Raw genomic sequence first — 57,671 nt, forward strand, 5'->3', positions numbered from 1 at the left:
CGGCCCGGCTGCGGCCAACAACGGCACCAGCAAGCCGCCGGCGACCAGATACGACAGAGCTCGGTAGGGGAGTTCGAATCCGCCGCAATCTATATTGAAAATAGCCAGCAGCCGGCATGAAGCGAGATGAGCGGCCAGCGCCGCGGGCGGCGCGGCGAACAGGATGGCGACAAGCGCCAGCAGCAAGGTTTCGCTCAGATACAACACGGCGATGGCGAGACTACCGCCGCCGACCGCCTTCATCACGCCGATCTGGTCGGTTTGTTGGGTGAGGTGCGCCGACACAGTGTTGACGATCAGGCTGGCGGACAACGCCAACGCCGCCAAGGCCATGATTTCCAGGACGCCGTTGATGCCAGCGAGAAACGGCCGGCCCCAGTGCCGATCGGGGTCCTGGAATAAAGTGGCGTTGGCGGCGATTCCACGTTCGGCGAGCAGGGCGCGGATTTGCAATGCGGCAACCCGGGCCTTGTCCTCGCTGTAAGGTTGGCGGATTTGCACCAACAGTTGGCGAAAACGGTGCGGATCGATGCCGAATCGTTCGGCTTCTGTGGCACTGCCGAAAAACACGGTCTGGCCGCCGAATTTGGGTGGTTTGACGAAGGGATGGCGGATTATGCCGTCCAGCGGGAAGCTGAGCTCCCCGCGCTCGGTTTGCAATTGTACGTTGCCACCAAGGCCGAGGCCGGTGTTTTGTGCCGACAGGTTTTCGATGGCGAGTTTGCCCGATACAGGCCAGTCGCCGGCAACCAAAGCGGATCTGTCGTATAGCTGACGGGCGTAATCGGTTCTGACGATCAGGCTGCCGCTTTGCCAAGCGGCGTCCGGCGTCGGGCGGAACCGCACCGCCACCGGATTCAGCCCTTCGACGCCGGCGATGTCCGGCAGCGCTGCAATTTGCTCCAGTAGCGCCGAGTCGGCAGCGTTACGCAATAGGATATTGATATGCGAAGGTTGCGACAAGCGGTGGGCGGCATCCATTTTCGCCAGCAATAAATCGATCATGCCGAATATGGTGCCGACGCCAAACAAGCCGATGGCGATGCTGGCGACCGCCAGCAGGCTGCGGCCTTTATGGCGCCATAAATCGGCGCGGAATTTGTAGGTCAGCGCGCTCAAGCCGGTGCCCAGTGGCTGTCGGCGTAAAGCCGGCCGTCGCGGATTTCCAGTTTGCGGCTGGCGGCATCGGCCAGCGCCTCGTTGTGGGTGACCATCAGCAGGGTTTTGCCGCGGTCGCGCAGATGACTGAACAAATCGAACACCGCGTCGGCGCTGGCGCTGTCCAGATTGCCGGTCGGTTCGTCGGCGACGATCAACGGCGGATCGTTGGCCAGGGCGCGGGCGATGGCGGCCCGTTGCTGTTGGCCGCCGGATACCTGGCTCGGCAGGCGGTCGGCTGCGCCGCTCAAGCCGACGCTGTCCAGTAATTGCAGCGCCCGCTCGCGGCGTTGCGTTTTGCCCAATCGGCCGAGGAAGTCCATCGGCAGAATCACGTTTTGCAGCAGGCTTAGCGCCGGTAGCAGTTGGAAGAACTGAAACACGATGCCGACATACTCGCCGCGCCAGCGTGTCAGCCGTCCGTTACTGAGGTTTTGCAGGGCGTGGCCGGCGACGACGATTTCGCCGCGGCTGGGGTGGTCGATGCCGGCGATCAGATTCAATAGCGTGGATTTACCGTTGCCGGACGGCCCGACAATCGCGACGAATTCGCCGGCGGCAATGCGTAAATCGATGCCGTGTAACACCGTTTGCCGGCCGCCGGCTTGCGGATAATCCTTGTAGACCTGGTTCAGTTCGATAATGGGCTGCATGGCGCTCGGCAAATTGGGGTATGTTACACGAGGTAACGAGACGCGAGGCAAAGGATTATGCCGCCAGCCGGAGGAGGGCAAGCAGTGACGTGGGTGAGGGTTTTTTGGTTTTTGGTTTGTCTGGTTTGGGTCGGCGCCGAGATTGGTCTGGCTCGACGCCGGAGTTCGGCGGATAGCGAAATCGCCTTCGCCGAACGCCATTCGCAACGCCGGCTATGGCTGATGATTACGCTCGGGCTGATATTGGCGCTGCTGTTCAAACAATTGGCGTTGTTGCCAATTCCGCTGGCCTATCTGCCGCGGCAAATATTGGCCTTGGCGATCTTTGCCGGCGGCTTGTATCTGCGTTATGCGGCGGTGATCGGTTTGGGCCGGTTTTTTACGACCCATGTGGCGATTTTGAATGGGCACCGCTTGATCGAGGACGGGCCCTATCGTTTGTTGCGGCATCCGGCCTATACCGGCCTGTTAATGGCGTTGGCCGCAGCCGGATTGGCAATGGGCGATGGTTTGGCGCTGTGCAGTTTATTGCTGTGTTCGGGCTGGGCCGTGGCAAACCGGATAAAAATTGAGGAACGCATGCTGGAACAAGAATTCGGCGATTCTTATCTTGTTTACCGGAAGCGTCGTTGGCGCTTGCTGCCATGGTTTTACTGAAACAGGTTGCAGGTTTTACGATGTTTATCGGTTTTTGTTTATAAGGCCATGGCACCGGGCAAAGGTATGCTCAAGGGTTGGCTGACGAGTTTGCTGGCGCTGCCGGCGTTCGGCCAAGCTTGCCTTGCCGACGGCCAATGGCACGGCCAATTGGTCGTGGCTAGCGATTACCTATGCCGGGGCTATTCCAAAAACCGGGGCACTCCGTTAGTTCAGGGCCGACTCGATTACCAGGATGCGAGCGGTTGGTTCGCCGGCGCGGGCGTTTCTCAAGCCAGTTTCGACGACCGCCACTATAAAAATTACGCCGATGCCGAAATCAAACCTTATCTGGGTTGGAGTCTGCCGCTCGCTGCCGGCTGGCGCGGCGAGGTCATGGCGGCCGGGTATATTTTCGACGGCAAAATATTCGGTAAAGCGGCCGATTACGCCGAGTTCTCCCAGCATATCGGGATTGGCTGATATCGTCCGTGCGGCTATTACGGTAACTCGGGGTGGCGCGAGCGCATCGCCCTGGAATTGCAGCTGTCGGATCTCATAATTAACGAAATGGTGTACCGCTTGATCGACGGGTCTCGACCCCAAGCGGACGTCAGCACTTAAAATCGAGTGACCGCTGATTGCCCATGAACAGTCTTTGAACAAAAATATCTCCAGGTCTTTAGCTTCTGTAAAACGTCAAAGGACAGCCAGAGTTCTGCCTTAGACCGGGGATTTTGTTAGATGACGTTTTCCCGAAGAAAGATTTGAACAGACGAGTCGCAGTCTAAATCAGCAGTGTCAGGAGGTATATTTTGTGAAAAACCTAGATTAATTGAGAATAAGTTCATTCTTAAGCATACCTCCTCTTGATGCCCAATGACACCCGAACATATCAGACTAACAGAAGCTCGCGACTCAAAATATCCCTGGAAAAAATGGGGGCCTTATTTAAGCGAACGGCAATGGGGTACGGTACGGGAGGACTATAGCGGCAACGGCGATGCCTGGAATTATTTTACCCACGATCAAGCCCGCTCGCGGGCCTACCGTTGGGGTGAAGACGGTTTGGGTGGCATTTCGGATGACCATCAGATTCTTTGTTTTGCTTTGGCGCTTTGGAATGGCAACGATCCGATTATCAAGGAGCGTGCGTTTGGTTTGACCAACAGCGAAGGCAATCACGGCGAAGATGTCAAGGAGTATTACTTCTATATGGACAGTACGCCTACGCATTCCTACATGAAATATCTGTACAAATATCCGCAGGCCGCCTATCCCTACGAAGATTTGATCAATACCAATCGCAAACGCAGCCGTGATGAATTGGAATACGAACTACTCGATACCGGGATTTTCAATGATGACCGCTATTTCGATGTCTTCGTCGAATATGCTAAAGCCGATGTCGAAGACATCCTGATTAAAATCAGTGTCAGTAACCGTGGGCCTGAAGCCGCGACCCTGCACGTATTGCCGACGCTCTGGTTTCGCAATACTTGGTCCTGGGCAGATGGTGGTACTAAACCCATACTGCATAAAGTCGAGAATGCTGCCGGCAGCGTTATTCATGCCCAGCATACTGATCCGCTGTTTCAGGAGTTCCTGAGCGACTATTATTTGTACTGTGATGGCAACGTGCCTTTGTTGTTTACCGAGAATGAAACCAATAACGTCCGCCTGTTCGGTGGACAGAATGCTAGCCCCTATGTCAAGGACGGCATCAACAACTATCTAATTCATGGACAACAGGATGCGGTCAATCCGGCTCAGGTAGGTACCAAAGCAGCCCCTCACCATCAACTGACAGTGGGTGCTGGAGAAACCCAAGTCATCCGCCTGCGCCTGGCCAGCACCCCGCCTGCCCAGCTCGGCAAGCCGTTATCGGGTTTTGATGAGGTGTTCCAAACGCGCTTGCAGGAAGCCGATACCTTTTATGACTTCATTACTCCCTCAGCAATCAAAGCAATCGATCCTGATCGAGCCAATCTGATGCGCCAAGCCCTGGCCGGCATGCTGTGGTCGAAGCAATATTTTTATTATGAGGTGGACAAGTGGCTCGAGGAGCATCACGTTACTCCTTGGTCGGGAGCAGAACAGCGCCATCGGATTCGCAACAGCGAATGGTTCCACGTTTGTTGCGATGACATTATCTCTATGCCGGATAAGTGGGAGTATCCCTGGTTTGCCGCTTGGGATCTGGCATTTCATATGCTGCCATTGTCAATCGTAGATTCGGATTTTGCCAAATCCCAACTGGACTTGATGCTGCGCAACGACTACCTGCACCCCAATGGGCAAATCCCGGCTTACGAATGGAACTTTGGCGATGTCAATCCGCCCGTGCATGCCTTCGCCACCATGCAAATCTATCTGATGGACAAGGCCCGCAATGACGGCAAAGGCGATATTGACTTTCTCAAATATGCCTTCTCGAAACTGCTGGTGAACTTCACTTGGTGGCTGAATCGCAAAGACAGAAACGGCAACAATGTGTTTGAGGGCGGTTTTTTGGGGCTGGATAACATTGGTGTGTTTGACCGCAGCGCGCCGCTACCTACTGGCGGCTTCCTGGAACAGGCGGACGGAACGGCCTGGATGATCTTTTTCAGCCAACAGATGTTGCGGATTGCGGTCGAACTGGCTGTTCACGATTCCCTGTTCGAAGAATTTGTTAGCAAATTTTTCGAGCATACGATGTGGATAGCCGGGGCGATGGATAAGCTGGGCAAACAGCAGGATGAAATGTGGGACGAAGAAGACGGGTTCTTCTATGATGTCTTGAGATTCCCGGATGGCTCTGCAACGCGTCTGAAAGTCCGCTCGATGGTCGGATTGCTACCGCTAGCGGCCGTGGCATTATTTGAAGAAACTGATTTTAAGAACTTGCCCAACTTCGTCCAGCGAGCGCAAGCCTTCTGCCGTCGCCACCCCGAACTCTTAGCGAATATGCATTTGCCCAGTCAGCCTGGTGCAGCAGGTCGCCGCATGTTGTCGGTGTTCAACGAGCAAAAATTGCGTCGGGTGCTGGCACGGATGCTGGACGAAAATGAGTTCTTCAGTCCTTACGGAATCCGTTCCTTGTCTCGCTATCACCAGGAGCATCCGTATGTGTTTCACTATGCGGGTAAGGAATACCGCGTTGGTTACCTGCCGGGCGATTCCAACACCGGCATGTTCGGTGGTAACTCTAATTGGCGTGGACCGGTATGGATGCCCGTTAATTTCTTGCTCAGTGCTTCACTCCTGCGTCTCTACGGTTACTATGGAGACACGTTTAAGGTGGAATGCCCGACCGGATCGGGGCAGTATATGACCCTTTTTGAGGTGGCGCAGGAACTCAATAAACGCTTGACCAATATCTTCCTCCACGATGACAACGGCCGTCGTCCGGTTTATGGCGGAAGCGAGAAGTTTCAAACCGATCCCCATTGGAAGGACTTAGTGCTGTTTTATGAATATTTTCACGGTGACAACGGAGCCGGCATTGGCGCCAGTCACCAGACCGGCTGGACGGGCTGTATAGCCAGAATCATTCAAGGTATGGGTGACATAACCAAAGACGTTTTGAACGGTGCCGATGTCGAGATGGCGGCGATAAAGAAGACGGTCGGAAAGTAACGAATGGGGTTAGGAGGGCTTACCCACAAAACCAAGAAAGGGTCGCATTGTTCATCGAGTTAGCTATGAAAAGGCAGTATAAGCCCGCGTAAACTGCCGATATTTGATTTACGCGGTAACTGGAGACAATAATCATGAACCAACATCCGAAAGCCCCAGCGATTAGCCATCAGTCCATGCTCGCAACGCTTCGCCTCGACGTGATTGCAGGTCTCACAGCCACAGCAGTGATTCTACCCAAGGCAATGGCCTACGCAACGGTAGCTGGCTTGCCGGTTGAAGTAGGCCTGTATACAGCCTTCATCCCAATGATTATTTATGCACTACTGGGCACATCGAGTGTGCTCAGTGTTAGCTCGACTACTACACTAGGGATCTTGGCCGGCACCCAACTTGCTCTGGTAGCGCCGGATGGCGATCCGGCAAGTTTGATGACTGCGACTGCAACATTAACCGGTCTGGTCGGCATTATGATGATTTTAGCTTCGTTGTTACGCTTGGGCTTCGTCGCCAGCTTCATTTCCTCTCCTGTCCTGACCGGTTTCAAGACGGGAATAGGTCTCGTGATCGTGCTAGATCAACTGCCAAAACTATTAGGCGTCCATATTGCCAAGCATGGCTTCTTCCGTGATTTGTTCAGTGTCATACATCACATACCGGAAAGCTCGCTGATCACGTTGGCGGTAGCCGTCGGGACACTGGCCGTGCTGAGCGTCATGGAACGGCTATGGCCTCATTCTCCGGCTCCTCTGGTCGCAGTCGGCGTAGGCATTGCAGTATCATGGTTTTTTGACTTGAATACACAGGGTGTATCAATTGTCGGAATCATTCCACAAGGCTTGCCGTCACTAACTTTACCGGATCTGACACTGATCGAGGAGTTGGTACCCGGTGCTCTCGGTATCGCATTGATGAGCTTCACCGAATCTATCGCGGCGGCGCGCGCATTTGCAAATAGCGCCGAGCCTACAATCAATGCCGATCGAGAACTGGTCGCCTTGGGAGCAGCTAATCTCGGTGGTGCGTTATATGGAGCGATGCCGGCTGGAGGAGGCACAACACAAACCGCAGTTATACGCGCTGCCGGCGGCCAATCGCAGAAAGCGTCTTTGGTAACGGCAAGCACAGCCTTGGCAACCATGCTTTTGATTGCGCCCTTACTGAGCTTTTTACCACACGCTACACTGGCGGCAGTTGTCATCGTCTATTCGGTTGGACTCATCAAGCCAGAGGAATTTATCGCCATCCGTAAGGTACGCACGATGGAGTTTGGCTGGGCAGTTGTCGCTTGTATCGGCGTTTTGATCTTTGGCACATTGAAAGGCATCATCGTCGCAATCATTGTATCCGTGATCGGATTAGTCAGTCAGGCCGCCAATCCAACAGTATATGTGATTGGACGTAAGCGCGGAAATGACGTGCTACGGCCTCTGTCACCCGAACACCCAGACGATGAAACCTTCGAAGGGCTGTTGATCCTGCGCCCAGAGGGACGCATTTTTTTCGTGAATACGCAGCAAATTGCAGATCAGGTTCGGGCTTTAGTGATTCAATATCAGCCACGAGTCCTGGTACTGGATATGAGTCGAGTTCAGGATATTGAGTACTCAGCGCTGCAAATGCTGATGGAGCGGGAAAAGCGCGCGACCGATGGCGGCGCCACGCTCTGGCTGGTGGGTCTAAATCCCAGTGTACTTGAGGTTGTCCGCCGTTCGGGTTTTGCCGACCGCCTTGGTCCCGAACGTATGTTGTTCAACGCTCGCGTAGCGATAGAGCGTTACCAAGCACAGCAGAAGTATAGAGACGTCTCTCAACAGATAACAATCCAACAATGCAGTTGTTAAATGGTTTTCTGGAGTGGCGGTTTTTTAAAGTTAAACCGCCACTAACGAAGAATTCACGACTGGCAAGTTATGGCCGGTCAGCGCCCGATCCAGACCATAGCATGACAATAAATCTCCTTAAACAACAGTTAGGAGATCGTCATGAACCAAGAAAATATAAGCAATCAACACTCGCCCTGGAACAAAGGCAGATTGATTGGACAGAAATCGCCACTAAAATTGAAGGAAATCTGGGCTATCCGTATCCGGCTGCAGATGGCCAAGAACACGCGAGAACTTGCGTTATTCAATCTTGCCATTGATAGCAAGTTACGGGGCTGTGATCTGGTCAAGCTTAAAGTCAGCGATGTTGCTCAAGGGGGTCGAGTGTCTTCCCGCGCGATCATAATGCAGCAGAAAACGCATAGACCGGTTCAATTTGAAATAACGGAACAAACCAGAGAGTCACTGGCAAATTGGATTAGTCAGGCTCAATTGAAATCCGATGAGCATCTTTTCCCAAGTCGAATTCATGCTTCGCCACATCTTTCGACGCGGCAATATGCCCGGATTGTTGAGCATTGGGTGACATCGATTGGCCTTGATCCAGCTGCCTGTGGTACGCACTCGATGCGACGGACTAAGGCTACGTTGATTTACCGTCGGACAAAGAATCTGCGTGCCGTTCAGTTATTGCTGGGCCATACTAAACTTGAAAGTACGGTAAGGTATCTCGGCATTGAAGGCGACGACGCGCTGGAGATTTCTGAACAGACAGAAATTTAGCCCCTCCAAAAAATAGCAGCCGTATGTTTTCGGCTGCTATCAATTTTGAACGGGCAAATGACGACCCACAGGCGACGGACGTATTTTTCACTTCCAGTGTCTGCTCCAATCCGTTTAACCGACATTTGTAGATCGCAGCACTGCATTCCACTGACGCTTGTTTATAGCAAAACCGCTGTATCAGTCGTCACAATCAGGCAGCACAAAGCGCAGCGGCCGAGTGCCTATCTTTGTCCCCGTAATCTCGTCGATGGCCACCGGTTTAATATCTGCCCCCGTTTCGACATCCTGTATCCGCACCAACGGACCTTCGCCGCGATACTGATGCCCCCAGGCACCGATCATGACCAGCACCGGCAGAAAGTCGCGGCCGGCGGCAGTCAGCACATACTCCTCGCGCGGCGGACGTTCCGAATACAGCCGTTTTTCCAATAATCCTTCCTCTGTTAACGTCGCCAGCCGCCGGGTCAGAATCGTCGGCGCGATGCCCAGACTTTTCCTAAATTGATCGAAGCGGGTCAGGCCGATATGGGCGTCCCGCAGTATCAAGAGGCTCCAGGTGTCTCCGAGGAACGCCAGGCAGCGAGCAATCGGGCAAGGGTCGGCGCAACTATTTTTATCGTTCATACTTTTTTAGTAGTGACTAAGTTTCTTTTTGATAGTAACATTGCTTTCAAAATGATAGTAACACTTAGTCGACAGACTATCCACCCTCAAAAGGAGATTCGATATGAGCAATAAAGACAACGCTGTAGCCCTGGTCACCGGCGCATCTTCGGGCATCGGGCTGGTAACGGCCAAGGCCCTGCAACAAGCGGGTTACCGTGTCTTCGGAACCAGCCGCAAGGCGGCAGCAAACATAGCCGGCATCACGATGTTGACCTGCGACGTCACCGACGAAACCTCGGTAAAGAACATGGTCGCTGAGGTCTTGAAGCAGGCGGGTCGTATAGACCTACTGGTCAATAATGCCGGCATCGGCTTGCTCGGTGGTGCGGAAGAGTCGTCCACTGCGCAGGCCCAGGCTTTGTTCGACGTGAACGTGTTCGGCATCACCCGCGTGACCAACGCCGTGTTGCCGACCATGCGCAACCAAAGAAAAGGCAGAATCGTCAACATCAGCTCGGTAATGGGCTTGATCCCGGCGCCTTACAACGCGCTGTATGCCGCGACCAAGCATGCCGTCGAAGGGTATTCCGAATCGCTCGACCACGAACTGCGCACCTTAGGCATCCGGGTGGTTCTGGTTGAACCGGCGTTTACCCGCACTGCGTTCGAAGCAAGCATTACCAAGCCCGATCAGCCGCTTGCCGTCTATGACTCGGTGCGTGCCAACATGGCCGCGCTGATGCAAAAGGGAGTGAACGAAGGCGATGCCCCTGAAGTGGTCGCCTATACAGTGTTGAAAGCCGCGACCGCCGCAACACCCAGAAGGCGCTATACCGCCGGAAAGCAAGCAGGCCAAGTACGTTTCCTGCGCCGTTTCCTCCCGGAAGCCATAGTAGATAAGAGTTTACGGAAGTTTAATAACTTGCCGGCCTGAGTTGCTCAACGAAAGAGAACGACATGATTCATTTTCGAAGAATTCCAAGAGAGGAAAGCAACATGCCGAAACCAAAACTCCCATCACTACGAGCCACCAGCATACGCTGGCCGTTGATCGCTTTGTTGCCGATGACGATAATCGCCGGTTGCAACGACCAGGACAAACCAACGCCAGCGATTTCCCGCCCGGTAAAAGTGTTTCGAGTCGAACAGAACGCCGCAGCCGACGCTAGAAGCTTTGCCGGAGAGGTCAGGGCAAGAATCGAGACGCCTCTATCCTTCCGGGTAGCCGGTAAACTGCTGGAGCGCAAAATTGACGTTGGCGATCAGGTGCATAAAGGCCAACTGCCGGCAATACTGGACAACACCGATTACCGCCTCGCCGTGCAGGCCATCAAAGCCCAACTGGCTTCCGCCCGGGCCGACAGCAATTTCTTGCGCGACGATCTGGCGAGATACCGCGAGCTGCTGGCCCAACAAGTCATCAGCCCACCGGAGTTCGAGCGGCACGAAACCGCTTATACCACGGCGCGGGAGCGGACGGCGGCACTGGAAGCGCAATTGGACCAAGCGCTTAACCAGCTGACCTATACCGAGCTGCATGCCGACCGCGACGGCGTGGTCACGGCGCTGGCTGTCGAGGCCGGGCAAGTGCTGGCGGCCGGTCAGGCCGTGGTGACGCTGGCCCAGCTCGACGAAAAGGAAATCCATTTCGACGTTCCCGAGCATCACCTGCAAGAAACCCGGTGCCAACAAGACGTCAGCGTATCTTTGTGGTCCGACGATAACCGGCGGTTCAAGGCCAGAATCCGCGAGATCGCCTCGGCCGCCGATCCGGCCAGCCGCACCTACCGCGTCAAGGCCACCTTGCTGGAAGGCCTGGATGCCGCGCAATTGGGCATGACGGCGACGGTTCAACTCGCCGCAAACACCGCCTCCCGCATCACCGTTCCGCTTTCGGCAATCTATACCCCGCAAAATCAGCCTGACTATCCTTTAGTCTGGCTGGTCGACGAACAGGCGGCCACGGTCAAATCCATGCCGGTTAAGCTGGGCGAAACGCTGGCCGGCGAACACATTGCCGTCGAGGGGGTAGCCCCTGGTCAATTGCTGGTCAGCACCGGCGTCCGGCGTCTGGCCGAGGGCCAGTCTGTCCGCTTGCCGACAGAAAATGCATCGGCTAAAGAGGGACAATTATGAAAGCCTTCAACCTAAGCGAATGGGTGCTTAAACACCGCTCCTTCATCGGCTTTATGCTCGCACTGACAGTGCTCGGCGGGATGTTCGCCTATTACAATTTGGGCCAGCAGGAAGACCCGCCGTTCACCTTCCGGATTATGGTGGTCAAGACCCTCTATCCCGGCGCCACCGCGCTGGAAGTCGAGCAACAGTTGACCGACAGGCTGGAGAAGAAAATCCAGGAACTGCCGAATCTGGATTACCTGCGCAGTTATTCCAAACCCGGCGAATCGGTGATTTTCGTCACGCCGCGCGAGGATACGCCGCCTAAGGAAATCCCGGAGCTTTGGTACCAAGTGCGCAAGAAGGTCGACGACATCCGTATGACACTGCCGTCCGGCAGTATCGGGCCGTTTTTCAACGACGAATTCGGCGACACCTATAGCCTGATCTACGCGTTTTCCGGCGAGGGCTTTAATTATGCCGACCTGAAATTGGCGGCCGATTCGGTCCGCCAACAGCTGTTGCGGGTCAAGGATGTCGAGAAGGTCGATTTGATCGGCGTACAGGACGAAAAGATTTTCGTCGAGTTTTCCGACAAGAAGCTGGCCGAATTGGGCTTGGATACGGCAGCGGTCGCCCAGGCCTTGCAGGCGCAGAACGGCATGGCGCCGGCCGGCACGGTGTTTTCACCTCAGCGCAATCTGCCGATACGCCTGACCGGCTCGTTCGATTCGGAACATAGCGTTGCCAATATGGCGGTGCGTATCGCTAATCGAACCTTCAAGGTCGGCGACTTTGCCAATGTGGCGCGAGGCTATGTCGATCCGGCGGAATTCAAAATGCGCTTCAACGGCAAACCGGCGCTTGGTCTCGGCGTGACGATGAACAAGAAAGGCAACGTTATCGATCTGGAGCAAGCCTTGGACGAGACGCTGAACCGTTTAACCAGCGAGCTACCGTTAGGCATGGACGTGCAGCCGGTGGCTAATCAAGGCCATGTGGTGAAAAAGCAGATGGCGGAATTCGGCCGAACTTTCTTTGAGGCGCTGGCGACCGTGTTGGTGGTGAGTTTCTTGAGCCTGGGCTGGCGTACCGGTTCCGTGGTGGCGCTGACTGTGCCGCTGGTGCTGGCCGCCACCTTATTGGTCATGCTGCTGTGCGGCATCGATCTACAGCGGATTTCATTGGGTGCTTTGATTCTGGCGCTGGGCCTGCTGGTGGACGACGCGATGATTGCTGTCGAGATGATGGCCCGCAAGCTGGAAGAAGGCTGGGACCGGATGCGTGCCGCGACCTATGCGTATACTGCCACCGCCTTTCCGATGCTGACCGGCACCTTGATCACCATCGCCGGTTTCCTGCCGGTGGGTCTGGCGCAATCCTCGGCCGGTGAATATACGGTGGCGATTTTCCAGGTGGTCGGCATTTCCCTGATACTGTCTTGGATAGGCGCGGTGGTATTCACCCCGTATTTGGGATTTTTGATCCTCAAGGTGCATGCCAACGGTGAGCAAACGGCCCACGACCTGTTCGATACGCCGTTCTACAACCGCTTGCGCCGCTGGGTGGATGCCTGTGTAGCGCACCGTAAGAAAGTCATTGTCGCCACCCTGGCTTTGTTCGGCCTGGGTGTGGTGGCTTTAACCCATGTCCCCGAACAGTTCTTTCCGCTGTCCAACCGGCCTGAAGTCATCGTCGACCTGTGGTTGCCGGAAGGCAGTGCCTTTGAGCAAACCGAAGCCGCCGCCAAACGCATGGAAGCGCTATTAGCCAAGGACGAGGACGTGGAGCATGTCGCCAGCTATATCGGCAGCGGCACGCCGAGGTTTTTTATGTTGATCGTGCAGCAACTGGCGAATACCAATCTGGCCGAATTGGTGGTGATGACCAAGGATAATGTCGCGCGCGAACGGGTGATGCAGCGGGTCCGGCAGATTCTGGCGACGGATTTTCCGAATGTTCGCGGCCGGGTGAAGCGCCTGAATGTCGGGCCGCCGATGGATTATCCGTTGACGTTCAGGGTGCTCGGCGAAAACCCCAACATCGTGCGCGGCATCGCCGAGCGGGTGGCCGACGTCGTGCGCAACCATCCCGGCACCGTGGATGTCAACGACGACTGGCATGACCGCATGCCCTCGTTCCGCCTGATGCTGGACCAGGACAAGGCCCGCGCGGTCGGCGTTTCGACGGCCAGCTTGTCGCAAGCCTTGCAGGCGCATTACGCCGGCATTCCGGTCGGGCAATTGCGCGAACAGGATAAGTTGATAGACATCGTCTGGCGGGCCAGCCCCGAATTGCGTAGCGCCGCCGACGAATTGCCTGACGTCGCGGTACGCACGGCCAATGGCAAGTCGGTATCGCTGTCGCAGTTCGTCAAATTCGAGACCGTGTTCGAAGACGGCGTGCGTTGGCGCCGCAACCGCTTCCCGACTATCTCGGTGCGCGCCGACGTGGCCGACGGTAAGATGGCTCCGGACGTGGCGGCGGAAATCGTCCCGAAACTTAAATCCATACAGGACAGCTTGCCGGCCGGTTATTTCGTCGAAACCGGCGGTTCCAAGGAAGACGCGGTGACCGCGCAGAAGTCGATTCTGATCTGGATTCCGCTGGTGCTGATCGCCACGCTGATCTTGTTGATGATGCAGCTGCAGAATCTGTCCAGGACTTTCATGGTGTTCAGCACCGCGCCGCTGGGCGTGATCGGCGCGGCCTTCGCCTTGCTGTTGTTCCGGGCGCCGTTCGGTTTCGTGGCCTTGCTGGGCATTCTGGCGCTGGCCGGCATGATCATGCGCAACTCGGTGATTCTGGTCGACCAGATCGATCAGGACGAACAGTCGGGACTCGACACCTGGTCGGCCATCGTCGAATCGACAGTGCGGCGCTTTAGGCCGATCATGCTGACTGCGGCGGCCGCCATCCTGGCGATGATTCCGCTGTCGCGCAACGACTTCTTCGGCCCGCAGGCCATCGCGATCATGGGTGGGCTGACGGTGGCGACCGCGTTGACGGTGTTCTTCCTGCCGGCGCTGTATGCGGCTTGGTTTGGGGTGGGGCGTGGAGACGCCAAAGTACCGTAGGTCGGGGTAGGCGCTAGCCGTAACCCGACACACCAGGCTTCGAAGTGTCGGGTTACGCTATCGCTAACCCGACCTACAGGGCTGAATGCAATGAAGCCAAACGTTTTGATTTTGTTGGGCTTCGCGTTGCCCAACCTACATTGCGACTGTCTCCGAAGAGAGGCGACAACTCCCACTTACGATAATCCTCGCGGGTACCGCGCGAAGCGACCACGGAGTTTTACAATGAATAAAAGAGTTTTAATACCGCTAACCATCCTGTCCTTGGCTAGTCAAATCGCCTGCACGCCCACCCGCGTCGGCGACCAAGTGGCGCTGAATAGCCCGGCAAGCTGGCATCACGCGCCCACTGCTCAAACTGCCGAAACGGCTGATCTAAAGACTTGGTGGCAAGGTTTCGGCGATCCCTTGCTGAATGAATTGATAGACAAGGCCTTGGCCGCCAACCACGACCTCAAGATCGCCACCGCCCGCGTCCGCGAAGCCAACGCGATGGTCACCGTCGCCGAAGCGGCGTTGTATCCCAGCCTCGATTTCTCACTGTCCGGTGGTCGGGAAAAACGCATCGACCGCATCGTCGGCGTGCCGAGCGGGCAAGGCATCAAATTGATTACGCCGACCGCCGATGCGGTCAGCGGCGGCTTGGCTGCACGCTGGGAAACCGACTTGTTCGGCGGCCGGCATTTGGAAGCGGAGGCCGCCGCCGCGCAAGCCGAAGGCAGCAAGGAAGGTTTGCATGCGGCGCAAGTCGGTCTGTTAGCGCAAGTGGCGACCAACTATCTGGAGCTGCGCGGCGTGCAGCAACGCACCGGCATTCTGCAAAGCAATATAGCCTTGCAGCGCGAGCGGCTGAGGACTTTGCAGGTTTTTCATAAAGCCGGGCTGGCTAACGAGGCGGATATTGCCCGCCAGCAAACGCTGTTGCACGGCACCGAAGCGGCGCTGCCGGTACTTGCCAACGCCGGGCAAAAGCTTATCCACCGTTTGGGCGTATTATTGGGCGAGCCGCCGGAAAACCTGGAACAGCGGCTGGCCTTTGCCGGCCCGTTGCCGAAACAAGCGCCGGCCATGCCCAACCTATTACCGGCCGATTTACTGGCGCAACGTCCCGACTTGCGTCTGGCGCAAACCGAAGTCAGCGCGGCGGCGGCCAGCCTGGGTTCGGCGCGGGCCGATCTCTATCCGAAACTGGTGCTGTCGGCCAGCGGCGGCCTCGGCGCGCTGGCGGTCGGCGGTTTTCCAAGTCTGGCCGACAGCGTCTATGCCTTGGGAACCGGCCTTTCCGCACCAATCTTCAACGCCGGCCGCATCCGCGCCCATATCGCCGCCGCCGATGCGCGGCTGGATCAGGTCGCGACCAATTACGAGAAGACTTTTTTGCTGGCCCTGGAAGACGTGGAAAACGCCTTCGTCGCGCACCGTTCCGCGACGGATAGCTTGGGCCAATTGACAGCAGCAGAAACCTCGGCGGAAAAAGCTTACCGGCTGGTTGACGCCCTGTATCAACGCGGTGTAGGCGATTATCTGGCGGTGCTGGATGCCCAGCGCAGCAAGCTGGCCGTCAGCGACGAACGCACCAAAGCCGAAACGGCGGCCGGCGTAGCGATGGTGTCGATTTACCGGGCTTTCGGCGGCGGCTGGATGTTTGATAGTGCTATCAATAAAGCCTCGATATGGTAATCATCGGTTCTAAAAGTTATGGGGCCGCTAAATCCCACAAAGCTGACGCTTTTCGAGGTAAATTTGTGGGAGGTAGCAGTCAGCTTTTGGCCGAGACTTATCGGTCCAGATTTCAGAAATTACGAGATCTTACAGCAGCAAGACAAGCAAGTGTTTTCTGTGCAACCGATGCAGAGTTTTCAGGTGTTGGCGACTACGGCGGGTGCCGCGCCGGCTTATAACGACCCTTACCTGAATTTGCAAACCGCTTTCAATGCACTGCGAATAGCCGATTTGTAACGAGTCACCACCGGCCGGGGCGTGCGTATCGCCCTGATCGATACCGGCGTGGATACCGGGCATCCCGATTTGCAAGGCCAAATCCGTTATTCGGAAAACACGGCGCCGAAACCCGCCGACCAGAATTGGGCCGATCTGCACGGCATGGCAGTGGCCGGCGTGTTGGCGGCTCGACCCGACAACGCTATCGGTATTGCCGGTATCGCGCCGGAGGCCGACGTGTAGGCGTTTCGGGCCTGTCGGCCGGAGAAACCGAATACGCTGGCCGCACGTTGCAACAGTTTTACGTTGGCTTTAGCCTTGAACCAGGCGATGCGGCTGGGCTGTCGGATCGTCAATCTGAGTTTGAGCGGGCCGGAGGATTTTCTGTTGCGGCAGTTGATAGAAGCCGCCTTGGCCGAAGGTATCGTGGTCGTGGCGGCGGTGCCGGGTAAAGGGCAGGGCGGCGGTTTTCCGGCCAATATTCCCGGCGTCATTGCCGTCAATCAAGCCGGACCGGAACCGGCCCGCTGAGGCGCGAAAATCGGAGAGGCCGATCCGCCGGATTTATATTTCGCCGGCTGCTAACCGGATTTAGGGATGGCGCTTAAAGCCGACGTTGCGGCAGCGGGCCGCAACGCCGATAGAGAAATTAACCGAACAAATCGTCCAGATATTTTTCGGCATCCAATGCGGCCATGCAGCCGGCGCCAGCCGAGGTTATGGCTTGTTTGTAATGTGAGTCCATCACGTCGCCGGCGGCGAATACGCCAGGCACGCTGGTCGCGGTGGCGTTGCCGTGGATGCCGCTTTTAACGACGATGTAGCCGTGGTCCATCTCCAATTGGCCGGCGAAGATGTCGGTATTCGGCGTGTGGCCGATGGCGATAAATACGCCGTGCACGTCCAGTTCCTTGGTCGAGCCGTCCACAGAACTTTTGATGCGCAGGCCGGTGACGCCCATCTCATCGCCCAATACCTCGTCCAACTCATGGTTCCATTCGATACGGACGTTGCCGGATTTGGATTTTTCGATCAACTTGTCGGACAGGATTTTCTCGGAACGGAATTTATCGCGGCGATGGACGACAATCACCTCGGAGGCAATGTTAGCCAGATACAAGGCTTCTTCGACCGCGGTATTGCCGCCACCAATTACTGCGACCGGCTTGTTGCGGTAGAAAAAACCGTCGCATGTCGCGCAAGCCGATACGCCTTTGCCTTTAAAGGCTTCTTCGGATTCCAGGCCCAGATACTTGGCCGAGGCGCCGGTGGCGATGATCAAGGCGTCGCAGGTGTAAACGCCGGCGTCGCCGGTCAGCGTGAACGGCTTTTGCGACAAATCGGCGGTGTGGATGTGGTCGAAGATCACTTCGGTATTGAAGCGTTCGGCGTGGCGCAGCATGCGATCCATCAATTCCGGACCTTGCACGCCGTCGACGTCGCCCGGCCAGTTGTCGACTTCGGTAGTGGTGGTCAATTGTCCGCCTTGCTGCATGCCGGTGATCATTACCGGATTCAGGTTGGCGCGCGCGGCGTAAACGGCTGCGGTGTAGCCGGCCGGGCCGGAACCTAAGATTAAAAGTTTGCAATGCTTGGCTGCAGCCATTTTCTCGATCTCCATGCGGGTTAGGGTAAAACGATTATATGGGCAATCCCCCCGGGATTAAACCGCCAACGTCCGGGAGGCGAGCATAAATCGTTGGCTTGTGGCGGCTGCTATGCGCAGTGAACCCGTTAAGTGTGGCATTGTTCGTTTTGGAGAAATCGTCAATGTCGCTAACGGTTAACAAAAGCGGTAATTTGTGGCTAATCTTTGGGTGGCACTGGTGTGCGGACTGAGTTTGTGAGTTTATGTGGGATGTGGTTCGGGAGACAGCTAATGGGCGAATATATGACCAAAACCGCGACACGAGCCAGGATTGGCTCAATTGGCCTGGCTGGCGCGATCGTCTTTTGCGCACTGCTTTGGCAAGTTTTCGACCAGCAGCAAAAAATACTGGCGGCCCACCAATGGGTGGTTCATACCACGCAAGTGCAGGACGTGGGGCACCAGTTGGCTACGGAAGTCTTGGAGGCGGCAACGGCGGTTCGGGGGTATTTGCTGGTTGGCAAGCCGGAGTTTTTGCCTCACTACCGCGAGGCCAATCAAAAATTACCCGCATTACATGCGAAGCTGGTCGAGCTCACTCGAGACAATACCGAGCAACAGACGCTTTTGGCCGAACTGCAACCGCTGGTTGAACGGCGGATGCGGCTTAACGAAAAAATGGTCGATCGTTATGCCGATTCCGACACCGCGGAGAAGATGCGTTTGATTGGCGAAAGTCACTTGCTGAACCAGAACATAAGAGATTCATTAAACCGATTGCGTGACTCCGAGGCTCGCTTACTGACGGAACGGGAGGCGCTGATGCAACACGGCGCCCGCTGGATTCTGGTCTGGAATGTCGCGATCGTTTTGTTATTGAGCTTGGTCAGCGCCGCATTGGTGTGGTCGTTGCTCCGGGAGTGGCGGCAACGGCGGGATGTCATGGAGCAATTGGAACTGGCCAACAGCGAACTGGAGAGCCGCAATGCCAACTTGGCCGTAGCGAACGAGGCGATTTCGGAAGCCAACCGGCTGAAGACCGAGTTTTTGTCGGCAATGAGCCATGAGTTGCGTACGCCGCTGAATTCGATCATCGGTTTCACCGGCTTGCTGAGAATGGGGATTGCCGGCCAATTGAACGACGAGCAGAAAAAACAATTGAACATGGTCAACGATTCGGCCCAGCATTTGCTGCATTTGATTAGCGATTTGTTGGACTTGTCGCGAATCGAGAGCGGCCGGGCGGAGTTGGCCGAAGACAGTTTCGACTTACGCGACGTGGTAGCCGAGGCTTGCGCGGTGGTAGCGCCGCTTGCCGCGAAAAAGCAGTTGATTTTGAATAACGCTTGCTGCGATTTGCCGCTGGCGGTGGCCAGCGATCGGCGCAAAACCTATCAGATCTTGTTGAACCTGGTAAACAATGCCGTGAAGTTTTCCGAGCGGGGTAGCATCGATCTGACCTGCGAGGCCTTGCCGCACGCCTGGCGCATTTGTGTCAGCGACCAGGGTATCGGCATCAAGCCCGAGCATCAAGCCATGCTGTTTCAAGCCTTTCGTCAGGTGGACGGTTCCGCGCGGCGAGTTTACGAAGGTACGGGCCTGGGTTTGTACCTGTCGAAAAAATTGGTGGAAATGCTGGGCGGCGATATTTCCGTGACCAGCGAGTGGGGGAAGGGGTCGCGGTTTTGCTTTACCTTGCCGCGCAACGCCGAAAATCCTGGAGAGCAGCCATGAAGGCAAAGATTTTGATTGTCGAAGATAATCCGCAAAACCTGTATCTGATCGAATTTCTGCTGCGTAGCGCTAACATCGCCACCGTCAGTGCGGCCAACGGCGAGCAGGCTTTGGCAATGGCGCGTAGCGAGAGACCGGACCTGATTTTGATGGATATCCAGATGCCGGAAATGGATGGTTACGAAGCCACCCGTAAGTTGAAGAGCGATCCCGAAACCCGGAATATACCGGTTATAGGCGTTAGTTCCTATGCGATGCCGTCGTCGCGCAAGGAGGCCTTGGCTGCCGGGATGGCCGCTTATATTGAAAAACCCCTGATTCCGGAAACCTTCCTGTCGCAACTGCAGCCGTTTTTGCCATGAAAATCCTCTGTGTCGAAGACAACGACGATTCGCGTTATTTGCTTGAGGCCCTATTAGGTGCCCAACACCACCAAGTCCTCAGCGTCGCTGACGGCGAGGCCGCTTGGCAACTGTTGCAGGAGCAAGCGGTCGATTTGATTATTTCCGACATCATGATGCCGAAGCTGGACGGCTTTGACTTGTGCTATCGGGTCAAGAGAGAAGCCGGATTGGCGGCGACGCCGTTTGTATTCTATTCGGCATCGTACACGCAGCCAGGCGATATTCGTTTCGCGTTGCGGCTGGGAGCGGACCGATTTTTGATTAAACCGGTGCCGCCCGAGCAACTGTTGGCGGAGCTGGACGCTATTTGTGCCAAAACGAAGGAGCGGGGCGCGGCTAGCCAGCAGTTGGGCGAGCATGAGTTTCTGATCGGTCATGCCGAGCGCATGGGGCAAAAGCTCAGCAGCATTCATCAGCGATTGGATCGGGCCAACGCCCGGTTGGAGCAAACTCGTCAGGAACTCAGCGAGGCCCGGCGACTATTGGGTTTGTTGGTGGACCACAGCAGCGACGCCGTATTGGTGGTCGATACTACCGGCCGGTTTTTGTCCAGCAATGCCAGTCTGCAAAAACTGCTAAATCGGCATGTGTTGCCAACCGCGTTGGTGGATATTTTGCCCGCCGCCCATTGCCAGGAATTGCTGGGTCTCGTCGCCAGCGAGACCCAGTCGCCTTGCGATTTCCATGAGGTACTGGCGATAGGGGAGGCTAGGGTATTCGTCACCGCGTTGCCGGTCAGTTATCAGGGCGAGGCGGCTTTGCTGCTATTGCTGCGAAATTTGCGCGGCTACGCCGAATTTGCCACCCGGCATTTATTGGATCAGCACGTGCTGAAAAATCTGACCGAAGGCGTGATGATCACCAACGCCGACAACAAAATCATTTCGGTCAATCCGGCGTTTACCCGGATCACCGGCTACAGCGAATACGAGGTGCTGGGCAAAAATCCGCGTTTTTTGAAATCGGGCAGCCAAGATCTGGCGTTTTATCGGCGCATGTGGTCGACGCTCTTGACCGAGGACCAGTGGCAGGGGGAAATCTGGAACCGCCGGAAAAATGCCGAATTGTATCCGGAGTGGCTATTCATCAGCGCCGTGCGGGATGATGCCGGCGCGATTCAGTTTTACGTGGGGATTTTCAACGATATCAGCGAACACGAGGAAGCGCGGCGCCATATCGAGCATCTGGCGCACCACGATCCCCTGACCGATACGCCGAATCGCACTTTGCTGCGCTATCGATTGAGTGATGCGCTGGTGCACGCGTGCCGCGACCAGCGCAATGTGGCTTTGTTATTTCTGGATGTGGACCGGTTCAAGAGCATCAACGATTCGCTCGGCCACCACGTTGGCGATGAAGTCATCAAGATCGTCTCCCAGCGTCTGAAAACCAGCGTGCGCCAGGCCGATACCGTCGGGCGGCAGGGCGGCGACGAGTTCGTGTTGGTGTTGGCCGAGCTAAACAGCCGCGAGGTCGTCAACCGCATTGCCGACAAGATCATGCGCGCGATTGCCCAGCCTTGCCTGATCGACGGTCGGGAGGTACATGTCACGTGCAGCATCGGCATTGCGGTCTATCCCCAGGATGGCGAGGACGAAACCGCCTTGATCAAGAATGCCGACGCCGCGTTATACAAGGCCAAAGCCGAGGGGCGCAACAATTACCAGTTTTACTCGGCGGATTTGAATCGCGCTTCCGAACAGCGTCTGGAGCTGGAAACGGCTTTGCGCCATGCTGTCGAACGCGACCAGCTGCGCTTGGTTTATCAGCCGCAATACCGCCTGGCGGACGGCAGGTTGGTCGGTTGCGAGGTGTTGGCCCGGTGGCGGCATCCCGAGCTCGGCGAGGTGCCTCCGGGCGAATTCATTCCGTTGGCCGAGGAAACCGGACAAATCAACGCGATCGGCGAATGGATTCTGCGGCGGGCTTGTGAGCAGGCTGGTGCCTGGCGCCAGGCCGGTTTGCCGGAGTTGACGTTCGCGGTGAACCTGTCCGCCATCCAGTTCCGCCGTCCGACCTTGACCAGCGAGGTTGGCGAAATTCTGGATCAAACCGGCTTGCCGGCCAGCCAGTTGGAACTGGAGTTGACCGAGGGCATTTTGATGCGCGAGGCCCACAATACGCTGGAGACCTTGCGCCTGTTCAAGGGTATGGGCATCGAATTGTCGATTGACGACTTCGGCACCGGTTATTCGAATCTCGCCTATTTGAACCGGTTTTCAGTCGATAAATTGAAGATCGACCAATCGTTTGTACGCGGCCTACCTAATAATCCGAATGATCTGGCCATCGTTCAGGCCATCATCCAGATGGCACACAGCCTGGGTTTGACGGTGATCGCAGAAGGAGTCGAGACCGCGGATCAACGCGACGTGTTGATTGAAAACGGCTGCGATCAAGCTCAAGGCTACTGGTTTGCCAAGCCGTTGGAAGTCGATGAATTCGAACGGTTGTGGCAAAGCCGGCCCGATTGTTATGGCCGTTAGGTCACGAAGGGGGCGGGTTTCCCGGTCGCACCTCGCCTAAGCTTGATCATTGCCCGGACGAGCTTGGTCTGTGCGGCTCCGTTTATCCGGCCGCCGGCCGTTTCAGCTAATGTGAAATCGATTTTTATCATCTATAATCAGGTTTTCGTTACGCTTTTATCGTGAGCCGATACCCATGGTTGCTGTTGTGGAAGAGAGAGACGCGCGAGGATATCGCGAAATCGCATTGCTGGGCTGTTCCTGCTTCGCACTGTTCTTTTTGATTGCCTTACTGACCTTCAACTCCAACGATCCGGGTTGGAGCCATAGCACGTCCTACCAATCGATCAGCAACGCCTGCGGCGTGTTCGGTGCCTGGCTGGCCGATTTCGTGTTGAGCTTTCTCGGTTTGATGGCCTATCTGATTCCGGTCATGGTGTTCTGGTACGGCTACATGGTCTATCAGGGTCCGAACCAACAACAGGCCAGCCAGTGGTTGGTCGCGGCGCGCTCGATCGGTTTTCTGGCTACCGTCGTGTCCGGTTCGGCAATTTTGTTTTTACACCTGCATTTTCTGCGCACCAAAGTCGATCTGCCGGAAAGTCCGGGCGGCATTTTGGGCCGGGAAATCGGCGACGCGCTGGTGCATTTGTTGGGCAATTCCGGCTCGACCTTGCTGTTGCTGGCGATTTTCATGACCGGTGTAACCATGTTTACCGGCTTGTCCTGGCTGATGGTGATGAGTTTGATCGGCAAATGCGCAATGAGCGCTTGCTCGGTTGTCGGCCGCCAAGCTGTGACCGGTGCCGAACGTTATCGCAGCAGCGAAAAACCGGTGCGGGCCGAAGCCAAAAAAGTGCGGATCAAACCGGAAACCAAAGCCGAATCCAGAACAGACGAAGCGCCGCGCGCCAAACCGCAAATTCAGGTCGTGGAATCCGTGTCCGCCAAGCCCGCCGAAACGGTCAGGCCGCTGCGGCGTAAGGACAGCAAGGCCTTGGAAAATTTGGACGACAGCGCGTTCCTGAACGCATTGCCGCCGTTGTCGTTGCTGGACAAGCGCGAGATCAAGGTCAAACGCTATTCGAAAACCGAGTTGGAGGAAATTTCGCGTCAGGTCGAGGACGTTTTGAACGATTACGGCATTGCCGCCGAAGTGGAAGCGGTGTTGCCGGGTCCGGTTATCACCCGTTTCGAATTGCGGCTTGCCGCCGGCGTCAAGGTCAGCCGGATCAGCAGTCTGGCCAAGGACTTGGCGCGCGGCCTGTCGGTGACCAGCGTGCGTATCGTCGAAATCATCGAAGGCAAATCCGTTATCGGTCTGGAAATTCCGAACCAGGAGCGGGAAATGGTGTCGCTACGCGATTTGCTGGTATCGGACGAATTCGAGCGGGCCAAATCCAAGCTCAGCATCGCGATGGGCAAGGACATCGCCGGCACCCCGGTGGTGGCCGACCTGGCGAAAATGCCGCATGCGTTGGTGGCCGGTACCACCGGTTCCGGTAAGTCGGTAGCGATCAATACCATGATTCTGAGTTTGCTGTACAAAGCCAAGCCGGAAGACGTGCGGATGATCATGATCGACCCGAAGATGTTGGAGTTGTCGGTGTACGAAGGCATCCCGCATTTGCTGACGCCGGTCGTTACCGATATGAAGGATGCCCAGAACGCCTTGCGTTGGGCGGTGGCGGAAATGGAGCGGCGCTACAAATTGATGTCGAAAGTCGGCGTGCGCAATCTGGCCGGTTACAACCATGCCATCAAGGAAGCCGAAGCGGCCGGCCAACCGATCCGCGATCCGCTGTTCAATCCGCAAACCCCGATTCCATTGGATGATTATCCCTATCTGACCACGTTGCCCAGTATCGTCATCATTATCGACGAGTTGGCCGACATGATGATGGTGGTGGGCAAGAAGGTCGAGGAACTGATCGCGCGTTTGGCGCAAAAAGCCCGCGCTGCCGGCATCCATTTGGTGTTGGCGACCCAGCGGCCGTCGGTGGACGTCTTGACCGGGTTGATCAAGGCCAACGTGCCGACCCGGATTTCGTTTCAGGTCTCTTCGCGCATCGATTCGCGGACCATTATCGACCAGGGTGGTGCCGAAGCTCTATTGGGCAACGGCGACATGCTGTTCCTACCATCCGGCACCAGCATTCCGTTGCGCGCTCACGGCGCCTTCGTCGACGACCACGAAGTACATCGGGTGGTCGAGTTCATGAAAAAAACCGGACCGACCGACTACCTGGACGAAATTACCCAGGAACGCACCGACAGCGGCGAAGTGGCGGGCTTGGACGGGGAAGACAGCGAGTCCGACCCGTTGTACGACGAAGCGGTGGCCTTCGTCACCGAGTCGCGCAAGGCTTCGATTTCCAGCGTCCAGCGCCGCTTTAAAATCGGTTACAACCGCGCGGCGCGGATTATCGAAGACATGGAAAACGCCGGCGTGGTCAGTTCGCCGGAAACCAACGGCTCCCGCGAAGTGCTGGCGCCGCCGCCGCGCTGAAGCGGATGAATCCCGCCATCGGCGCTTTGCTGGCCATCCTTGCCGTATCGGCGTTGGGCGGCTGGCTGCTGAGCCGTAACAAACCGGTCGAAAAACCGGTTAAAGCCATGTTGTTCGTCGGTTATTTTTGGGGCTTGGCTTTTTCTTTATTGATATTGGCGGTGCTGGCCTACTTGGGCTGGCAGCGTTTTGCGATCTAATGACTATGAATTCCGATTGGATAGGCTATCTGGCCGCGGCGCTGACCACCGCTTCGTTTTTGCCGCAGGCGGTGATGACCGTCAAAACCCGCGATACCTCGTCGCTGTCATTGGGCATGTACAGCCTGTTTACATTGGGTGTGCTGTTGTGGCTGATTTACGGCGTGTTTCTGGCGAACTGGGCGATTATTATTGCCAACGCCGTGACATTCTTGCTGGCCGCGGCGATTCTGGCGGTTAAGCTGCATAACTCGCTGCGCAAATAGCGCCGGGTGTTTCCGGTGTTGCCAATATTCGGCGGACAGAAATCCGTCGTATCAGCCATAACTTGCTACAATGCGCGCCCTTCCGATCCGCATGGTAAAGGCTGCAGCCAATGAAAGTAAGAGAAAAACGACACGGTCTGGTATTGGTACATACCGGTGAAGGCAAGGGCAAGTCGTCCAGCGCGTTCGGCATGGTGTTTCGTGCCGCGGGTTGGGGCATGAAGGTTTGCGTGATCCAGTTTATCAAGGGCCAGTGGCAGACCGGCGAACAGAAGGCGGCGACTCGCTTCGACGAGATCGAGTGGCATGCACTGGGCGACGGCTTTACCTGGGACACCAAAAATCCGGAGCAGGATATCAAGACCAGTCGCGAGATCTGGGAGTTTGCCAAACAGAAGATCCAGTCGGAACAATTCGATCTGGTCGTGTTGGACGAAATCAACTACTGCTGCGGCTACGGCTGGATCAGCGGCCAGGAAATCGCCGATTTCGTTCGTCAGCATAAACCCGGTTGGCTGCATTTGGTGCTGACCGGGCGCAATGCGGCGCCTGAAGTGATCGAAGTCGCCGACACCGTTACCGAAATGACCCGTATCAAACACGCCTACCAGGCCGGAATCAAAGCCGAGCAGGGCGTTGAATTTTAAGCTGAAAAAAAACCGGGCTTCTGGCAAAATTGCCGCCTTTTTCAATCCAGGCAAAGACCACTATGCAACAAGCAATCGAATTGATCAAAAAGTACTATCAAGCATTCAACGACGGCGACATGGACACATTCCTGAGCTTGTTGACCGATGACGTGGTGCACGACATCAATCAAGGCGGCCGCGAGCAAGGTAAGGCCGCATTCGGCGAATTCATGAAAAAAATGAATCATCACTATAAAGAACAATTGGTAGACATGGTGGTGATGGCCAACGAGGACGGTAGCCGTGGCGCCGCCGAATTCGTCGTCTTGGGCGAATATCTGAATACCGACGAAGGCTTGCCGGAAGCCAACGGTCAGACTTATCGTCTGCCTGCCGGCGCATTCTTCGAAATCCGCGACGGTAAAGTCGCCCGCATCACCAATTACTACAATCTCGGCGACTGGATTGCCCAGGTCGATCCACAAGCCTAAACGCTTTGCAACCGGCGCATTGCTGCTACCGGCCATTTAGCTTAGAATCCGGGGCCTGAGGTTTCGGATTTGCTTTGAAAATAACTACAAACAGAGGAGAGCAACAATGGGCGAAATACAAAAAGCTATGATCGCTGTGGTGGGTGTGTTCGTGGTCGGTTTCATTCTGGTGGGCGCCAGCAAGGAGCAAAGCAACGAAGAGAAGGAAGCCGCGTCGCAGATCCGATCCTTGGTAGCCATGCAGGAAATGGCCAACCAAAAATGCCCGAAATTGATTCAAAACAAAACCGGCACCCAGGTGTATTTCCCGTCCAAGACCGATACCGACAAAGCCACTTACGTGACGATGGAGTGGGTGGGCGAGCCGGGTTCCAACTTTAAAACCGCATCCTGCACGCTGCATTTGTCGCTGGGCGGCGTATCGAAGTTGGTCATCGACGATAAAGTCTTGATCGACAAGAAAATTTAAGTGCGGACGGCGTTTATGCGTTTTTGCGTAAACGCCGTTTCCGTATCGGCCGGTTCCGCGTGGTTTTTTGCCGAAGCGGGGCCGTCTTACAACTTGCAAGCTGCGAATTTGCTAGTCTTTCGCCCCTATTCCAGTTCCGCGCGTTCGGCCGGATCGATCCGATTTAACCGAATTGTCGCGCATTTCGTCCAAAATACGGGCGACGTTAGCCTGATCCTTGCTGCAGCCGCAGCCGAGTTCCATACTTAGTCCCGTTCGCAATTTAAGAGGTGAATCGATATGGCGGATAACACCGTCCACAAAGGTATTTTAAAAACCTGGAAAGACGATAGAGGTTTTGGCTTTATTCAGCCGGATGGCGGCGATAAAGACATTTTTATCCATATTTCATCGCTGAAAGGTATGGCGCGGCGGCCACAGCGCGGCGATGTGATTGTCTACCGCGTAGCTCGGGAAGCCGACGGCAAGTTGAAAGCGGTAGATGCCAGCATCGAAGGCGTGGCCTATCAGGCTACGCCATCCAAGCCCGTTAAAATCTGGCGTTGGCTGGTAGCGCTGTTGCTGGGTTTGATCAGCGCCGCGGCCGCGGCTTATTTCTACCGGTAATACGGCCTGCCGGCCCACGACCGCATTTTTTAGGATTCCAGGCATAACAGATGGATTGGCTACATTATCTGCTCGACGTTTTGTTACACATCGATAAACATCTGGCCGAATTGATCGGCGAATACGGCGTGGTCACCTATGCGATTTTGTTCGCCGTGATCTTCGTCGAAACGGGTTTTGTGGTAATGCCGTTTCTGCCCGGCGATTCCTTGTTGTTTGCCGCCGGTGCCTTTGTCGCGGTGGATGCGCTTAATCTACCGACATTGCTGGCGGTGATGAGCGTTGCCGCTGTGTTGGGCGACACGGTCAATTATTGGGTCGGGCGTAGCGTCGGTAAGCGCGCTTACTCGTTGAGTTGGGTTAACCGGCAGCATCTGGAACGGGCGCAAACCTTTTACGAAACTTACGGCGCCAAAACCATTGTGCTAGCGCGTTTCGTGCCGATTGTTCGCACATTTGCGCCGTTCGTCGCCGGCATCGGCCAGATGCCGTACGGTTATTTCTTCCTGTACAACGTTGCCGGTGGCTTGGCCTGGGTCTTGATTTGCGTGTTTGCCGGTTTTTTCTTTGGCAACATTCCGGTCATCAAACAAAATTTCGAGCTGGCGATTCTGGCCATTGTGCTGATGTCGATCACACCTATTGCAATCGAGCTCTGGAAAGCGCGCAGACAGCCCGAAAATTGAATTCAGCGGAGAAACGGTGTGGAGATGAGCGATTCGCAGAAGTGGTTGGTATTGGCTTTCGTCGCCGGTTTCGGTGGCTTGCTCTATTTGTTGGCACCGGTATTGATGCCGTTTGCGGTCGCCGCAATTCTGGCTTATCTGGGCGACCCCCTGGTCGACCGTCTGGAAACCCTGCAATGGCGCGGTTGGTGCCTCAATCGCACGCTGGCCGTGATCGTGGTGTTTTCCGGCATCATCTTTACCATCGCTGCCTTGCTGGTCGTGATCATTCCTGCGCTCGAGTACCAGATCGGCGAGTTCATCGATAAATTGCCGTCTTACTTGAATTGGATCAACAAGGCTGTCATTCCGGATCTGCAGAAATACTTCGGCCGCAGTATACGTCCGCTACGGGAAGAGCAATTACTGAACATGATCCGGAACCACTGGCAAAACGGCGGCGTCGGCGAAAACCTGCTCGAATCGGTGTCGCATTCCGGCGCGGTGTTGATCGGTTGGGTCATGAATCTGGTGTTGATTCCGGTCATCACCTTTTATCTGCTGCGCGATTGGGACGAATTGGTCAGAAGAATCCACGATTTGTTTCCGCGCCGCGCGGCCGGCACCGTGGCGAAACTGGCCGCGGAAGCCGACGACGTGTTGGGTGCCTTCATGCGCGGTCAGTTTTACGTGATGCTGGCGTTGGGAGGCATCTACAGTTTCGGTTTGTGGCTGGTCGATCTGGAATTGGCTCTGGTCATCGGCATGATGGCCGGCTTGGTCAGTTTCGTGCCCTATATGGGAGCGATCACCGGCATCGTGTTTGCGTGTATGTCGGCCTTGCTGCAATTTCAGGATGCGATGCACTTGGTGCCGGTAGTTGCCGTGTTTGCCGTCGGCCAAAGCATCGAAGGCATGTTGCTGACACCCTGGCTGGTCGGTAACAAGATCGGCCTGCACCCGGTCGCGGTGATGTTTGCGGTCATGGCCGGCGGCCGTTTGTTCGGGTTTTTGGGGGTGTTGCTGGCTTTGCCGGTGGCATCGGTGGTGATGGTGCTGCTGCGCCATATCCACGAGCGTTACACTTTCAGCGGTTTCTACAGCAACGGTTAGCTGCGGTGCGCTTCGGGTCGGCGTTCGCAATGTTCTGCCTGGCAGCGGCGTTGCCGGCCGCGGCCGGCGACCAACGTCGGGAACAGGATTACGCCGAACAAATTCAACGCCAATTAACTGACGGCCGCGCGGTGTGGCTGCAGACTGAGCGGCAGCCTTTTCTGGGGCTTTATAGCGACGCCGAAAAAACCGATAACCGCGATGCGGCTATCGTATTGCACGACATGGGCGGCCATCCCGACCAAGGCCCGGTGGTTCGCGGGCTACGTTCGACATTGCCGAAACACGGTTGGGCGGTGTTATCGTTGCAAATGCCGGTTCTGGAAATCGGCGCCAGCCTCGACGATTACTTTATCGTGTTCGATGAAGCCGCGACGCGAATCGATGCGGGAGTGGCTTATTTGCAGCAGGGTGGTGCCAAACGGATCGCCGTCGTCGGTTACGGCGTCGGCGCCGCGATGGCGCTTTATCGGCTCAGCGCCAAACCGGACGGCGTAATGGCGTTCGCCGCCGTTAGCCTGCCGGTCGCCGATGACCGCCTGCCGCAGGCGCAGAGTCTGGAGCAGATCAAACGGATCGGCTTACCGTTTCTGGATGTTTACGCCGAATTCGATCTGCCGTCCGTATTAGACACTGCCCGGCAGCGGCGCATGGCCGGCAAGGATAATCCGGTGTACCGGCAAATCCGCCTCGACGGCGAGGGGCATGCTTATCTACAAAACGACAATCTGCTGGTAAAGCGGATTTATGCTTGGCTGACCATAACAGCCAACGAAAAATAACCATAACAACAGGGGGAATGCCAATGTTATTTAACGATGAACTGGCCGCGGAAATCCGATTTTTATCGCTGTTCAATTTGGCCAGCGCGCAAGAAGGCGTCAAGGTGCACGGTAATGCCGATCCGGAAATGATCGAAGCCGCCCGCCGCCTGTATGGCAAGGCCTTGATTTCCCAAGCCGACGGCGGTTATTTGACCGATTTGGGAATCGAAGCCGCTGAACATGTGCAACGGGCGTTGACGATTCTGACCACCGCGCCTTAAAGGCCCAGATCGAACAGCCATTTCAGCGATACGAAACCGACTAATCCGACCAATATGACCAAACCGAGAAACCGTAGCGGCCTGGTAAGGTTGTGCCGCCAGAATCCGAGTACTTCGCCGCTGCTTTTCAGGGCTTGGTAATGCGCCCGTTGGGTGAGGGCGCGCTGGGTCTGGTAGCGGTCGAATAATTCGCTCGCCGCCGGCAGATCCTCTGCGCGGTAAAGCCAGATTGCCGGTAGCGACGTACCCCAGGTGCCGGCCGAGGTTTCGTAGAATTCGATACCGTTATCGGCCAGCAGTTGCCGGACGTCCTCGATTTCGTCGGCCGGGACGCCGCGGAGTGAAAAAAATAATATCGCCATGGTTGCAGGGGCCGTGGTTAGGGGCTGCCATTATAAGCCAGCGAGAAACAGTGGCTGGTAGCGAATGGCGGAAGTTCCGCCGAGTGGGCTGCAGCGCAACGATTCGTTCGATTTTCGCCGAGAATGCAAATAGCAATCGTCTTTTTCCGGGACGCCGACGCCGACGCCGACGCGGAGGCCGATAATTTACAAAGCCTGCTGACCGGCCAAGGCTACGCCTGTCGGCCGGCGACATCGGTCGAGGCGGCTTTGGCGCTGGTCGAGTCGGGCCCGGCCGATCTATTGCTCGTCAGTTGCCGCGATTGGCCTTGGCGGCGAATGGTAGAGCTTCGCGAGGCGGCCGACAGCTATCTGCCTATCATCCGCATCAGCGAATCGATCGACGATGCCGTGCTGCAGCAGTGCGCCGCCGCGGACGTCGATACGGTCTTGTTCAGGCCGGTCAATTTCGGTTTGTTGTTGTTCAAAATTAGGTCTGCGCTACGCTTGCGCGAGTTATACCGGCGCGAGCGCGAGCAGAAAAACCAGTTATTGGGCTACTGGCAGACGGCCGACCTCGAGCACGAAGTGGCCGCCAAGTTGTTTAACAGCGTACTGAAAGCCGATTTCCTGGAAACCGAGGCAGTTGCCGTCTCTATGTCGCCGATGGCCTTGTTCAACGGCGATTTGGTGCTGGTGGCGAAAACCCCGGAGGACCATCTGCACCTGCTGTTGGGCGATTTCACCGGCCACGGTTTGGCGGCGTCGATTGCCGCGGCGCCGTTGGCGGACATGTTTTACGGTATGACCCGCAAAGGCTTCGATATCGAAGAAATCGTCGCGGAGATTAACGCTAAGCTGTATCGGATGCTGCCGCCCAACCGCTTCCTGGCGGCGACGTTGGTCGCGCTGTACCCCGAGGAATCGACGCTGAAAACCATCGCCTGCGGTTTGCCGGACCATTATCTGGTTAACCGTGTCGACCGCAGTTACCGTACGATTTCGTCCACCAATATACCGCTCGGGATCCAGGCCGCGATCCAGCCCAATCCGCAACGGCACCGGGTCGGCGAGCACGAAAGCTTATATCTTTTGACCGACGGCGTTTTCGAAGCGGAAAACGCGCGAGGCGAACTATTCGGTGCCGACCGGGTGTTGCAGGCCATACTGCAAAGTCCGGGCGGCGACTTCGATTTGCTGCAAAGCCGGTTGGCGGAACATACCGGCGGCGCGGTGCGGAAAGACGACAACACGATGGCGATTCTGCATTGTGCGGTCGACAGCGTACCTTGGAGTTGCAGTCGGGATCGCGCCTCCGGCCATAAATTGGCGGCGATGACCTGGAAACAGATGATGGAGTTCGATATCGATAGTTTACGCTGCACCAACCCGGTCCCGGTGATCGTCAACACCTTGCTGGAGATGCAGGGCTTGCAGGGCCATCGCCAGGCGATATTCTTGATCGTCAACGAATTGTTCGCCAACGCTCTGGACCATGGCGTGCTGCAGTTGGATTCGGCCGGCAAGGATAGTCCGGAGGGCTTTCTTCGTTTCTACGACTTGAAACAGCAACGTCTGCAAACTCAGGCCCACGGCAGAATCCGGTTGTTTTTCGCTCATTATCCCACCGAAGCCGGCGGTCGGTTGATCGTTAAGGTTGCCGACAGCGGCAGGGGATTCGACTGGCGCCGCCGCCGCGCCGAATTGCAACACAATTCCGGATACAGCGGCCGCGGAATTCCGTTGCTGGAAAAACTGTGCACCCGCCTGGAGTACCGCGGTTGCGGCAACCGGGTTACGGCCGTGTTCGACTGGCAGGCTTGAACAAGTCCAATCAGCGTTGGCAGCGGCCGCAGTAATAACTGGCGCGTTGGCCGATTTTCAAGTGTTGGACCGGCTCGGCACAGGTCCGGCAAGGCTCGCCGCCGCGGCCGTAGACTGCCAGAGCCTGTTTGAAATAGCCGGGTTTGCCCTCGGCGTTGGTGAAGTCGCGTAGCGTAGTGCCGCCTTGTTCGATGGCTTTGCTCAGCACGGTCTTGATCGCCGCCACCAGCCGTTCGAATTCTTCGCGGTGCAAACTTCCGGACTCGCGGGTGGGCAGCACGCCGGCCAGAAACAACGATTCGCTGGCGTAAATGTTGCCGACGCCGACCACGATATGGCTGTCCATGATCAGGCTTTTGATGCAGGCGATCCTTTGGCCCGCGCGCCGTTGCAGGTATTGCGCATCGAACTCGGCCGATAGCGGTTCCGGCCCCAGTTCCGCCAGTAGCGGATGCTGCATCGGATCTGCGGAAGTCCACAGCGCCGCGCCGAATTTGCGCGGGTCGTTGAACCTGAGCACCGTGTCGTCGGCGAAAACGAAATCGAGATGGTCGTGTTTGCCCGGAATTTGTTGCGGACTGGTGATCCGCAAATTGCCGGACATACCCAGATGCAAAATCAGAGTCCCGGCCTCGGCGCCGAGCAACAGATATTTGCCGCGGCGCTCGACCGCCCGCAGGCGTTGGCCGGTCAGCACCTCGGCCAGTTCGGCCGCTACCGGCCAGCGCAGCCGCGACTCGCGAACCTCGACCGCCTTGAACGTCTTGCCCAGAATATGCGGCGCAATGCCGCGCCTGCTGGTTTCGACCTCGGGTAATTCCGGCATCGCCGCGCTTCAGATTTGGGTTAACAGGAATTGGGCTTCGTGGCGGATTTTCTGCCGGGCCAACAGCAATTTCCAGCGGCTGCCGCCGCATTGGCGCCACAAGTGAGCGGAGCGGATGCCTGCCAGCAGCACGGCGCGAATTTTGTTGACCGTACCTTGGTTGCCCAAATGTTGCGGATCGCCCTGGACCATGATCCGCGGCTGTAGCGTGCTGATCGTGCTGTGGTAGACGTCGGCCAGATTGGCCAGCACATTTTCGTGCAGTACGCCGAAATGCTCAGCCTGGGCCTGAGCCCGGCTGATGCCGGCCCGAATGCTGTCCAACATGTCCGGCTTGCCGGCCAGCCGCTTTTGCAGGTAGACCAATTGCGCGGCATAACGCGCTTGTTCCGGATTCGCCAGCGTCCGGCTGCCCAACTGGGTCTGCAATTGCTCCAGGCCGTGGCGGATGCCGGCAAGGCCGCCGTAAACGTCGGTGACGCTGTCCGAGTCAATTTTCAACAGGCTGCCGATACTGGCTTCCAAGGCCCCGCTTTGGCAGGCGCCGGCCGTTGCCAGTTGCTGCACCAGCGAACAGGCCTGAGCGATACCTGCCAAGGCGATAGTCTGGTTGGTGATCGTGTAAAGCGACATATCAGTTGCAGGTGCTGGCCAGGCAATCCGGCGCAACCGGCCGGCCGGAACGGATCCAGGATTGGATACCGTTGTTCAAATGGTACACTTTATTCATGCCGGGCTGTTCGCTGAGCATTTTGCCGACTTTGGCGCTACGGTTGCCGGAGCGGCATACCAGGACCACCGGTTGGTCGGGCGAGGTTTTCAATTTTTCCAATTCGGCCAGCCATTTTTCCTGGTCGAATTTGCCGTCGGCATCGAACGATTGCAGCTTGTAGCTGCCCGGAATCAGCCCGGTGGCCTGCCATTCCTGCGGCGTGCGGATGTCTACCACCAGCGCGTTTTGGTTTTGTTGTATCGCGCCGAGTTGTTCGGTATCGAGTTCGCCGAGTTCCGCGGCGTGTACGCCGGCGGATAACAAGGCGGCCAGGCAGAAAAAGGGTAATTTGCGTTTCATAGTCGATCTTTACCAGTCAAATGAAGTTTTATCCGGCCAGTAACGGCGATATGTGCGTCGCCCACCAGTCGATACTTTCCAAATAAATGTTGGCGATGCGCTCCGGCGCGATGTTGCGGTAGGTGCTCAGACCCGGCTCCCAGCGTTCGTAGGCGACACAGAATTTCAAAGTTTCGCCGGCGGGGCCCCGATGGTGCAGCACGGCGTCGTTGACCTCCTGTGTCAGTGGCAATTGTTCCAGCAATTTCGGCAAAGGCGAATCCATTAGGCTATCCAGGCCGGATAGCATGCCGATCAAAAAATAATGTTCGCTCTCATCGTTAGCTTCCCTGGCCAGCAGCTCGCACATTTTGGCCCGGATCAGCACGTTTTGCAGCACCGACGACGGTTTGTCCGATAATGCCGACAAGGTCAGGATGTTGATCCAGCGCTTGATTTCGACCAGGCCCAAACAGACCACGGCGTGCTGGATCGACTCGATTTTTCGGGGCAGCGCAAAAAATGCCGAGTTCAGATAATGCAGCAACTTGAAACTCATGCTGACGTCCTGGGAGACGATACCGCTGATTTCGGCGAAACTGACGTCGGGTTTGTTGACGGTAGCCAGCAACTGCAACGCTGCGCTCTGGCTGACGCCGAGGCGTTTACCTTCCACCAGATTGGGTTTGCTGAAGAAAAAACCCTGGAACAATTCGCAGCCCCAATCGCGCAGGGTTTGGAATTGGTCATGGGTTTCGACCTTTTCCGCCAGCAAGGTCAATTTATATGGCCTGAGCTGGTCGATCAGTTTGCGAGTGGCGTCCAGCGTGCCGGCCATCACGTCGATTTTGATGATGTCGGCGAATTCGAGCAGCGGCAGCCATTCCGGCGCCAACACGAAGTCGTCCAGCGCCAGGGTATAACCCAGCTGCGACAGTTCCTTGAGATTGGCGACGATCTCGGCGTCGACGACCACGCTTTCCAACACTTCCACCACGATGCGATCTTTCGGCAGATGCAACGGGACCTTGTCCAGAATGTTCTGGGTTGTGAAGTTGATGAAGGCTTTGTGCGGGCCGACCAGCTCGTTCAGGCCGATTTCCAGTAACGTATCGCTGATGACTTGCTTGGTGGCGTTGGCAGCACCATCTTTTAAGTTCAAGTCGAAATCGGTACCGCGGAACAGAATTTCGTAAGCGAAGGTATTCAGTTGCCGGTCTAGTATCTGCTGCCGGCCAATCAGAAAATCTGTCATTTATTTACGGGCTCCCGATCATTGCTCTATGATGCTACTACGCTCCGCCTTTTATCATGTAAGTCGAGATTTAGTCGAGATCAAGGCGGGGCGAGTCTCTACCAATCACAGGAGGAACAATGTCCGAATCAGCAACGTTAACGGTCACCGGCATGAAATGCGGCGGTTGCGAAAATACTATCGTCACAAAAGTGTCGGCTTTGCCCGGAGTCAAATCGGTCAAGGCATCGCACCAGGATAAACAGGTCGACGTTGAATTCGATCCGGACCTCGCCAGTCTCGACCAGATCGAAGACACCATCGTCGACGCCGGTTTCAAGGTCGAATAAATTTTGCCGCGGGCAGCAGGCGACGCTGCCGGCGTTCGAGGAGGCACGATGACAGACGCCCGATACGAAGAAATCAGCCAAAACCAAGAGATTCGCCTGTCGATATTGGGCATGCGCTGCGCCGGTTGCGTCAGCGCCGTCGAAACCGCCTTGCAAGGCGTGGCGGGAGTGGCTTCGGTCGCCGTTAATTTTGCCGACCATTCCGCGACAGTGGTGGGCAATCCCGATCGGCAGACGATGAAGCAGGCTTTGAAGGACGCCGGTTACGACGCGGCGGTGATGGAAGGCCTGGAAGACCCGGCGGAAGAGGAAGCTCAGGAAGAACAACGTTACCGCGATTTGATGCGCAAAGCGGCCGTCGCCGGCGCGTTGGGTCTGCCGTTGATGCTGGGAGCCCATATCGACCTGTTCCCGGCGATGGGCACATCAGCCGGTACGGTGTTTTGGTCGGAAGTCGCGCTATTGACCCTGGCGGTGTTGTATTACTCCGGCGGCCATTTTTTCCATAGCGCGTTAAAGTTGCTGGCCGTGAAGCAGGCCAACATGGACACCTTGATTGCGTTGGGTACCGGCTCTGCCTGGTTTTATTCCTGCATCGTCATCGACTATTCCGCGCAATTGCCGTCTTTGTCGGCGCACGCTTATTTCGAAGCCTCGGCCGTGATTCTGGCCTTCATCAACCTGGGCAGCGCCCTGGAAACCCGGGCGCGCGGCAAGACTTCGGCGGCGATCAGGGCCTTGATCGGCTTGCAGCCGCGCACGGCCAGAGTTTTGCGCGACGGCAAAGAGAGTGATGTGCCGATAGAAGAGGTTGGCCTCGGCGAAACCTTGCGGGTGCGGCCTGGAGAAAAGATCGCGGTAGACGGTACCGTGGTGGAAGGCCATTCCAGCGTCGACGAATCGATGCTCACCGGCGAATCAATGCCGGTCGAGAAAAACGTCGGCGACAGCGTTGCCGCCGGCTCGATCAACGGTCACGGCAGTTTTTTGTTCACGGCCACTCATATCGGCCGCGACACGGCACTGGCGCATATCATTCAAAGCGTACGCCAGGCGCAAAACAGCAAGCCGGCCATCGCCAGACTGGCCGATAAAATTTCGGCAGTATTCGTGCCGACGGTGGTGGCGATTTCTGTTCTGACCTTTCTTATCTGGCTGGCGATCGGTCCGGAGCCGGCCTTCGGTTATGCCTTTGTCACCTCGATGACGGTGTTGGTAATCGCCTGCCCTTGCGCGTTGGGTTTGGCAACGCCGATTTCGGTCATGGTTGCTGTCGGCCGTGCGGCGCAAACCGGGATTTTGATCCGTAAGGGCGAAGCCCTGCAGACGGCCGGCAAACTGACCTGTCTGATTCTGGATAAAACCGGCACGGTGACTGCCGGCAAACCGGCCTTGGCCGAGGTGATGGCGTTCGGCGAGTACGACCAAGCCCAGGTGTTGCAACTCGCGGCTAGTCTGGAATCCGGCTCAGAACACCCGTTGGCGGCAGCGATTTTGGCTGCGGCCGAACAGCGTTCGCTAGCCTTGGAAAAAGTCAGACGCTTCCAGGCTGTGGCGGGACACGGCGTAACCGGCCGGATCGGCGAGCGGCAATGGCTGTTCGGCAACGCCGCATTAATGGCCGAGCACGGGGTCGATACCGCCGTGTGCCGGGATAAGCTGGCGGAATTGGCCGGAAAAGGCCAGACGCCGATGATGTTGGCGGTAGAGCAGACCGTAGTAGGCGTGGTTTCGGTGGCCGATCCGATCAAACCCGATTCGGCTCAGGCCGTGCTGGAATTGAAACGCCGCGGGGTCCGGGTGCTGATGGTGACCGGCGATAACGAAATTACCGCGAAGGCCATCGCTGCCCAGGCCGGTATCGACGAATTTCGGGCGCAGGTCTTGCCGGTCGACAAAGCCGAAACGGTCAAGGCGTTGCAGCAGCAGGGCGAGTTGGTCGGTATGGTCGGCGACGGTATCAACGATGCACCGGCGCTGGCCCAGGCCAATGTCGGCTTTGCCATGGGCGCCGGTACCGACGTAGCGATCGAGAGCGCCGACATTGTCTTGCTGCAAGGGTCCTTGCTGAAAATTACGGAGGCGATTGCGCTATCGCAATTGACGGTCGCCAACATTAAGCAGAATCTGTTCGGAGCCTTCATCTACAACACCATCGGCATTCCGGTTGCGGCCGGCTTGTTGTATCCGATGTTCGGCATCTTGCTGAATCCGATGATCGCCGGCGCGGCGATGGCGATGTCCTCGGTTACCGTGGTCAGCAACGCCAACCGGTTGCGCTGGATCAAATTGGACCGAGGCAGTTAAGGTTCGCGTCAATAGCCGTTAACGCCGCCCGCGCCGGGCGGCGGAGCGTCGGTTACAATCTGAATTGGGAAATGGCTTTTTGCAGGTTGCCGGCGATATCCTGCAAATGATGAGCTTCGCGGGCGGTTTGTTCGGCGTCGGCCGTATTGTTGACCGTGGCTTCGTTAATTGCGATCACATTCTGGTTGATGTGTTCGACTACGATCTTCTGTTCCTTCACCGCATCGGATATGTGCGCATTCATCTCCGAGATGCGTTCCACCATCGCCGAGATGTCGTCCAGCAGCGTTCCGGTGCTTTCGATCACCGCGACGGTTTCCTTGGTATGGGTCTGGCTCTCCGTCATCGCCTTGACTGCTTGGCGGGAGCCTTGTTGCAGCTTTTCGATCATCGCCTGGATTTCGTGGGTGGATTCCTGGGTACGGCTGGCCAGGGTGCGGACCTCATCCGCCACGACGGCGAAGCCGCGGCCCTGCTCGCCGGCGCGGGCCGCTTCGATGGCGGCGTTCAAGGCCAACAGGTTGGTCTGGTCGGCAATGCTTTGAATCACGTCCAACACCGAACTGACGTTGACGCAGTCGTGTTCGACGCTGCCGATCACCTGGCTGGCGCGGTCGATGTTGTTGGACAGCGCGTGGATCGAATGTACGGTGCGGGTAACGACCGCCTTGCCGTTATTGGCTGCCTGGCTGCTTTGTTGGGCGGTTTGCGCGGCGTCGTGGGTGTTGTTCGATACTTCGGTGACCGTGGCGGACAACTCGGTCACCGTGGTCGCGACCTGGTTGGCGCCCATTTGCGATTTGAAAATGTCCTGTTGTACCCGTTCCGACATTTGGCTAAGCCGGTTGGACGAACTGGTCAGTTGCTCGGACTCCATGGCCACCTGCCGCATCAGGCCGTGCAACATGCTGAGAAATTCGTTGAACAGTTTGACGATGCTGCCGATTTCGTCGCGGCCTTCGTGTGGAATCCGTCGGGTCAGGTCGCCGCCGCCCTGTTTCATGACTTCCAACGATTTTTGCAGTGCGTTTAGCGGCGGTTCGATTTTGAAGTACAGCAGCGCCAAACAGGTAACGACGAACAGCAATAGTGCGATCGAAAAGGCGATACGCGATGCGCTGTATTCATGCAAGGACGTGCTTAGCTTTTGTTTGGCAAGGGCTAATTCCCGATCCAGTTGATCGGTTAATGTCGACAGCTCCATGGTCAGGCTTTCCGCCGTGTCGTCCAATCCGACGACCGGGGCCTTCATCGTCGCAGTACCCGCTTCGTTGCCGAGCTTGATATAGTCCCAGCCCATTTTTACGCCGGCGTCGTACATGGTCCGGATTTTGGTTTTCAACTCGTCCGCTTTCGTTTGCAAATTCGGTTGCAATCTGGCGGCCTCGTCCAGGTTTCTGAAGGCTTCGGCCAGATTTTGCTCGGCGTCGGCGAAACCGTCTTCGGTATGCGTCGCGCCGACATCGGTCAAAAATTGTTGAATCTGCACCACGTGAAAACGGACGTGCGATAGCGCATCGGAAGTGTCTTGTTTTTTGGTGGTGTCGGTAAGGCTGTCGTCGATACTGGAGAACGCAATCCACAGCGAGGCTAAGAACAACAGGTTAGCTGCAAACAGCGCTAAGGCGATGTAAGTCAGTGCGGTTTTGATTGTCAGGTCTTTGAGCATAAAGTTGGTTGGTTATTTATCGAGTTTTTCCAGTTCCGCCACCAAATTGGCCATGGCGGCGATGGCATCGTGCTGGCTTGCCGACAAGTCATTGCCGCTATTTAGCGCGCACAAACCGATCTGCCGGTTTAGTTCGGCGATCAGGCGCTGGCGCCGGTCGCGGCGGTCGCGCAACTTGCCGACCATTGTCGCGAACGATTGGGCCAATTCCTGAAGCTGGTCGTTTTCGCGCAGGTTGGTGACGGTATCCAGCTTGCCTTCGCCGACCTCGCGGCACAGGGTTTCGAAGCGGTACAGCGGACCGGCGATTTTGTGCGATCCGTACAGCACTCCGGCCACCGCAATCGCGCCGGCCATCACGATGGCGACGACGTTGCCGATCATGATCGAGATGCCCAGCCGTTCCGCAGCGTTGACGATATTGGCGTGGGCCGATTGCGCCTGGGCTTGCAGGTCGCCCCCGGTCATCCAGTAAATCAACAGCGCCGAGCACAGGCCGGACAACAGGATCAGCGCAAAGGCGCCGAGGATGAAGCGGCCCTGGAACTCTTTTTTGATGAAGATTTGGCGGCGTTGTACGGTATTGTTCATGGTTGAGCCTTAGTTGACGTTGTGACAGGTTAAACACAGCTCGCCGTCGCTATTGTTACGGCGCAGTAAAAAGCTTTTGCGCAAGCGTTCCGAATTCATCAGTTTGTCCATGAAGCTGTGGCTGGCTTGCGGCCGGTCGCTGTCCAACTTGCCGTGGGTATAGTGGCAAGTCAGGCAGGTAATATCGTTTTCCTCATTCAGCGGCAGGTCCGCCGGTACCGGAAAATCGATGTTCAATCCCACCTTATGGCCTTGGTTGGGATTGTGGCAGGAGGCGCACATTGCCACGCCGTCGAGTTTGAAGGCGCTTTGGTCAAGCGTCAGGTTTTTGCTGGACAGCACGTTGTCGTCTTTCAGTTCCGGCTGCGACAGGTGGCAAACGGCGCAATCCGATTGCATGTTTTGCCGGGAAACGGCATGCGGATTGTCGCTCGCCGTGGATGCAACGTGGCCGTAAAACAACAGGCCGGCGCCGGCGGCGATCAGCAGTAGCGTGGTTGATTTTTTCATGGCTAGAACGACATTACGATTTGGGCAATACCGAGTTTGCGGTCGAAGTAGCGTTCCGCCGTTTCGGTGCCAAGCGAATCGTCGTATTCGAACTTGACCTGCAAGTGGTCGCTGAATTTGTAATTGAAGCCCAGGCTAAGCATCGATAGGTCGTTGATTGCGACGGTGCTGCCGTCGAAGTCCAGCCCCAGGTTTTGCGAAGGCTGCCAACGGCTGTAACGGGCGAAGGCGATGACCGGCATTTTCGCCAGGCTTTCCAGATCCAGCGTCAACGTCGAGTGGTAACCCAACTGGTGGCCCTTACCGAATGGATTGTTGTTCGGGCCGACCACGATGATCGGCAGTGGGTTGCCGTCGCCATCCTGGTCCAGAAATACCTGCTGGTGCGCGTTCAGCAGCATGAATTCGTTTTGCAAGCGCCAGATACCGTAGCCGACGGCCAGGTCGGCGCCGTAGACGGTATTGCGAATCCGATTTTCGCCGTCCAGCTCGCTCAAATGCGAAATGCCGAGTTCGATGCCTTCCGGGTGGGCGTCGTGGATCTTATAGGCGTTTTGGCCCAAGGCCACACCCAGTCGGCCACCGATGGTATGGCCGTCGTTGGCATACAAGGCATCGGTCCAGAATACTGAATAGTTGAACCAGTCGAAGTTACCATAGGAACGCAAGCCGTCGGCGTTGTAGCCGCCCAATTGCATGCGCGACGTGGTCAGCGGTGCGGTCACGGTGACCCGGTCCTTGTTGGCGAAGTTTTGGTAATCGCTGCCGAACGGCAAGTCGAAACGGCCGGCCTGGATATGCAGGCCTTTATTGTTGAAAATGCGGCCACGTGGCGGGATGCGGTCATTGAACAGATGGTAGTCGACCAAGGCGACGGCGATGCCTGCCATCGTGCTACCGCCGCTCAATGCGCCGGGACCGCTGTTGCCGCAAAACACCGCCCCCGGCGCACCGTAGTCGGCATTTGACGAGTTGCCGCACAGCACCAAGGCCGAGCTGGCACCGAAGTGATCGTCGTGAACGTAGTCCAGGTCCAGTTCCACCGAGCCGACGCTGAAGGTTTGGTCGGTGGAATTGCCGGTCTTGGCGTTGATGTCGAAGAATCCGCTCATGACCAAGCCGTTGGCTTCAGCTGCTTCCTTTAATTCCGCTACCTTTTTGTCCAACGCTTTCAGCTTGCTGTCGACCGACGGTTCCGCCTTGGTGGACGCCACGGTTTTTTCCGGTGCGGCAGGCTGCTTGGCTGCCAGCACCTGCGTTGTGTTAACCGCCGAAGTCAGTGCCTGTTCCAGTTGTCGGACCCGGGCTTCGAGCTGCTCGATTTTCCGGTCCTTTTCCTGCAGCATGCCTTGCACGATTTTACGGATATGCTCGTCGTCGGCTGACGTGGCGTGGGCGTAAGGCTGTGCTAAACAACTCAACACCGCTAAAAAATATTTATGTTTGGTCGGCAGCATCAGTTTTTACTTGTGTAAGAAAAGGATTACATTTTCGTTTCGAAAGCCAAGGTTAGATGTGTTTTCCAGTAATGCAAGAGAAAGCGCCGGCAGTTTGGCAAGCTGCTTATTCGTGTCCCATTCTGGTGATACAATGGCCGGCTTTTTATGCCCGGCGGCGTGTGGTTGACGGCCGGGAAACCGCGAATCGTGCTTAGGTCGTCTATGAGTAAATTGAAATGTGCCGTAATAGGCGCCGGATATTTGGGGAAGTTTCATGCGGAAAAATATGCATCGTTAAAAAACTGCGAACTGGTGGCTGTCGTCGACATCAACGAAGAGGCGGCGCGCCAGGTCGCCGAAAAGCACGGCACCCAGGCTTTGACCGATTACCGTGCTTTGCTCGGCCAAATCGATGCGGTCAGCATCGTGGTACCTACCAGCTACCACCACAGCGTATCCAAGGATTTTTTGCAGGCCGGCACTCACGTTCTGGTGGAAAAACCAATTACGGTGACCGTCGAAGAAGCCGACGAATTGATCGCAATCGCCAAGGAGCGCAATGTGATTCTGCAAGTCGGCCATCTGGAACGTTTCAATCCGGCCGTGCGCGGACTGGAGACCTTGGAAGAAAAGCCGCTGTTCATCGAATCGCACCGTTTGTCGCCATTCAATCCCCGCGCCAACGACGTCAGCGTGGTGTTGGATCTGATGATTCATGATATAGACATCATCCTGGCCTTAGTCAATTCCGAGATCGAAAAAATCGATGCCAGCGGTACCGCGGTATTGACTCAGGGTACCGACATCGCCAACGCCCGCATCACTTTTAAAAACGGCTGCGTCGCCAACGTTACCGCCAGCCGGATCAGCATGAAAATGGAGCGCAAGATGCGCATGTTCCGCCCCAGTTCCTACGTCTCGGTCGATTTTCAGAATCGGGTGCTGGTCAAGCATAACACCGGCGACAAGGAGATGTTTCCGGGCATCCCGGAAATCGTCACAGAGGAACTGACTTTCGAGAGCGGCGACGCGCTGCTGGAAGAAATCAAACATTTTGTCAATTGCATCCAAACCGGCGAAAATCCGCTGGTTCCCGGCGAAGCCGGCCGCAAGGCGCTGGCTACCGCGATCGAAATCACCAAATTCTTAACCCATCGCTAAAGGGCGGCCACTATGATCCCGATGGTCAATTTGCAAGCGCAATATGCGGAAATCCAAGATGAAATCGTCGGCGGTTTCAGCGAAACCCTGAACAATTGCGCATTCATTCTGGGGCCTAACGTGCAGGCGTTCGAGAAAGAGGCGGCCGAGTATTTGGGCGTCAAACACGCCATCGGTTGTGCCTCCGGCACCGACGCCTTGCATCTGGCCCTGCTGGCCGAGGGCATCGGCGCCGGCGACGAAGTCATCACCAGCGCCTTTACCTTCATCGCCACGGCCGAAGCGATCAAATACGTCGGCGCGACGCCGGTGTTCGTCGACATCGATCCGGGTAGCTTCAACATCACGCCGGAAAATATCGAAAAAGCCATCACCGCCAAAACCAAGGCGGTGATGCCGGTGCACCTGTTCGGCCAGCCGGCCGACTTGCCGGCGATCAAGGCCATCTGCGATAAGCATGGCCTGAAACTGATAGAAGACTGCGCTCAATCCTTCGGCGCTACGGTTTACAACAAGCAGACCGGCAGTTTCGGCAATGCCGCCGGTTTCAGCTTTTTTCCGAGCAAGAATCTGGGCTGCTTCGGCGACGGCGGCTTGGTCACAACCGATTGCGATGCGACCGCGGCCAAGGTTAAACAATACCGCAACCACGGCTCGGAAGTGCGTTATTACCACGATGTGGTCGGTTACAACAGTCGGCTGGACGAATTGCAGGCCGTAGTACTGCGTGCCAAGTTGAAGCGCATCGACCAATATAACGCTGCCCGCCGCCATGCCGCACACCTGTACTCCGAGCTGCTGGCCGATCTGCCGTTAGCCACGCCTTACGAAGACGGCATCGGCGTGCACGTCTACCACCAATACACCTTGCTGTGCGACCGCCGCGACGAGGTCATGAAAGCCTTGCAGGAGCAACAGATCGCGAGCGCGATTTATTACCCGGTGCCGCTGCATCAGCAAAACGTGTTCAAGGCCGAATGCGCCGGCGTGTCGTTGCCGATAACCGAATCGGTGGCGGCGCGCTGCATGTCGTTGCCGATTTGCGCCAACCTGAGCGACGACAACGTTCGCAAAATCGCCGGCGTGATCCGCGGCGTATTTCAAGCCTAACCTTCAAATAATCCAGGGCGGACACTGCGCCGAGCGGTCCGCCGCACGCCATGACCGACTCCCAAGCCTCCTACACGGTGCTGTTTAGCGCCGGCGAAGCCTCCGGCGACCAACACGCCGCCCACATGTTCGCAGAGATGCAACAGCTTTGCCCCGGCATCAAAGGGCTGGGCATGGGCGGTGCCAAAATGCGCCAGGCCGGTATTGAGATTCGGGTCGATTCGTCCGGCATCGGCGTGATCGGCCTGGTGGAAATCTTGAAACATTACGGCGAAATCCGCCGGGCGCTGGCCGCGCTGAAACGGATTGTCGCCGCCGAGAAGCCGGACTTACTGGTCTGCGTCGATTACAAGGAATTCAACTTGAAACTGGCGCAGTTCGCCAAACGCCAGGGCGTAAAGGTGCTGTTTTACGTCAGCCCGCAGGTCTGGGCCTGGCGGCCGGGGCGGGTGAAGACTTACGGCAAGGCGATCGATATGATGGCGGTGATTTTCCCGTTCGAAACCCGCTATTACGAGGCCGAACAGGTTCCGGTGCGTTACGTCGGCCATCCGTCGGTGGACAAGGTGGTGCCGCGGCTGGGCAAGGCCGAAGATTTAGCCTTGTTCAATCTGGAGCCGGCGCAGCCCGTGGTCGGCTTGTTGCCGGGCAGCCGCGGCAACGAGATCAAACGCATGTTGCCGGTGATGCTGGCGGCCGCCGAAAAACTGGCTGCCGAGCGGCCGCAGTTGCAATTCGTGTTACCGCAGGCGGATTCGATTACGGATGCCGAACTGGCCGCGCATCTGCAACAGGCGCAAATATCGGTGCGGATAATAAAGGGTCGGCCTTACGATACGATCCAATGCTGCGACGCAGTCATGACTACGTCCGGTACCGCATCGCTGGAAATCGCCTTGCTGGAAGTGCCGATGGTCATCGTCTACCGGCTGGCCGCATTCAGTTATTGGCTGGGCAAACGCTTGGTCAAAATTCCGTTCATCGGCCTGCCCAATATCATTGCCGGCAAGGCGATCGTCCGGGAGTTGATCCAGGAACAATTGACGGCGGACAATCTGGCCGCGGAAATCCGGCGTTTGCTCGACGACAGCCAATACCGGGAAAGCTGCATCGGCGGCTTGCGCGAGGTCAAGCGCCAGCTCGGCCGCGGCGGCGGTTCGCGCAACATGGCCGAGCTGGCCTTGGAAATGCTGCGCAGCCGCTAGTTCGGCGTTCTATTCGGCAGCAGCCGGCGGCCGCATGCCGCGCAGCGCATAAAACTCTTCGGCAAATTGAGCGAAGCGGCCGGCCTCGATCGCGGCGCGGATGCCGGCCATCAATTCCAAGTAATAATGCAGGTTGTGGATCGTGTTCAAACGCGAGCCCAGCATTTCCTTGCATTTGTCCAAGTGCTTCAAATACGAGCGCGAGTAATTGCGGCAGGTATAGCAAGCGCAGTTTTCGTCCAGCGGCCGGGTATCGAACTGGTACTGCTGGTTGCGGATTTTGATCACGCCGTGGCGGGTGAACAAATGGCCGTTGCGGGCGTTGCGGGTCGGCATCACGCAATCGAACATGTCGATGCCGCGCCGTACCGATTCGACCAAGTCTTCCGGCGTACCGACGCCCATCAGATAGCGCGGTTTGTCGGCCGGCATCTTTTGATGGATCGCGTCCAGCGTCGCCAGCATTTCGTGTTTCGGTTCGCCGACCGACAAGCCGCCGATAGCGTAGCCGTCGAAACCGATGCCGGTCAGGCCGGCGATAGACTCCTCCCGCAGTTGCGGATACATGCCGCCCTGGACGATGCCGAACAGGGCGGAATCGTTGCCCTCGTGGGCGCGTTTACTACGCTCGGCCCAACGCAGCGATAGCCGCATCGAGTCGGCCGCTTCCTGAAACGTGGCCGGGTAGGGCGTGCATTCGTCGAAGATCATGACGATGTCGGAACCCAAATCCCGCTGCACCTGCATCGATTCTTCCGGCCCCATGAAAATCTTGCTGCCGTTGACCGGCGATTTGAAGGTCACGCCTTGCTCGCTGATCTTGCGCAACGCGCCCAGACTGAACACCTGAAAGCCGCCGGAATCGGTCAGAATCGGCTTTTGCCAGCGCATGAAATCGTGCAGATCGCCGTGGGCTTTCATCACGTCCATACCGGGCCGCAGCAGCAAGTGGAAGGTGTTGCCCAGAATGATTTGCGCTCCCAGCGATTCCAGGTCTTCCGGTGTCAGCGACTTGACCGCGCCGTAAGTGCCGACCGGCATGAAAATCGGCGTTTCCACCACGCCGCGGGCAAAGGCCAACTGGCCGCGGCGGGCGAAACCGTCGGCGGATTTCAAAGTAAATAGCATGTCGATTTGGCGAATTCGGAGAAAACCGGCAATTATCCGGTCTTTTCCGTTGTCAGGCCAGACCGGCTTGGCTCGCGGGCTGGCGAAAATAGACTAAAGTATCTAGGCACGGTTCGCCGCATACCGTGTTTTCGGGGAGAGGGTCGGTGCAAAGTCCGGCACGAAGTGAGTTGTTGCCGGGGTACGTTTCTAAACCCGCCATAACGGCAATAATCCTCCCCGGTGTAATCCCGCAACGAGTTTGGTTTTTCTGAGGCTTGGCCAGTGCGCTATTTCGCTACGAACACTCTATGAACGACAAAAAAATGCAGACCATCTTGGTGGTGGACGATTCGCCGGAAAACGTCACCGTACTCAGCGAATTGCTGCAGCCGGACTATCGGGTGCGAGTGGCGACCACGGGAGTGCGAGCGCTGCAGGTGGCGGCCAGCCAACCATGCCCGGATTTGATTCTGCTGGATGTGATGATGCCGGAGATGGACGGTTACGAAGTGTTCGAAAACCTGCGCGCCAATCCGCAAACGAGCGCTATTCCGGTGATTTTCGTTACGGCGATGGACAGTATGGAGTCCGAATTGCGCGGCCTGGACGCCGGCGCGGTGGATTACATCACCAAACCGATTTTGCCGCAGATTGTGATGGCCAGGGTACGGACCCAGTTGGAACTGAAACAGGCGCGCGACTGGCTCAGCAATCAGAATGCCTATCTGGAAGCCGAAGTGGCCAGGCGGATGCGGGAAAACGAGTTGATCCAAAATATCGGCATTCGGGCTCTGGCCCATCTGGCCGAAATCCGCGACCCGGAAACCGGATACCACATTCTGCGCACTCAAGCCTACGTCCAGCATTTGGCCGAATCGCTGCAGCAACATCCGCGGTTTTCCGGGGTTTTGAGCGATCATTACGTCCAATTGCTGACCCGTTCGGCACCGTTGCACGACATCGGCAAAATCGGGATCCCGGACGCCATCTTGCACAAGCCGGGACCGTTGACGGTCGAGGAGTGGCAGATCATGAAGACCCATGCCAAATTGGGCCGCGATGCGATAGAAATGGCCGAATGCGATGCGACCCGCAACGTGGAGTTTTTGACGTTGGCCAAGGAAATCGCCCAGTGGCACCACGAACAATGGGACGGCGGCGGATATCCGGACGGCCTGGCGGGCGATGCGATCCCGGTTTCGGCACGGATCATGGCCGTTGCCGATGTGTTCGATTCCTTGATATCCAGGCGAGTCTACAAACCGCCGTTGCCAGCGGCCGATGTCAAAATAATTATCGCCGAGGGCCGCGGCCGGCACTTCGATCCGGATATGGCCGACGTATTTTTGGCCGATTTCGATTTTTACTGCGATATTGCCCACCACTATCCCGATACTCCCAAGAGGTAGCGGCATGAATACGTCTCAGAGCGTACTGTTGGTCGAAGACGAAGAAATCATTTCGATTGTCATAGAAAGCATCTTGCAGACCCGAGGTTACCGAATCGATGTCTGCCGTAACGGCATGCATGCCTGGGAAAAGCTGCAAGCCAATCCGGCCGCCTACGATTTGGTGTTGCTCGACTGGGGTTTGCCCAGCCTCGACGGGATCGAGTTGTTGCGATTGATCAAAAGCGACCCGATCCTGGCCAGTATTCCGGTGATCATCGAAACCGCGCGTAGCGATAAAAACAGCATCCAGCAGGGTTTGAACCAGGGCGCCTATTACTATCTTACCAAGCCGTTTCAGCCCGAAGTACTTTTGGCGGTAGTCGACGCTGCGCTGGAACAGCGCAACGAACAGCATCGGATGCAGGAAAACCTGCGCAGCGCGGAACGGCCGCTGGCTTTAATGCAGGAAGGCCGGTTCCGTTTCCAGACACTGGAGAATGCCCGGGTACTAGCGACCCACTTGGCCCGCACCTGCCCGGAGCCGGAACGGGCGGTGCAGGGTTTGCAAGAGCTGTTGGTCAATGCCGTCGAACACGGCAACCTGGGAATCCGCTATGCCGAAAAAGGCCGTTATGTGTTGGCCGGCACCTGGATAGAAGAAATCAACCGCCGGCTGCAATTGCCCGAGTATTCCCAGCGCTTTGCCGAGGTTAGCTTCCAGCGCGGCCGGGATGAGTTGAGTTTTACCATCGCCGACCAGGGCAACGGTTTCGATTGGACGGAATACATGGACTTCTCTCCCGAGCGGGCTTTCGATATCCATGGCCGCGGTATCGCGATGGCCCGGCAATTGAGTTTCGATAGTTTGGAATATCTCGGTAACGGTAATACGGTAACCGCCCGATTCATCTTAGGCGGGTACGGCACACCTTAAATCCAGTCAAGCCCTCTGTCTTTCTGGGCCGGCCGCTTAACTTCCCTTTTTTCTGCGGCGTTTCGCGAAAATCCGGATCGCGAAATTTGACGAGCCCGGCAATTTTGTCGCCCGGCGCTGTCGCATAGCCTATTATCCGCAACAATAGCCGGGTTATTGCTGCCGCCGTGGCAATGCCGAATCCGGCGAACGGCGGACCGGCTCCGCCCATTCCACTCTCTCAATATTGCCTTGGCCTCAAAATGAACTCGAATGCAACGCTCTAACCCTGGCCCGACCGTCGCCCGTTATTTGCTCGCCTTGTCGGCGGTGGCGGCGGTTGCAGCGCTCGCTATGCGCTTGCCGGCCGGTGCGGAGCCGCAACCGATGCCGCTATTGCTGATGTTACCGGTCATAGCCAGCGCGGCGTTGGCCGGGGTGGGACCGGGTTTGGCCGCTACATTGGCGGCTGTCGCCGTGGTCGCGGGCTGTCCAGGTTTATTCGCCGGGGCCGATTTCGGCCGCGGGGAGAACCAAGAGGCGCTGCAGTTATCGCTACTGTTCGGCAACGGATTGGCGGCCAGCTTGTGGAGCGCAATGGTGCAGCGACTGAAGAACCGACTAGCATTTGTAACCCGAGCCGCAGCGGAAAAGACAGCAGAGGCCTCAGCAGGCGATGTTGGCTTCAAAGCACTGTTCGAGCAGGCCGGAGTCGGTATTGCGTTGCTGGATATCGACGGCCGTTTTCTGCAGTTTAATCGCTGTTTCGGCGAAATGGCCGGATATGGCCCCGATGAACTCAACGGCCGAAATATCGCCGAAATTATTCACCCCGACGACTGCATTCAGGACCGGCCCAACACAGAGCGTCTGCTTGCGGGAGCTATCTCCACATATAAGACGGAAAAGCGTTTGATCGATAAAGTCGGAAATAGCCTCTGGACCTTATGGACGCTATCGTCAGTCCGGCACACCTTAGGTATGCCGGTTTGCTTGGTTGCGGTGGTCGAAGACATTCGGGACCGCAAACGTGCCGAGAGCGCGTTGCTGGAAAGCCAGCAGGCGTTGCGCAGTACTCAGCAATTGGCCGGGATCGGCAACTGGACCTGGAATTTAACCACCGGCGAAATAGTGTGGTCGGAAGCGCTTTATCGGATCTTTGGCCGCGATCTGCGACAAGCGCCGGCCGATTATGCCGAGGTACGTAACTATTTTTCTGCCGAAAGTTGGGATCGATTGGCTGCGGCGGTCGAGAAATGCCGGACCGGCATGCAGCCTTACCAGTGCGACGTCGAAATCGTCGGCGGCGATGGCCGGCGGCGTTGGCTGACCGCTCGCGGCGAAGCGCTACGCGGTGTAGGCGGCGAGATCGTCGGCCTACACGGCACAATGCAGGACATTACCGCCCGCAAACTGGGCGAAATGGCCTTGAACCGCAGCGAACAAAGGTTTCGCCGGTTGTTTCAAGATGCGCCGATTCCGTTGGCCTACGTTGCCGGTAACGGCAATTTGATCGATGCCAATACCCGTTTTTTCGAGACATTCGGTTACAGTCTAAGCGACGTGCCGTGCTTGGAGGCGTGGTGGCCGCTGGCCTATCCCGATTCTGACTACCGCCGCTCGGCGATGCAGGCCTGGAGTGCGGCTTTGGCCAAGGCCGCCGCCAGCGGCGGCTATATCGAGCCGGCCGAATACCGGATAACCTGCAAGAATGGCACAGTCCGAATCGTCGAGATTTCCGGCATCATCGTCGGCCAGGATTTCATGGCTGTACTTTTCGACATTACCGAGCGTAAGCGAGCCGAGCAGGAACTGCACAAAACTCAGGCCGAAGCGCTGAAATTGATGGAAGAAGCCGTCGTAGCCCGGGAACGCGCCGAACAGGTCAGCAATGCGTTGCGCGACAGCGAGCAACGTTTGAGGATGGCCCAAGAGGGCGCTCAAGTCGGTATCTGGGATTGGGACATCGCCAACGACTTGTGTTATTGGTCTCCGGAATGCGTCCGGCTTTACGGGTTGGAGCCGGGCGTATTGCGCAGCAACGCCGATTGGCTGGCACGCGTGCATCCGGACGATCAGCCTCTGATCGATGCGCAATGGCGGGAACGGGTGCTGAAGCATTTGCCGATCGACGTCGAATTCCGTTTCTTACACGCCTCCGGCGCTGTGCGTTGGATGGTCAGCCGGGGCCAGGCGCTATACGACGCAGACGGAAATCCGGTGCGCTTGTTCGGCGTCAACCTGGACATCACCGACCGGAAAAAGTCGGAACAGGCATTGATGAAACTGGTGCAGGTGGTCGAGCAAAACCCGTCCAGCATTATCGTGACCGATGCCGACGGTAACATCGAGTACGTCAACCAGGCTTTCGTCGAGCAAACCGGTTACAGCCGCGAAGAGGTGTTGGGTTCGAATCCGCGCATTCTGCAGTCTGGGAAAACGCCGCGAGAGGTTTACCGGTCGATGTGGCAAACCCTGAGCGAGGGCCGGGTCTGGAAAGGCGAATTCAGCAATCGCGGTAAACACGGCCGGGAATATACCGAATTTGCCAGCGTGATTCCGATCCGCCAAACCCAAACCGGCAGCATCACCCATTTCGTCGCGGTACAGGAAGATATCACCGAGAAAAAGCGAATCGGCGCCGAACTGGACCAGCATCGCCACCATTTGGAAGAACTGGTGGCCAGCCGTACCGCCGAGCTGGCCGCCGCCAGGGCGCAAGCCGATGCGGCCAATCAGGCCAAAACCGCGTTTTTGGCCAACATGAGCCATGAAATCCGGACGCCGATGAATGCCATCATCGGCCTGACCTATCTATTGCGCCAAAGCCAAGTCAGTGCGGAGCAGATAGACCGGCTGGACAAGATCGATTCCGCCGCCCAGCACTTGTTGTCGGTAATCAACGACATTCTGGATTTATCGAAAATCGAGGCCGGCCGATTGGAACTGGAACAAACCGATTTTTCACTTTCGGCCTTGCTGGACCATGTCCGCTCGCTGGTTGCCGATCAAGCGCGCGCGAAAGGTTTGACGATAAGCGTGAATCAGGACGGAGTGCCGCAATGGCTGCGCGGAGATCCCACCCGATTGCGGCAAGCGCTACTGAATTACGCCAGCAATGCCGTGAAATTTACCGAAAGCGGCGAAATCCGGCTGTTGGCCGAATTGCTGCAGGAAGGCGAAGACGGATTGATGCTGCGTTTTGTGGTCGAGGATTCCGGGATCGGGATTACGGAAGACAAAATGCCGATGTTGTTCGAAACCTTCGCCCAGGCGGACGTCACTACCACACGCAAATACGGAGGCACCGGCCTCGGGCTGGCGATAACCCGGCGCCTGGCGCGGATGATGGGCGGGGACGCCGGCGCAGATAGCCGCGCCGGGCAAGGCAGCCGTTTTTGGTTTACTGTCCGCTTGCAACGCGGGCATGGGGTGGCCGAATACACCGCGGCCAAAAACAGCGATGCGGAATTCGAGTTACGGCGCACGTATCCCGGTGCGCGAATCTTGCTGGTGGAGGACAATCCAATCAATCGCGAAGTGGCGCTGGAGTTGTTGCACGGTGCGGGTATGGCCGTGGCGACCGCTGCAAACGGCCGGATTGCCGTCGACAAAGTCTTTGCCTGCCAGTACGATCTGGTGCTGATGGATGTGCAAATGCCGGAAATGGACGGGCTTGAAGCCACCCGGCTGATTCGGGGCAGAACCGAGTATGCGCGCTTGCCGATATTGGCAATGACGGCGAATGTGTTCGACGAAGACCGCCAAATGTGTCTGGAGGCCGGTATGAATGGCTTTGTCGTCAAACCCGTGGTGCCCGACGACTTGTACCGGACCTTGTTGGATTGGCTGGAGCGCGGCGCTCGGTATCAACCGGCTTCGTCCCGCCGCCCGCAAGCGGAATCTGCGCCGCCGGGCAAAGCCGCTGATGCTGCCGAAGCTCCGATTGAGATTGCCGGTTTGAATAGCGCGCAGGGGTTGGCCCTCGTGAAAGGCGATACCGTAAAATACCGGCGGCTGCTGTTGATGTTTGGACAGTCTCACCGCGATGACATGAAGCGGGTCGTCAACGCCTTGCTTGAGCACCGGCGCGGCGATGCCCGGGCGTTGGCTCATGCGCTGAAAGGCGTCGCTGCGACGTTGGGCGCTTTCGGTTTGGCCACTGCTGCCGGCAAACTTGACCTTGCGCTGCAAGAAGAGCGCGAACTTGGCGCATGTCTGGAATTGGTCCAATTGTGCGAAGGCGAATTGAGCCCGCTGTTGTCGGGCATTGAAGCCTTAGGCGACGCCGAAACGGCAACCGGTATGGATGGCGTTAGCGGAGCGAGGGCCGAGGCGGCTATCGCCGAACTGCGAAACTTGCTGACCGAGGACAATGCGCTGGCCTGCCGCCTGGCAAGGGAGTGTGCCACTACGCTATCGCTGGCGCTGGGTGCGGATTATGCCGAGTTCAGCCGCCGAGTAGAAGGGTTCGATTTCGTTGCGGCCTTGGCGCTGCTGGATCGGGCCGGCAACCGCGCCGGCGCGGCGGACTTGCCGCCCGGAACGGGAGAGGGCGGCTAAGCCGCCTTGCCGGTTTACGCTCCGATTTCGTCATGTGCCGGGCCAATGACCGAAGCTAATCGATTGATTTAGTCCGTGTTGAGGCGGTTGAACCGCTAACCCAACCAACTCGGTCGGAAACTCATCAAATCTGCGACTGCAAATAGTTTTCCAGACCGACCATTTCGATCAAACCCAGTTGTTTTTCCAGCCAGTGGGCATGGTCGATTTCGGTATCGTCCAGCATGACTTTCAAAATTTCCCGGGTCTGGTAGTCGCGGACGCTTTCGCAATAGGCCATTACCTTACGCAAATCGGCTACCACTTTTAACTCGACCGCCAGGTCGTTTTTCAACATGTCCGGCACCGTGGCGCCCACCGCCAGCGGTTCGCGTTTAGACAAATCCGGCGTGCCTTCCAGAAACAGAATTCGCTTGATCAGCGCGTCGGCGTGGTTGGTTTCGTCCTGGACTTCGTGGTTGATGCGTTCGTAAAGCTTTTCCAGGCCCCAGTTTTGGTACATCCGCGAATGGATGAAATATTGGTCGATGGCCGTCAATTCGCCGGCCAGTAATTCGTTCAAATAAGCGATGACTTGTTTGTCGCCTTGCATGGTCTGCCTCCCGCTGAATGTCTGTAATTACGCTGCCTGCTATGGTAATACAAATAACCTAGTGCCGTATCCGGTTTTCGCGGCATAGCCGGCCCGCCTTGCCGATTGGGGCTAGCGGTAGATGCGCGCACCGCTGTCGAAAGTCTCCGCCAACTCTGCGGCCAGCGCGCCGACGTCCCCGCTGGTGATGAACACCAAGCGGCCGCAGCCGTCGTCGCCGTCGCGGGTTTGCAAAACCGCGGGCGGATATAAACGTGGCCCCGCCGACTGGATCGCAAGCGGTTCTGTTCTTCCCGCCACGTAAACCACGCCCTTGATGCGCAGCAACTCGGGATGGTTGGCAAGCAGTGAACTGAGGATAGACTCCAACTGCGGCCAGGCCGGCGCTGCCGAAAATATTAAAGACAGACTTCTGAATTCGTGCGAAATCGGCGTTTGATCCGGTAAGCGGCGTAACAGCGGAGCGTCAAAGTCGAGTATCCATTCCGGAAGGTCCGCACCGGGCTGTAGAGTCAGGGTTGGCGTCGCCGGGGCCAATGTGCTCAGGCGTTGCGCCAGTTCGGCTTGTTGCCCGGCAGTGGCCAGATCGGCATGCGTCAGCAGCAATCGGTCCGCCCATGCGACCTGGGCTGCGGCTTCCGGGAAGCGGTCCAAATGTTCGCCGGCGGTCGGGATCGCCAATGTCGCCAGCACGGCCTGCAATCGATAACGGCCGGCCAGCCAGCGCTCGCGCAACAGGGTATCCAGAATCGGCTCGGGGCTGGCGATACCGCTGGTTTCGATCACGACGCGCGCGAACGGTTTGTCTTGCGCGCCGTCCCAGGCCATCCGCAAGTTTTTCAAGGTCGGCGCCAGTGCACCTTTCACTTGGCAGCACAGGCAGCCGCCGGACAGTACCGTTAATGGCGCGTCCTGGCGTTGCAGCAAATCCTGGTCGACCGGCTCCGCGCCGAATTCGTTGATCACTACCGCGGTTTTTACTCCATCGGTCAGCAAGCGGTTCAACAACGTGGTCTTGCCGCTGCCCAGGAAGCCGGTGATCAATACAACCGGGATTTTACGAAGAGTGGTGTTCGCTGTGGGCTTAATCAAATTGTTTGAGTTTCAAGGTTGGTGACTTATTAACCGGGCGCTAATTATGGCTTATCACCGTTATTCCGTCCGGGCTGACTGTGTCAAAACCCGTAGGGAACGTTCTTAGACATGCGAACGCCATTTGAAGGGACATGCCGATAATCGCCGGCGGTCGACGCTGCGAACATCAACCCCGCTATGCACCTGATCACGCTGGCCAGTCGCGATAAATAATTGCGGGACACGTAATTGCGGAAAAACGCCGATTGCTGCAAGTAGCGGTGGCACACCAACACCCGGGGCGCAATCGCGAACGCGCAGACGACGCCGATTTCGGCATAACTCTCGGCGGAATACGGGTTGTCGTCGCGCAGGCGGGACGTGGTCGGCACGCCGGAAACGCTCGGCAACATCCGGGGCGACAAAACCTAGCGGCCGTCGGCCGAGAAAATCTGCACTTTGACGTTGCCGGACGGCAGCAGTAAATAACTCTCGCAAGCCTTGCCCGGACAAAACGCCTGTTGCCATGTGGGCATCGTCACCACCGTATTCCCTTCTCGGCGAATGCCGGAAAATGGCTTTTCCAGGTATCAGCGTCCTAAGGCATAGCGGTCTCCGGCGGGTTATTCCGCGGGCGGCGTTGATGGCGAGAGACCGGACGGCGCGAATCGGGGAATCAGCGCACATATCCGGTGCCTGACTCTTAGAGCCCCGGCCGCGACAACTTGAAGCCTCGAGGCTAATTTTTCGCCAGATCGGCGGATTGGGCTTTGCAATCGCTGAGCATCAAATGCGCGGGGTCCAGCGATAGGGCGAAGGGGGCGACTTTTTTTAATGCGCTCAATCCCAAAATCTGGCGGTCGGTGCCCTCGAATACAGCTGCTTCCACGTCGTGCACGATGCAACAGCAGCCGATGCTCAAATTGGCGATGCGATAAATCGACACATTGACGTCGGAACCGTCCGCCATCACTCCGCCGACTTGCTTGACGTAGTCGACCTTGCCTCGCGCCTTTAGCGCATCCAGTGTGGTCTGGTTGATCGTGACGTAGTCTGACCCGGTATCCACCATCAGTTCGTTGCCGGCGACTCCGTCGAATCCAACCGGAACGTAAAATGTCGAGGTACCTTTCTTGGTCATCGGTACCGCGGTGCCGAATTGAAGCGATTGCACCGCATGCGCGGGAGTCGCAAAAAGCAACCATTCAATCAAGACGATCGTCAGAATACGCACAAACATGATGGCCTCGCTGTCTGAAATTAACGCTGTCTGCTGATTTACAGCGCATATCGCGTGCCACAATAAAATGTCTTTTTAATACAAAAAGTTATTTTGATTTTTGGTGTCCGAGTCTGATCTTTCAGCACCACAACGGTTCGGTTTGATTTTTCGTTTGCATCAATGTGGTGCGGCATGATCGAAAGAGGTGCAGATTTTTGTTGCACTAATGGTTTCGAATCAATATTATGGTTCCGGTACGCAAAGGACTTGTCGTCGTATGCGGAAACATCGGTTATCACTGCACCAACAGCGAGGTTACAACTATGAAAAAAATGACTCGAATTGCGGGTTTGTCAGCGGCTGTATTCATGGCATCGATTTCGGCTAACGTTTTTGCGGAAGCCGACAATTGTGCGGCCTTCTATCCTAAAGTTCCCTACAATTGCGAGTTAATAAGAGTGAAGGTTCTGCCGGCGGAACGGGCGGATTTTTCGGCATTCGAAACCGGGGCGGTCAAGGCTTCGGCTGGCGGTGCGCAATATCGGCTACGCTCCGTTACTCGTGATACTGCCAGGGCGTTAC

The 57,671-nt window shown here is 56.9% G+C and carries 53 protein-coding genes (2 of these 53 cut by a window edge); 35 read left to right on the top strand and 18 right to left on the bottom strand.

Annotation, left to right across the window (positions count from 1 at the left end):
• Window positions 1-1,119, bottom strand: the 5' end (the start) of a protein-coding gene (locus NP603_RS11805; RefSeq protein WP_256611081.1) for an FtsX family ABC transporter permease. The gene continues 1,293 nt to the left of window position 1, outside the view; the window shows 1,119 of its 2,412 coding nt (coding positions 1-1,119); it begins with the start codon at window positions 1,117-1,119; its stop codon lies off the left edge, out of view.
• Window positions 1,116-1,811: an ABC transporter ATP-binding protein gene (locus NP603_RS11810; protein ID WP_256611082.1), complete on the bottom strand. Its 696-nt coding sequence runs from the start codon at window positions 1,809-1,811 to the stop codon at window positions 1,116-1,118. The genes NP603_RS11805 and NP603_RS11810 overlap by 4 nt, the downstream gene beginning before the upstream one ends.
• A gap of 93 nt (window positions 1,812-1,904) precedes the next feature.
• Here NP603_RS11810 and NP603_RS11815 point away from each other — a divergent pair, with 93 nt between their 5' ends.
• From NP603_RS11815 to NP603_RS11835, 5 genes are all read left to right on the top strand, one after another.
• Complete coding sequence (locus NP603_RS11815) at window positions 1,905-2,468, top strand: isoprenylcysteine carboxylmethyltransferase family protein (RefSeq protein WP_256611083.1); 564 nt, start codon at window positions 1,905-1,907, stop codon at window positions 2,466-2,468.
• Window positions 2,469-2,534: 66 nt separating this feature from the next.
• Window positions 2,535-2,930: a TorF family putative porin gene (locus tag NP603_RS11820; protein WP_256611084.1), complete on the top strand. Its 396-nt coding sequence runs from the start codon at window positions 2,535-2,537 to the stop codon at window positions 2,928-2,930.
• Window positions 2,931-3,326: 396 nt separating this feature from the next.
• The gene (locus NP603_RS11825; RefSeq protein WP_256611085.1) at window positions 3,327-6,068 is read left to right on the top strand and encodes an MGH1-like glycoside hydrolase domain-containing protein; all 2,742 of its coding nucleotides are present in this window, start codon (window positions 3,327-3,329) and stop codon (window positions 6,066-6,068) included.
• Between the two features lie 134 nt (window positions 6,069-6,202).
• Window positions 6,203-7,912 (top strand): SulP family inorganic anion transporter, encoded by a 1,710-nt coding sequence (locus NP603_RS11830; protein ID WP_256611086.1) that lies wholly within the window; start codon window positions 6,203-6,205, stop codon window positions 7,910-7,912.
• Between the two features lie 141 nt (window positions 7,913-8,053).
• Window positions 8,054-8,677, top strand: a complete 624-nt coding sequence (locus NP603_RS11835) for a tyrosine-type recombinase/integrase (RefSeq protein ID WP_256611087.1) — start codon at window positions 8,054-8,056, stop codon at window positions 8,675-8,677.
• Between the two features lie 180 nt (window positions 8,678-8,857).
• Here the strand turns inward: NP603_RS11835 and NP603_RS11840 are convergent, their stop codons facing one another.
• Window positions 8,858-9,304: a winged helix-turn-helix transcriptional regulator gene (locus tag NP603_RS11840; RefSeq protein ID WP_256611088.1), complete on the bottom strand. Its 447-nt coding sequence runs from the start codon at window positions 9,302-9,304 to the stop codon at window positions 8,858-8,860.
• Between the two features lie 103 nt (window positions 9,305-9,407).
• Between NP603_RS11840 and NP603_RS11845 the strand changes: the two genes are divergently transcribed.
• From NP603_RS11845 to NP603_RS11870, 6 genes are all read left to right on the top strand, one after another.
• Window positions 9,408-10,220, top strand: a complete 813-nt coding sequence (locus NP603_RS11845; RefSeq protein WP_256611089.1) for an oxidoreductase — start codon at window positions 9,408-9,410, stop codon at window positions 10,218-10,220.
• 62 nt (window positions 10,221-10,282) lie between these two features.
• The gene (locus NP603_RS11850; protein WP_256611090.1) at window positions 10,283-11,422 is read left to right on the top strand and encodes an efflux RND transporter periplasmic adaptor subunit; all 1,140 of its coding nucleotides are present in this window, start codon (window positions 10,283-10,285) and stop codon (window positions 11,420-11,422) included.
• A complete protein-coding gene (locus tag NP603_RS11855; protein ID WP_256611091.1) occupies window positions 11,419-14,481 on the top strand; it encodes an efflux RND transporter permease subunit in 3,063 nt (1,020 codons plus the stop codon). Before NP603_RS11850 ends, NP603_RS11855 begins: the two co-directional genes overlap by 4 nt.
• A 225-nt stretch (window positions 14,482-14,706) precedes the next feature.
• The gene (locus tag NP603_RS11860) at window positions 14,707-16,161 is read left to right on the top strand and encodes an efflux transporter outer membrane subunit (protein ID WP_256611092.1); all 1,455 of its coding nucleotides are present in this window, start codon (window positions 14,707-14,709) and stop codon (window positions 16,159-16,161) included.
• A 300-nt stretch (window positions 16,162-16,461) separates the two neighbouring features.
• Window positions 16,462-16,665: a S8 family serine peptidase gene (locus NP603_RS11865; RefSeq protein ID WP_256611093.1), complete on the top strand. Its 204-nt coding sequence runs from the start codon at window positions 16,462-16,464 to the stop codon at window positions 16,663-16,665.
• A gap of 63 nt (window positions 16,666-16,728) precedes the next feature.
• Entirely contained in the window at window positions 16,729-16,953 is a 225-nt protein-coding gene (locus tag NP603_RS11870) for a S8/S53 family peptidase (RefSeq protein WP_256611094.1), read from the top strand.
• Between the two features lie 118 nt (window positions 16,954-17,071).
• Here the strand turns inward: NP603_RS11870 and trxB are convergent, their stop codons facing one another.
• The gene (trxB, locus tag NP603_RS11875; protein WP_256611095.1) at window positions 17,072-18,028 is read right to left on the bottom strand and encodes a thioredoxin-disulfide reductase; all 957 of its coding nucleotides are present in this window, start codon (window positions 18,026-18,028) and stop codon (window positions 17,072-17,074) included.
• Window positions 18,029-18,301: 273 nt separating this feature from the next.
• Between trxB and NP603_RS11880 the strand changes: the two genes are divergently transcribed.
• From NP603_RS11880 to NP603_RS11945, 14 genes are all read left to right on the top strand, one after another.
• Complete coding sequence (locus NP603_RS11880; RefSeq protein ID WP_256611096.1) at window positions 18,302-19,744, top strand: sensor histidine kinase; 1,443 nt, start codon at window positions 18,302-18,304, stop codon at window positions 19,742-19,744.
• A complete protein-coding gene (locus NP603_RS11885) occupies window positions 19,741-20,106 on the top strand; it encodes a response regulator (RefSeq protein ID WP_256611097.1) in 366 nt (121 codons plus the stop codon). Before NP603_RS11880 ends, NP603_RS11885 begins: the two co-directional genes overlap by 4 nt.
• Window positions 20,103-22,634, top strand: coding sequence for a two-component system response regulator (locus NP603_RS11890; protein WP_256611098.1), 2,532 nt, complete (start codon window positions 20,103-20,105; stop codon window positions 22,632-22,634). The genes NP603_RS11885 and NP603_RS11890 overlap by 4 nt, the downstream gene beginning before the upstream one ends.
• A gap of 175 nt (window positions 22,635-22,809) precedes the next feature.
• Complete coding sequence (locus NP603_RS11895) at window positions 22,810-25,122, top strand: DNA translocase FtsK (RefSeq protein WP_256611099.1); 2,313 nt, start codon at window positions 22,810-22,812, stop codon at window positions 25,120-25,122.
• 5 nt (window positions 25,123-25,127) lie between these two features.
• On the top strand, window positions 25,128-25,322 hold the full coding sequence (locus NP603_RS11900) for a hypothetical protein (RefSeq protein WP_256611100.1): 195 nt from the start codon (window positions 25,128-25,130) through the stop codon (window positions 25,320-25,322).
• Window positions 25,322-25,588, top strand: coding sequence for a SemiSWEET transporter (locus NP603_RS11905; protein ID WP_256611101.1), 267 nt, complete (start codon window positions 25,322-25,324; stop codon window positions 25,586-25,588). Before NP603_RS11900 ends, NP603_RS11905 begins: the two co-directional genes overlap by 1 nt.
• Before the next feature lie 110 nt (window positions 25,589-25,698).
• Window positions 25,699-26,235, top strand: a complete 537-nt coding sequence (cobO, locus tag NP603_RS11910) for a cob(I)yrinic acid a,c-diamide adenosyltransferase (protein ID WP_256611102.1) — start codon at window positions 25,699-25,701, stop codon at window positions 26,233-26,235.
• A 62-nt stretch (window positions 26,236-26,297) separates the two neighbouring features.
• Window positions 26,298-26,708: a ketosteroid isomerase-related protein gene (locus NP603_RS11915; protein WP_256611103.1), complete on the top strand. Its 411-nt coding sequence runs from the start codon at window positions 26,298-26,300 to the stop codon at window positions 26,706-26,708.
• 106 nt (window positions 26,709-26,814) lie between these two features.
• A complete protein-coding gene (locus NP603_RS11920) occupies window positions 26,815-27,177 on the top strand; it encodes a hypothetical protein (protein ID WP_256611104.1) in 363 nt (120 codons plus the stop codon).
• Between the two features lie 279 nt (window positions 27,178-27,456).
• Window positions 27,457-27,783, top strand: coding sequence for a cold shock domain-containing protein (locus NP603_RS11925; protein ID WP_256611105.1), 327 nt, complete (start codon window positions 27,457-27,459; stop codon window positions 27,781-27,783).
• Window positions 27,784-27,833: 50 nt separating this feature from the next.
• A complete protein-coding gene (locus tag NP603_RS11930) occupies window positions 27,834-28,469 on the top strand; it encodes a DedA family protein (RefSeq protein WP_256611106.1) in 636 nt (211 codons plus the stop codon).
• A gap of 24 nt (window positions 28,470-28,493) precedes the next feature.
• Window positions 28,494-29,561 carry an AI-2E family transporter gene (locus NP603_RS11935; RefSeq protein ID WP_256611107.1) on the top strand — a complete coding sequence of 356 codons (1,068 nt, stop codon included), beginning with the start codon at window positions 28,494-28,496 and terminating at the stop codon, window positions 29,559-29,561.
• A 29-nt stretch (window positions 29,562-29,590) separates the two neighbouring features.
• A complete protein-coding gene (locus NP603_RS11940; protein ID WP_256611108.1) occupies window positions 29,591-30,343 on the top strand; it encodes a DUF3530 family protein in 753 nt (250 codons plus the stop codon).
• Window positions 30,344-30,366: 23 nt separating this feature from the next.
• Window positions 30,367-30,606, top strand: coding sequence for a TIGR02647 family protein (locus NP603_RS11945; protein WP_256611109.1), 240 nt, complete (start codon window positions 30,367-30,369; stop codon window positions 30,604-30,606).
• Here the strand turns inward: NP603_RS11945 and NP603_RS11950 are convergent.
• The gene (locus NP603_RS11950; protein ID WP_256611110.1) at window positions 30,603-30,968 is read right to left on the bottom strand and encodes a DUF6164 family protein; all 366 of its coding nucleotides are present in this window, start codon (window positions 30,966-30,968) and stop codon (window positions 30,603-30,605) included. The two genes, NP603_RS11945 and NP603_RS11950, sit on opposite strands and share 4 nt — an antisense overlap.
• Window positions 30,969-31,091: 123 nt before the next feature.
• Here NP603_RS11950 and NP603_RS11955 point away from each other — a divergent pair, with 123 nt between their 5' ends.
• Window positions 31,092-32,771 (top strand): ATP-binding SpoIIE family protein phosphatase, encoded by a 1,680-nt coding sequence (locus NP603_RS11955; protein WP_256611111.1) that lies wholly within the window; start codon window positions 31,092-31,094, stop codon window positions 32,769-32,771.
• Window positions 32,772-32,781: 10 nt separating this feature from the next.
• Here the strand turns inward: NP603_RS11955 and mutM are convergent, their stop codons facing one another.
• The 4 genes from mutM to NP603_RS11975 are packed head-to-tail and all read right to left on the bottom strand — an operon-like array spanning window position 32,782 to window position 35,903.
• Entirely contained in the window at window positions 32,782-33,597 is an 816-nt protein-coding gene (gene mutM / locus NP603_RS11960; protein WP_256611112.1) for a bifunctional DNA-formamidopyrimidine glycosylase/DNA-(apurinic or apyrimidinic site) lyase, read from the bottom strand.
• Window positions 33,598-33,606: 9 nt separating this feature from the next.
• Complete coding sequence (gene hflD, locus NP603_RS11965; protein WP_256611113.1) at window positions 33,607-34,230, bottom strand: high frequency lysogenization protein HflD; 624 nt, start codon at window positions 34,228-34,230, stop codon at window positions 33,607-33,609.
• A gap of 1 nt (window position 34,231) precedes the next feature.
• Window positions 34,232-34,669, bottom strand: a complete 438-nt coding sequence (locus tag NP603_RS11970; RefSeq protein WP_256611114.1) for a rhodanese-like domain-containing protein — start codon at window positions 34,667-34,669, stop codon at window positions 34,232-34,234.
• Between the two features lie 28 nt (window positions 34,670-34,697).
• Window positions 34,698-35,903, bottom strand: a complete 1,206-nt coding sequence (locus NP603_RS11975) for an EAL and HDOD domain-containing protein (protein ID WP_256611115.1) — start codon at window positions 35,901-35,903, stop codon at window positions 34,698-34,700.
• A 119-nt stretch (window positions 35,904-36,022) separates the two neighbouring features.
• Here NP603_RS11975 and NP603_RS11980 point away from each other — a divergent pair, with 119 nt between their 5' ends.
• Window positions 36,023-36,232 (top strand): heavy-metal-associated domain-containing protein, encoded by a 210-nt coding sequence (locus tag NP603_RS11980; RefSeq protein WP_256611116.1) that lies wholly within the window; start codon window positions 36,023-36,025, stop codon window positions 36,230-36,232.
• A gap of 48 nt (window positions 36,233-36,280) precedes the next feature.
• A complete protein-coding gene (locus NP603_RS11985; protein WP_256611117.1) occupies window positions 36,281-38,539 on the top strand; it encodes a heavy metal translocating P-type ATPase in 2,259 nt (752 codons plus the stop codon).
• A gap of 52 nt (window positions 38,540-38,591) precedes the next feature.
• Here NP603_RS11985 and NP603_RS11990 read toward each other — a convergent pair whose 3' ends face one another.
• The 4 genes from NP603_RS11990 to NP603_RS12005 are packed head-to-tail and all read right to left on the bottom strand — an operon-like array spanning window position 38,592 to window position 42,766.
• The gene (locus NP603_RS11990) at window positions 38,592-40,208 is read right to left on the bottom strand and encodes a methyl-accepting chemotaxis protein (protein WP_256611118.1); all 1,617 of its coding nucleotides are present in this window, start codon (window positions 40,206-40,208) and stop codon (window positions 38,592-38,594) included.
• Window positions 40,209-40,220: 12 nt separating this feature from the next.
• The gene (locus NP603_RS11995; RefSeq protein ID WP_256611119.1) at window positions 40,221-40,799 is read right to left on the bottom strand and encodes a hypothetical protein; all 579 of its coding nucleotides are present in this window, start codon (window positions 40,797-40,799) and stop codon (window positions 40,221-40,223) included.
• A gap of 9 nt (window positions 40,800-40,808) precedes the next feature.
• The gene (locus NP603_RS12000) at window positions 40,809-41,309 is read right to left on the bottom strand and encodes a multiheme c-type cytochrome (protein ID WP_256611120.1); all 501 of its coding nucleotides are present in this window, start codon (window positions 41,307-41,309) and stop codon (window positions 40,809-40,811) included.
• Window positions 41,310-41,311: 2 nt separating this feature from the next.
• Window positions 41,312-42,766 carry a putative porin gene (locus NP603_RS12005; protein WP_256611121.1) on the bottom strand — a complete coding sequence of 485 codons (1,455 nt, stop codon included), beginning with the start codon at window positions 42,764-42,766 and terminating at the stop codon, window positions 41,312-41,314.
• A gap of 204 nt (window positions 42,767-42,970) precedes the next feature.
• Between NP603_RS12005 and NP603_RS12010 the strand changes: the two genes are divergently transcribed.
• Genes NP603_RS12010 through lpxB form a run of 3 tightly spaced genes read left to right on the top strand, consistent with a single transcriptional unit; the run spans window position 42,971 to window position 46,224 of the window.
• Entirely contained in the window at window positions 42,971-43,909 is a 939-nt protein-coding gene (locus NP603_RS12010) for a Gfo/Idh/MocA family protein (protein ID WP_256611122.1), read from the top strand.
• Window positions 43,910-43,921: 12 nt separating this feature from the next.
• The gene (locus NP603_RS12015) at window positions 43,922-45,019 is read left to right on the top strand and encodes a DegT/DnrJ/EryC1/StrS family aminotransferase (RefSeq protein ID WP_256611123.1); all 1,098 of its coding nucleotides are present in this window, start codon (window positions 43,922-43,924) and stop codon (window positions 45,017-45,019) included.
• Window positions 45,020-45,069: 50 nt separating this feature from the next.
• Complete coding sequence (gene lpxB / locus NP603_RS12020) at window positions 45,070-46,224, top strand: lipid-A-disaccharide synthase (protein ID WP_256611124.1); 1,155 nt, start codon at window positions 45,070-45,072, stop codon at window positions 46,222-46,224.
• Between the two features lie 9 nt (window positions 46,225-46,233).
• Here the strand turns inward: lpxB and tgt are convergent, their stop codons facing one another.
• Window positions 46,234-47,352, bottom strand: coding sequence for a tRNA guanosine(34) transglycosylase Tgt (tgt, locus tag NP603_RS12025; protein WP_256611125.1), 1,119 nt, complete (start codon window positions 47,350-47,352; stop codon window positions 46,234-46,236).
• 290 nt (window positions 47,353-47,642) lie between these two features.
• On the opposite strand from tgt, the gene NP603_RS12030 reads away from it, so the two are divergent.
• The 3 genes from NP603_RS12030 (at window position 47,643) to NP603_RS12040 (ending at window position 54,201) form a co-directional block, all read left to right on the top strand.
• Window positions 47,643-48,743: a response regulator gene (locus NP603_RS12030; RefSeq protein ID WP_256611126.1), complete on the top strand. Its 1,101-nt coding sequence runs from the start codon at window positions 47,643-47,645 to the stop codon at window positions 48,741-48,743.
• Window positions 48,744-48,747: 4 nt separating this feature from the next.
• Window positions 48,748-49,659, top strand: a complete 912-nt coding sequence (locus NP603_RS12035) for a response regulator (protein WP_256611127.1) — start codon at window positions 48,748-48,750, stop codon at window positions 49,657-49,659.
• A 252-nt stretch (window positions 49,660-49,911) separates the two neighbouring features.
• A complete protein-coding gene (locus NP603_RS12040; protein ID WP_256611128.1) occupies window positions 49,912-54,201 on the top strand; it encodes a PAS domain S-box protein in 4,290 nt (1,429 codons plus the stop codon).
• A gap of 124 nt (window positions 54,202-54,325) precedes the next feature.
• On the opposite strand, the gene bfr is transcribed toward NP603_RS12040, so the two are convergent.
• The 4 genes from bfr to NP603_RS12060 form a co-directional block, all read right to left on the bottom strand.
• Entirely contained in the window at window positions 54,326-54,793 is a 468-nt protein-coding gene (bfr, locus tag NP603_RS12045; protein ID WP_256611129.1) for a bacterioferritin, read from the bottom strand.
• Window positions 54,794-54,904: 111 nt separating this feature from the next.
• Window positions 54,905-55,885 (bottom strand): CobW family GTP-binding protein, encoded by a 981-nt coding sequence (locus NP603_RS12050; protein ID WP_256611130.1) that lies wholly within the window; start codon window positions 55,883-55,885, stop codon window positions 54,905-54,907.
• A gap of 83 nt (window positions 55,886-55,968) precedes the next feature.
• The gene (locus tag NP603_RS12055; protein WP_256611131.1) at window positions 55,969-56,280 is read right to left on the bottom strand and encodes a hypothetical protein; all 312 of its coding nucleotides are present in this window, start codon (window positions 56,278-56,280) and stop codon (window positions 55,969-55,971) included.
• Between the two features lie 326 nt (window positions 56,281-56,606).
• Window positions 56,607-57,107, bottom strand: coding sequence for a retropepsin-like aspartic protease (locus NP603_RS12060; RefSeq protein WP_256611132.1), 501 nt, complete (start codon window positions 57,105-57,107; stop codon window positions 56,607-56,609).
• Window positions 57,108-57,412: 305 nt separating this feature from the next.
• On the opposite strand from NP603_RS12060, the gene NP603_RS12065 reads away from it, so the two are divergent.
• A protein-coding gene (locus NP603_RS12065; protein ID WP_256611133.1) for a hypothetical protein crosses the window boundary here: on the top strand, window positions 57,413-57,671 show its 5' portion. It continues 26 nt past the right edge of the window; only the first 259 of its 285 coding nucleotides appear in the window; its start codon is at window positions 57,413-57,415; its stop codon lies off the right edge, out of view.

Source organism: Methylomonas aurea (assembly GCF_024505045.1).
Classification (GTDB): Bacteria; Pseudomonadota; Gammaproteobacteria; order Methylococcales; family Methylomonadaceae; genus Methylomonas; species Methylomonas aurea.

Coding starts and splice junctions, on each gene's coding strand:
- NP603_RS11810 (WP_256611082.1), bottom strand. CDS start 1,811: ATGCAGCCCATTATCGAACTGAACCAGGTCTACAAGGATTATCCGCAA.
- NP603_RS11820 (WP_256611084.1), top strand. CDS start 2,535: ATGCTCAAGGGTTGGCTGACGAGTTTGCTGGCGCTGCCGGCGTTCGGC.
- NP603_RS11825 (WP_256611085.1), top strand. CDS start 3,327: ATGACACCCGAACATATCAGACTAACAGAAGCTCGCGACTCAAAATAT.
- NP603_RS11830 (WP_256611086.1), top strand. CDS start 6,203: ATGAACCAACATCCGAAAGCCCCAGCGATTAGCCATCAGTCCATGCTC.
- NP603_RS11835 (WP_256611087.1), top strand. CDS start 8,054: ATGAACCAAGAAAATATAAGCAATCAACACTCGCCCTGGAACAAAGGC.
- NP603_RS11840 (WP_256611088.1), bottom strand. CDS start 9,304: ATGAACGATAAAAATAGTTGCGCCGACCCTTGCCCGATTGCTCGCTGC.
- NP603_RS11845 (WP_256611089.1), top strand. CDS start 9,408: ATGAGCAATAAAGACAACGCTGTAGCCCTGGTCACCGGCGCATCTTCG.
- NP603_RS11850 (WP_256611090.1), top strand. CDS start 10,283: ATGCCGAAACCAAAACTCCCATCACTACGAGCCACCAGCATACGCTGG.
- NP603_RS11855 (WP_256611091.1), top strand. CDS start 11,419: ATGAAAGCCTTCAACCTAAGCGAATGGGTGCTTAAACACCGCTCCTTC.
- NP603_RS11860 (WP_256611092.1), top strand. CDS start 14,707: ATGAATAAAAGAGTTTTAATACCGCTAACCATCCTGTCCTTGGCTAGT.
- trxB (WP_256611095.1), bottom strand. CDS start 18,028: ATGGCTGCAGCCAAGCATTGCAAACTTTTAATCTTAGGTTCCGGCCCG.
- NP603_RS11880 (WP_256611096.1), top strand. CDS start 18,302: ATGGGCGAATATATGACCAAAACCGCGACACGAGCCAGGATTGGCTCA.
- NP603_RS11885 (WP_256611097.1), top strand. CDS start 19,741: ATGAAGGCAAAGATTTTGATTGTCGAAGATAATCCGCAAAACCTGTAT.
- NP603_RS11890 (WP_256611098.1), top strand. CDS start 20,103: ATGAAAATCCTCTGTGTCGAAGACAACGACGATTCGCGTTATTTGCTT.
- NP603_RS11895 (WP_256611099.1), top strand. CDS start 22,810: ATGGTTGCTGTTGTGGAAGAGAGAGACGCGCGAGGATATCGCGAAATC.
- NP603_RS11900 (WP_256611100.1), top strand. CDS start 25,128: ATGAATCCCGCCATCGGCGCTTTGCTGGCCATCCTTGCCGTATCGGCG.
- NP603_RS11905 (WP_256611101.1), top strand. CDS start 25,322: ATGACTATGAATTCCGATTGGATAGGCTATCTGGCCGCGGCGCTGACC.
- cobO (WP_256611102.1), top strand. CDS start 25,699: ATGAAAGTAAGAGAAAAACGACACGGTCTGGTATTGGTACATACCGGT.
- NP603_RS11915 (WP_256611103.1), top strand. CDS start 26,298: ATGCAACAAGCAATCGAATTGATCAAAAAGTACTATCAAGCATTCAAC.
- NP603_RS11920 (WP_256611104.1), top strand. CDS start 26,815: ATGGGCGAAATACAAAAAGCTATGATCGCTGTGGTGGGTGTGTTCGTG.
- NP603_RS11925 (WP_256611105.1), top strand. CDS start 27,457: ATGGCGGATAACACCGTCCACAAAGGTATTTTAAAAACCTGGAAAGAC.
- NP603_RS11930 (WP_256611106.1), top strand. CDS start 27,834: ATGGATTGGCTACATTATCTGCTCGACGTTTTGTTACACATCGATAAA.
- NP603_RS11935 (WP_256611107.1), top strand. CDS start 28,494: ATGAGCGATTCGCAGAAGTGGTTGGTATTGGCTTTCGTCGCCGGTTTC.
- NP603_RS11940 (WP_256611108.1), top strand. CDS start 29,591: ATGTTCTGCCTGGCAGCGGCGTTGCCGGCCGCGGCCGGCGACCAACGT.
- NP603_RS11945 (WP_256611109.1), top strand. CDS start 30,367: ATGTTATTTAACGATGAACTGGCCGCGGAAATCCGATTTTTATCGCTG.
- NP603_RS11950 (WP_256611110.1), bottom strand. CDS start 30,968: ATGGCGATATTATTTTTTTCACTCCGCGGCGTCCCGGCCGACGAAATC.
- NP603_RS11955 (WP_256611111.1), top strand. CDS start 31,092: ATGCAAATAGCAATCGTCTTTTTCCGGGACGCCGACGCCGACGCCGAC.
- mutM (WP_256611112.1), bottom strand. CDS start 33,597: ATGCCGGAATTACCCGAGGTCGAAACCAGCAGGCGCGGCATTGCGCCG.
- hflD (WP_256611113.1), bottom strand. CDS start 34,230: ATGTCGCTTTACACGATCACCAACCAGACTATCGCCTTGGCAGGTATC.
- NP603_RS11970 (WP_256611114.1), bottom strand. CDS start 34,669: ATGAAACGCAAATTACCCTTTTTCTGCCTGGCCGCCTTGTTATCCGCC.
- NP603_RS11975 (WP_256611115.1), bottom strand. CDS start 35,903: ATGACAGATTTTCTGATTGGCCGGCAGCAGATACTAGACCGGCAACTG.
- NP603_RS11980 (WP_256611116.1), top strand. CDS start 36,023: ATGTCCGAATCAGCAACGTTAACGGTCACCGGCATGAAATGCGGCGGT.
- NP603_RS11985 (WP_256611117.1), top strand. CDS start 36,281: ATGACAGACGCCCGATACGAAGAAATCAGCCAAAACCAAGAGATTCGC.
- NP603_RS11990 (WP_256611118.1), bottom strand. CDS start 40,208: ATGCTCAAAGACCTGACAATCAAAACCGCACTGACTTACATCGCCTTA.
- NP603_RS11995 (WP_256611119.1), bottom strand. CDS start 40,799: ATGAACAATACCGTACAACGCCGCCAAATCTTCATCAAAAAAGAGTTC.
- NP603_RS12000 (WP_256611120.1), bottom strand. CDS start 41,309: ATGAAAAAATCAACCACGCTACTGCTGATCGCCGCCGGCGCCGGCCTG.
- NP603_RS12005 (WP_256611121.1), bottom strand. CDS start 42,766: ATGCTGCCGACCAAACATAAATATTTTTTAGCGGTGTTGAGTTGTTTA.
- NP603_RS12010 (WP_256611122.1), top strand. CDS start 42,971: ATGAGTAAATTGAAATGTGCCGTAATAGGCGCCGGATATTTGGGGAAG.
- NP603_RS12015 (WP_256611123.1), top strand. CDS start 43,922: ATGATCCCGATGGTCAATTTGCAAGCGCAATATGCGGAAATCCAAGAT.
- lpxB (WP_256611124.1), top strand. CDS start 45,070: ATGACCGACTCCCAAGCCTCCTACACGGTGCTGTTTAGCGCCGGCGAA.
- tgt (WP_256611125.1), bottom strand. CDS start 47,352: ATGCTATTTACTTTGAAATCCGCCGACGGTTTCGCCCGCCGCGGCCAG.
- NP603_RS12030 (WP_256611126.1), top strand. CDS start 47,643: ATGAACGACAAAAAAATGCAGACCATCTTGGTGGTGGACGATTCGCCG.
- NP603_RS12035 (WP_256611127.1), top strand. CDS start 48,748: ATGAATACGTCTCAGAGCGTACTGTTGGTCGAAGACGAAGAAATCATT.
- NP603_RS12040 (WP_256611128.1), top strand. CDS start 49,912: ATGCAACGCTCTAACCCTGGCCCGACCGTCGCCCGTTATTTGCTCGCC.
- bfr (WP_256611129.1), bottom strand. CDS start 54,793: ATGCAAGGCGACAAACAAGTCATCGCTTATTTGAACGAATTACTGGCC.
- NP603_RS12055 (WP_256611131.1), bottom strand. CDS start 56,280: ATGTTGCCGAGCGTTTCCGGCGTGCCGACCACGTCCCGCCTGCGCGAC.
- NP603_RS12060 (WP_256611132.1), bottom strand. CDS start 57,107: ATGTTTGTGCGTATTCTGACGATCGTCTTGATTGAATGGTTGCTTTTT.